Source organism: Micromonospora sp. NPDC004551 (genome assembly GCF_040609975.1).
Lineage (GTDB): Bacteria > Actinomycetota > Actinomycetes > Mycobacteriales > Micromonosporaceae > Micromonospora.
Map to the genome: position 1 here is coordinate 1 of NZ_JBEXLM010000035.1, position 55,825 is coordinate 55,825.

General features: G+C 73.5%; 49 protein-coding genes and 2 pseudogenes (1 of these 51 cut by a window edge). 21 read left to right on the plus strand and 30 right to left on the minus strand.

Going from position 1 to position 55,825, the window contains the following annotated elements; all coding sequences use genetic code 11:
* Nucleotides 1–106: 106 nt before the first annotated feature.
* Nucleotides 107–3,040: a hypothetical protein gene (locus ABZW14_RS29315; protein ID WP_355352701.1), complete on the plus strand. Its 2,934-nt coding sequence runs from the start codon at nucleotides 107–109 to the stop codon at nucleotides 3,038–3,040.
* A 73-nt stretch (nucleotides 3,041–3,113) separates the two neighbouring features.
* Nucleotides 3,114–5,360 carry a hypothetical protein gene (locus ABZW14_RS29320; RefSeq protein WP_355352704.1) on the plus strand — a complete coding sequence of 749 codons (2,247 nt, stop codon included), beginning with the start codon at nucleotides 3,114–3,116 and terminating at the stop codon, nucleotides 5,358–5,360.
* A gap of 14 nt (nucleotides 5,361–5,374) precedes the next feature.
* Here the strand turns inward: ABZW14_RS29320 and ABZW14_RS29325 are convergent, their stop codons facing one another.
* Complete coding sequence (locus tag ABZW14_RS29325; protein WP_355352707.1) at nucleotides 5,375–6,115, minus strand: NAD(P)H-binding protein; 741 nt, start codon at nucleotides 6,113–6,115, stop codon at nucleotides 5,375–5,377.
* Between the two features lie 164 nt (nucleotides 6,116–6,279).
* On the opposite strand from ABZW14_RS29325, the gene ABZW14_RS29330 reads away from it, so the two are divergent.
* The 4 genes from ABZW14_RS29330 to ABZW14_RS29345 all read left to right on the plus strand — a co-directional run bounded on the left by ABZW14_RS29330 (nucleotide 6,280) and on the right by ABZW14_RS29345 (nucleotide 7,762).
* Complete coding sequence (locus tag ABZW14_RS29330) at nucleotides 6,280–6,603, plus strand: metalloregulator ArsR/SmtB family transcription factor (RefSeq protein WP_355352710.1); 324 nt, start codon at nucleotides 6,280–6,282, stop codon at nucleotides 6,601–6,603.
* On the plus strand, nucleotides 6,600–7,079 hold the full coding sequence (locus tag ABZW14_RS29335; RefSeq protein ID WP_355352713.1) for an SRPBCC family protein: 480 nt from the start codon (nucleotides 6,600–6,602) through the stop codon (nucleotides 7,077–7,079). Before ABZW14_RS29330 ends, ABZW14_RS29335 begins: the two co-directional genes overlap by 4 nt.
* A 103-nt stretch (nucleotides 7,080–7,182) precedes the next feature.
* Nucleotides 7,183–7,536, plus strand: coding sequence for a cupin domain-containing protein (locus ABZW14_RS29340; protein WP_355352716.1), 354 nt, complete (start codon nucleotides 7,183–7,185; stop codon nucleotides 7,534–7,536).
* 28 nt (nucleotides 7,537–7,564) lie between these two features.
* Complete coding sequence (locus ABZW14_RS29345) at nucleotides 7,565–7,762, plus strand: hypothetical protein (RefSeq protein WP_355352719.1); 198 nt, start codon at nucleotides 7,565–7,567, stop codon at nucleotides 7,760–7,762.
* A 3-nt stretch (nucleotides 7,763–7,765) separates the two neighbouring features.
* Here the strand turns inward: ABZW14_RS29345 and ABZW14_RS29350 are convergent, their stop codons facing one another.
* Nucleotides 7,766–8,860, minus strand: a complete 1,095-nt coding sequence (locus tag ABZW14_RS29350) for a nucleotide disphospho-sugar-binding domain-containing protein (RefSeq protein ID WP_355352722.1) — start codon at nucleotides 8,858–8,860, stop codon at nucleotides 7,766–7,768.
* A 165-nt stretch (nucleotides 8,861–9,025) separates the two neighbouring features.
* Between ABZW14_RS29350 and ABZW14_RS29355 the strand changes: the two genes are divergently transcribed.
* Nucleotides 9,026–12,325: a S8 family serine peptidase gene (locus ABZW14_RS29355; RefSeq protein WP_355352725.1), complete on the plus strand. Its 3,300-nt coding sequence runs from the start codon at nucleotides 9,026–9,028 to the stop codon at nucleotides 12,323–12,325.
* 96 nt (nucleotides 12,326–12,421) lie between these two features.
* Here the strand turns inward: ABZW14_RS29355 and ABZW14_RS29360 are convergent, their stop codons facing one another.
* The 4 genes from ABZW14_RS29360 to ABZW14_RS29375 all read right to left on the minus strand — a co-directional run bounded on the left by ABZW14_RS29360 (nucleotide 12,422) and on the right by ABZW14_RS29375 (nucleotide 17,969).
* A complete protein-coding gene (locus ABZW14_RS29360) occupies nucleotides 12,422–12,958 on the minus strand; it encodes a sigma-70 family RNA polymerase sigma factor (protein WP_355352728.1) in 537 nt (178 codons plus the stop codon).
* Nucleotides 12,959–13,058: 100 nt separating this feature from the next.
* Complete coding sequence (locus ABZW14_RS29365) at nucleotides 13,059–15,869, minus strand: BTAD domain-containing putative transcriptional regulator (protein ID WP_355352731.1); 2,811 nt, start codon at nucleotides 15,867–15,869, stop codon at nucleotides 13,059–13,061.
* Between the two features lie 82 nt (nucleotides 15,870–15,951).
* Nucleotides 15,952–16,617, minus strand: a complete 666-nt coding sequence (locus ABZW14_RS29370) for a response regulator transcription factor (RefSeq protein WP_355352734.1) — start codon at nucleotides 16,615–16,617, stop codon at nucleotides 15,952–15,954.
* Entirely contained in the window at nucleotides 16,614–17,969 is a 1,356-nt protein-coding gene (locus tag ABZW14_RS29375) for a histidine kinase (protein WP_355352737.1), read from the minus strand. Before ABZW14_RS29375 ends, ABZW14_RS29370 begins: the two co-directional genes overlap by 4 nt.
* Nucleotides 17,970–18,097: 128 nt before the next feature.
* Between ABZW14_RS29375 and ABZW14_RS29380 the strand changes: the two genes are divergently transcribed.
* From ABZW14_RS29380 to ABZW14_RS29395, 4 genes are read left to right on the plus strand one after another with little or no spacing between them, the layout of a single operon-like run.
* On the plus strand, nucleotides 18,098–18,673 hold the full coding sequence (locus ABZW14_RS29380) for a hypothetical protein (protein ID WP_355352739.1): 576 nt from the start codon (nucleotides 18,098–18,100) through the stop codon (nucleotides 18,671–18,673).
* Nucleotides 18,670–19,773, plus strand: coding sequence for an efflux RND transporter periplasmic adaptor subunit (locus ABZW14_RS29385; protein ID WP_355352741.1), 1,104 nt, complete (start codon nucleotides 18,670–18,672; stop codon nucleotides 19,771–19,773). The genes ABZW14_RS29380 and ABZW14_RS29385 overlap by 4 nt, the downstream gene beginning before the upstream one ends.
* Nucleotides 19,770–20,456, plus strand: a complete 687-nt coding sequence (locus ABZW14_RS29390) for an ABC transporter ATP-binding protein (protein WP_355352743.1) — start codon at nucleotides 19,770–19,772, stop codon at nucleotides 20,454–20,456. Before ABZW14_RS29385 ends, ABZW14_RS29390 begins: the two co-directional genes overlap by 4 nt.
* Nucleotides 20,453–21,637 (plus strand): ABC transporter permease, encoded by a 1,185-nt coding sequence (locus ABZW14_RS29395; RefSeq protein WP_355352746.1) that lies wholly within the window; start codon nucleotides 20,453–20,455, stop codon nucleotides 21,635–21,637. The genes ABZW14_RS29390 and ABZW14_RS29395 overlap by 4 nt, the downstream gene beginning before the upstream one ends.
* 82 nt (nucleotides 21,638–21,719) lie before the next feature.
* On the opposite strand, the gene katG is transcribed toward ABZW14_RS29395, so the two are convergent.
* The 3 genes from katG to ABZW14_RS29410 all read right to left on the minus strand — a co-directional run bounded on the left by katG (nucleotide 21,720) and on the right by ABZW14_RS29410 (nucleotide 25,551).
* A complete protein-coding gene (gene katG / locus ABZW14_RS29400) occupies nucleotides 21,720–23,996 on the minus strand; it encodes a catalase/peroxidase HPI (protein WP_355352749.1) in 2,277 nt (758 codons plus the stop codon).
* A gap of 24 nt (nucleotides 23,997–24,020) precedes the next feature.
* Entirely contained in the window at nucleotides 24,021–24,449 is a 429-nt protein-coding gene (locus ABZW14_RS29405) for a Fur family transcriptional regulator (RefSeq protein ID WP_355352752.1), read from the minus strand.
* A 70-nt stretch (nucleotides 24,450–24,519) separates the two neighbouring features.
* A complete protein-coding gene (locus ABZW14_RS29410; RefSeq protein ID WP_355352755.1) occupies nucleotides 24,520–25,551 on the minus strand; it encodes a saccharopine dehydrogenase NADP-binding domain-containing protein in 1,032 nt (343 codons plus the stop codon).
* Nucleotides 25,552–25,655: 104 nt separating this feature from the next.
* On the opposite strand from ABZW14_RS29410, the gene ABZW14_RS29415 reads away from it, so the two are divergent.
* On the plus strand, nucleotides 25,656–26,612 hold the full coding sequence (locus ABZW14_RS29415; protein WP_355352758.1) for a helix-turn-helix domain-containing protein: 957 nt from the start codon (nucleotides 25,656–25,658) through the stop codon (nucleotides 26,610–26,612).
* Between the two features lie 104 nt (nucleotides 26,613–26,716).
* Entirely contained in the window at nucleotides 26,717–27,079 is a 363-nt protein-coding gene (locus tag ABZW14_RS29420) for a hypothetical protein (protein WP_355352761.1), read from the plus strand.
* 12 nt (nucleotides 27,080–27,091) lie between these two features.
* Here ABZW14_RS29420 and ABZW14_RS29425 read toward each other — a convergent pair whose 3' ends face one another.
* The 5 genes from ABZW14_RS29425 to ABZW14_RS29445 form a co-directional block, all read right to left on the minus strand.
* A complete protein-coding gene (locus ABZW14_RS29425; protein ID WP_355352764.1) occupies nucleotides 27,092–28,378 on the minus strand; it encodes a cytochrome P450 in 1,287 nt (428 codons plus the stop codon).
* Nucleotides 28,379–28,427: 49 nt separating this feature from the next.
* On the minus strand, nucleotides 28,428–29,219 hold the full coding sequence (locus tag ABZW14_RS29430) for an ABC transporter permease (protein WP_355352767.1): 792 nt from the start codon (nucleotides 29,217–29,219) through the stop codon (nucleotides 28,428–28,430).
* Nucleotides 29,216–30,196: an ATP-binding cassette domain-containing protein gene (locus tag ABZW14_RS29435; protein WP_355352770.1), complete on the minus strand. Its 981-nt coding sequence runs from the start codon at nucleotides 30,194–30,196 to the stop codon at nucleotides 29,216–29,218. The genes ABZW14_RS29430 and ABZW14_RS29435 overlap by 4 nt, the downstream gene beginning before the upstream one ends.
* Nucleotides 30,197–30,290: 94 nt before the next feature.
* Entirely contained in the window at nucleotides 30,291–31,136 is an 846-nt protein-coding gene (locus ABZW14_RS29440; protein ID WP_355352773.1) for a DUF4097 family beta strand repeat-containing protein, read from the minus strand.
* Between the two features lie 38 nt (nucleotides 31,137–31,174).
* Nucleotides 31,175–31,708 (minus strand): toxin-antitoxin system HicB family antitoxin, encoded by a 534-nt coding sequence (locus ABZW14_RS29445; protein WP_355352776.1) that lies wholly within the window; start codon nucleotides 31,706–31,708, stop codon nucleotides 31,175–31,177.
* Between ABZW14_RS29445 and ABZW14_RS29450 the strand changes: the two are divergent.
* Nucleotides 31,707–32,030, plus strand: a pseudogene (locus tag ABZW14_RS29450) (alpha-hydroxy-acid oxidizing protein); the annotation flags it as partial. The gene ABZW14_RS29445 and the pseudogene ABZW14_RS29450 sit on opposite strands and share 2 nt — an antisense overlap.
* A gap of 36 nt (nucleotides 32,031–32,066) precedes the next feature.
* On the opposite strand, the gene ABZW14_RS29455 reads toward ABZW14_RS29450, so the two are convergent.
* Nucleotides 32,067–34,682, minus strand: coding sequence for an AAA family ATPase (locus ABZW14_RS29455; protein WP_355352779.1), 2,616 nt, complete (start codon nucleotides 34,680–34,682; stop codon nucleotides 32,067–32,069).
* 77 nt (nucleotides 34,683–34,759) lie between these two features.
* On the opposite strand from ABZW14_RS29455, the gene ABZW14_RS29460 reads away from it, so the two are divergent.
* Entirely contained in the window at nucleotides 34,760–35,107 is a 348-nt protein-coding gene (locus tag ABZW14_RS29460; RefSeq protein WP_355352782.1) for a nuclear transport factor 2 family protein, read from the plus strand.
* Nucleotides 35,104–36,477, plus strand: a complete 1,374-nt coding sequence (locus ABZW14_RS29465; RefSeq protein WP_355352785.1) for an MFS transporter — start codon at nucleotides 35,104–35,106, stop codon at nucleotides 36,475–36,477. The genes ABZW14_RS29460 and ABZW14_RS29465 overlap by 4 nt, the downstream gene beginning before the upstream one ends.
* 75 nt (nucleotides 36,478–36,552) lie before the next feature.
* Here the strand turns inward: ABZW14_RS29465 and ABZW14_RS29470 are convergent, their stop codons facing one another.
* The 4 genes and pseudogenes from ABZW14_RS29470 to ABZW14_RS29485 form a co-directional block, all read right to left on the minus strand.
* Nucleotides 36,553–37,716, minus strand: coding sequence for an MFS transporter (locus ABZW14_RS29470; RefSeq protein WP_355352788.1), 1,164 nt, complete (start codon nucleotides 37,714–37,716; stop codon nucleotides 36,553–36,555).
* A 98-nt stretch (nucleotides 37,717–37,814) separates the two neighbouring features.
* Nucleotides 37,815–39,203 carry an IS607 family element RNA-guided endonuclease TnpB gene (gene tnpB / locus ABZW14_RS29475; protein WP_355352791.1) on the minus strand — a complete coding sequence of 463 codons (1,389 nt, stop codon included), beginning with the start codon at nucleotides 39,201–39,203 and terminating at the stop codon, nucleotides 37,815–37,817.
* Nucleotides 39,200–39,355: pseudogene (locus ABZW14_RS29480) on the minus strand (IS607 family transposase); the annotation flags it as partial. The pseudogene ABZW14_RS29480 and the gene tnpB, both read right to left, overlap by 4 nt.
* 302 nt (nucleotides 39,356–39,657) lie before the next feature.
* The gene (locus tag ABZW14_RS29485; protein ID WP_355352794.1) at nucleotides 39,658–40,164 is read right to left on the minus strand and encodes a tetratricopeptide repeat protein; all 507 of its coding nucleotides are present in this window, start codon (nucleotides 40,162–40,164) and stop codon (nucleotides 39,658–39,660) included.
* Nucleotides 40,165–40,239: 75 nt separating this feature from the next.
* On the opposite strand from ABZW14_RS29485, the gene ABZW14_RS29490 reads away from it, so the two are divergent.
* The gene (locus ABZW14_RS29490) at nucleotides 40,240–41,229 is read left to right on the plus strand and encodes a DUF5937 family protein (RefSeq protein ID WP_355352797.1); all 990 of its coding nucleotides are present in this window, start codon (nucleotides 40,240–40,242) and stop codon (nucleotides 41,227–41,229) included.
* Nucleotides 41,230–41,259: 30 nt separating this feature from the next.
* Here the strand turns inward: ABZW14_RS29490 and ABZW14_RS29495 are convergent, their stop codons facing one another.
* The 3 genes from ABZW14_RS29495 to ABZW14_RS29505 all read right to left on the minus strand — a co-directional run bounded on the left by ABZW14_RS29495 (nucleotide 41,260) and on the right by ABZW14_RS29505 (nucleotide 43,718).
* On the minus strand, nucleotides 41,260–41,940 hold the full coding sequence (locus ABZW14_RS29495) for a TMEM175 family protein (protein WP_355352800.1): 681 nt from the start codon (nucleotides 41,938–41,940) through the stop codon (nucleotides 41,260–41,262).
* 65 nt (nucleotides 41,941–42,005) lie between these two features.
* Nucleotides 42,006–42,455: a hypothetical protein gene (locus ABZW14_RS29500; protein WP_355352803.1), complete on the minus strand. Its 450-nt coding sequence runs from the start codon at nucleotides 42,453–42,455 to the stop codon at nucleotides 42,006–42,008.
* 171 nt (nucleotides 42,456–42,626) lie between these two features.
* Nucleotides 42,627–43,718 (minus strand): FAD-dependent oxidoreductase, encoded by a 1,092-nt coding sequence (locus tag ABZW14_RS29505; protein ID WP_355352806.1) that lies wholly within the window; start codon nucleotides 43,716–43,718, stop codon nucleotides 42,627–42,629.
* Nucleotides 43,719–43,752: 34 nt separating this feature from the next.
* Between ABZW14_RS29505 and ABZW14_RS29510 the strand changes: the two genes are divergently transcribed.
* A complete protein-coding gene (locus ABZW14_RS29510) occupies nucleotides 43,753–44,193 on the plus strand; it encodes an OsmC family protein (RefSeq protein ID WP_355352809.1) in 441 nt (146 codons plus the stop codon).
* 9 nt (nucleotides 44,194–44,202) lie between these two features.
* Here ABZW14_RS29510 and ABZW14_RS29515 read toward each other — a convergent pair whose 3' ends face one another.
* Nucleotides 44,203–44,817 (minus strand): dihydrofolate reductase family protein, encoded by a 615-nt coding sequence (locus tag ABZW14_RS29515; RefSeq protein ID WP_355352812.1) that lies wholly within the window; start codon nucleotides 44,815–44,817, stop codon nucleotides 44,203–44,205.
* Nucleotides 44,818–45,042: 225 nt separating this feature from the next.
* On the opposite strand from ABZW14_RS29515, the gene ABZW14_RS29520 reads away from it, so the two are divergent.
* Nucleotides 45,043–45,201: a hypothetical protein gene (locus ABZW14_RS29520; protein ID WP_355352815.1), complete on the plus strand. Its 159-nt coding sequence runs from the start codon at nucleotides 45,043–45,045 to the stop codon at nucleotides 45,199–45,201.
* A gap of 55 nt (nucleotides 45,202–45,256) precedes the next feature.
* Here the strand turns inward: ABZW14_RS29520 and ABZW14_RS29525 are convergent, their stop codons facing one another.
* The 6 genes from ABZW14_RS29525 to ABZW14_RS29550 all read right to left on the minus strand — a co-directional run bounded on the left by ABZW14_RS29525 (nucleotide 45,257) and on the right by ABZW14_RS29550 (nucleotide 53,126).
* Nucleotides 45,257–46,252, minus strand: coding sequence for a glycoside hydrolase family 11 protein (locus tag ABZW14_RS29525; protein ID WP_355352818.1), 996 nt, complete (start codon nucleotides 46,250–46,252; stop codon nucleotides 45,257–45,259).
* Nucleotides 46,253–46,542: 290 nt separating this feature from the next.
* A complete protein-coding gene (locus ABZW14_RS29530) occupies nucleotides 46,543–47,508 on the minus strand; it encodes an acetylxylan esterase (protein WP_355352821.1) in 966 nt (321 codons plus the stop codon).
* An 86-nt stretch (nucleotides 47,509–47,594) separates the two neighbouring features.
* Nucleotides 47,595–49,919 carry a glycoside hydrolase family 3 N-terminal domain-containing protein gene (locus ABZW14_RS29535; RefSeq protein ID WP_355352824.1) on the minus strand — a complete coding sequence of 775 codons (2,325 nt, stop codon included), beginning with the start codon at nucleotides 49,917–49,919 and terminating at the stop codon, nucleotides 47,595–47,597.
* Between the two features lie 38 nt (nucleotides 49,920–49,957).
* Nucleotides 49,958–50,824, minus strand: coding sequence for a carbohydrate ABC transporter permease (locus ABZW14_RS29540; protein ID WP_355352851.1), 867 nt, complete (start codon nucleotides 50,822–50,824; stop codon nucleotides 49,958–49,960).
* On the minus strand, nucleotides 50,821–51,819 hold the full coding sequence (locus ABZW14_RS29545) for a sugar ABC transporter permease (RefSeq protein ID WP_355352827.1): 999 nt from the start codon (nucleotides 51,817–51,819) through the stop codon (nucleotides 50,821–50,823). Before ABZW14_RS29545 ends, ABZW14_RS29540 begins: the two co-directional genes overlap by 4 nt.
* Nucleotides 51,816–53,126, minus strand: coding sequence for an extracellular solute-binding protein (locus ABZW14_RS29550; RefSeq protein WP_355352830.1), 1,311 nt, complete (start codon nucleotides 53,124–53,126; stop codon nucleotides 51,816–51,818). Before ABZW14_RS29550 ends, ABZW14_RS29545 begins: the two co-directional genes overlap by 4 nt.
* 142 nt (nucleotides 53,127–53,268) lie before the next feature.
* Between ABZW14_RS29550 and ABZW14_RS29555 the strand changes: the two genes are divergently transcribed.
* Nucleotides 53,269–54,273 carry a LacI family DNA-binding transcriptional regulator gene (locus ABZW14_RS29555; RefSeq protein WP_355352833.1) on the plus strand — a complete coding sequence of 335 codons (1,005 nt, stop codon included), beginning with the start codon at nucleotides 53,269–53,271 and terminating at the stop codon, nucleotides 54,271–54,273.
* 42 nt (nucleotides 54,274–54,315) lie between these two features.
* Here ABZW14_RS29555 and ABZW14_RS29560 read toward each other — a convergent pair whose 3' ends face one another.
* Nucleotides 54,316–55,335 carry a LacI family DNA-binding transcriptional regulator gene (locus ABZW14_RS29560; protein ID WP_355352836.1) on the minus strand — a complete coding sequence of 340 codons (1,020 nt, stop codon included), beginning with the start codon at nucleotides 55,333–55,335 and terminating at the stop codon, nucleotides 54,316–54,318.
* A 243-nt stretch (nucleotides 55,336–55,578) separates the two neighbouring features.
* Between ABZW14_RS29560 and ABZW14_RS29565 the strand changes: the two genes are divergently transcribed.
* Nucleotides 55,579–55,825 carry the 5' end (the start) of an endo-1,4-beta-xylanase gene (locus tag ABZW14_RS29565; RefSeq protein ID WP_355352839.1) on the plus strand. 947 nt of this gene lie beyond the right edge of the window, so only the first 247 of its 1,194 coding nucleotides appear in the window; its start codon is at nucleotides 55,579–55,581; its stop codon lies off the right edge, out of view.

Sequence of the window (55,825 nt, forward strand, 5' to 3'; positions counted from 1 at the left end):
CTTGTTTTATTTGGGTGGGGTCTCCATTTCTCAAAATACGCCCCGCGCGGCCCCCCCCCCGCCGGGGCCCCCCGCCGCGCCGGCGCCGCCGCTGGCGTCCGTGGTCGTGCCCGACGAGCCGCGCACCCGCAAGGCCGGTGCCGCGGTCGCCGACGCGGTCGCCGCGCGCGGCCTGCCCCGCCCGGTCGTCACCGCGGCCACGCCGGCCCGGGCGGGCTCCCGCGCCCCGACCGGCCCACACCCGGCGGATCTCGCGGCGGTGACCACCCTGCGGGCGGCCGTGCGCGCCACGCCGGGGGCGGCGCCGGAGTCCTACCGGCTCAGCGTCCGCGCGACCGAGCTGGCCGTCGACGGGACCGACGTCGCCGGCGCCGCGGCCGGGCTGTACCGGCTCGCCGACCGGATCCGCTCCGGCGCCGACGCGCTGCCCGCCGCCGACGCGGGACAGCTGGTCACGCCGCGGCTCGGCCTGCGGCTCACCGACGCCGGCTCGGTGGGTCGCGAGCCGGACGCGGCCGCCTTCGCCGCCGGCGACGACTACAGCCTGAACACCGACGTGGTCGGGCCGGCCCTGCTGCCCCGGGCGCCGTGGGTGGACGCCGCCGCGGCGGCCCGCATCGGGGCGCAGTTCCGGCAGTTCGTCGACCACTCGGTGGCGCAGGGCTACAACGCCGTCGTCGTGCCCGGCTTCCTGGAGTACGTCACCTTCGCGAAGGTCGGCGACGGGCACGCGGTCTACCCGCCCGGCGACACCCACGTCGACCGCGCGCGGGCGATGGTCGCGGCCTTCGGCCCGGTCTTCGGGTACGCCGAGGAAATGGGCGTGAAGGTCTTCCTGCTCACCGACATGCTCGCCGTGTCGCCGCCGCTGGAGGCGTACCTCACGCGGACCGTCGGCGGGCTCGACGTGGCCGATCCCCGGCTCTGGGCCGTCTACCAGGCCGGGCTGGCCGAGCTGTTCGAGAGCATGCCCTTCGTCGACGGGCTCATGGTCCGCGTCGGCGAGGGCGGCGCGGTCTACGCCGCGGACGGCTGGGACTACTCCTCGAAGCTCGCGGTCACCACGGCGGAGTCGGTGCGCGCGATGCTGCGGGCGCTGCTGGACACCGCGGGGCGGGCCGGCCGGGAGGTCATCTTCCGGACCTGGACGGTCGGTGTGGGCCCCGTCGGCGACCTGCACACCAACCCGGACTCGTACGCGCGGGTGCTCGGTGGGTTCGACGACCCGCACCTGATCGTGTCCACCAAGTACACCCTCGGCGACTTCTACAGCCACCTGCCGCTGAACACCACCCTGCTGGCCGGCCCGCAGCGCCGCATCGTGGAGTTCCAGGCCCGGCGCGAGTTCGAGGCGTTCGGCTCGCTGCCCAACGACCTCGGCCCGCTGCACCGCCAGGCGCTGCGCGCGTTCCTCGCCGCCAACCCGAGGGTCGAGGGCGTCTGGAACTGGACCCAGGACGGGGGCCCGCTGCGCGCCGGACCGATGTCGCTCTACCTGCGCACCGGGTTCTGGCAGCTGTACGACCTCAACACGTACGCCGTCGGGCGGCTGGCCTGGGATCCGGACACCGATCCGGCGCAGGTCACGGCGGACTGGGCGTACCGCACCTTCTCCGCCGACCCGGACACCGTGGCCGCGATCGGTCAGGCCATGGCGCTGTCCCGGGCGGCGGTCACGCAGGGCCTCTACATCGGGCCGTACGCCGACCGGTCGGTGCGGGCGCTCGGGCTGGAACCGCCGCCGATGATGTGGATCTTCGAGTGGGACATCCCGACCGGCGACTCCGCCGCGCTGGACAGCATCTACGCGGTGACCGGCGGCCGGGTGGACGCGGCGATCGAGGAGGGCGGGCAGGCGGTCGCGCTGGCCCGGCGCATGCGTGACCTGGTGGCCGCCACCGACCCGGCGACCTGGCGGGACGCCGGGCTGCGCGAGCGGTTCACCGGCACTCTCGACTACCAGGTCGACCTGTTCGAGACGCTGGCCGCCTACCGGACCATGGTGCTGCGGCACGCGCAGTGGCTGGACACCGGCTCCCCGGCCGCCCACGACGGCTGGCGGGCGGCGGCCACGGCGTACCGGGACGCGCGGGACGGGCACCGGCTGCGTTACGGCGCCGACCTGGACCTGCCCGCGTACCGCTTCACGGCGGCCGACCTCGGCGCGGAGCGCGCAGATCGGGACCCGGCGATGGCGTGGGCGGCCCGGGCGTTGCTCGCCCTGGTCCTGGCGGTGGTGCTGCTCGGCCTGCGCGGGCGGGGATTCGGTGGCGCCGCCGCGCGCGGCCTGCTGCTGGGTGCGGTCCGGCCGTGGCGGGTGGCCGCGCTGCCGGCGCCCACCTCCCGGGTGGACCGGCTCCTCGTCTGGCTCGTGCCGGCCGTCGTGCTGGTGGCGAGTCGGCTCGTGTTCACCTGGTTCGCCGCCCCCGCCCACCTGCTGGTCAGCCTCGGCGGGTGGGTGCTGTTCGCCCTCGTGGTCCGCCTCGCCGTCGGCCGGCGGGACCCGTTCCACCTGTGGGCCGTGGTCGGCGGCGTCGCACTGCTGCGCAGCGTGCTGCTCCTCGCGGCGCTCGCCGGACGCGGTCCTGGGCGCTACTGGTTCGTCTTCTGGACCGCGCCGACCCGGCGCGCCGCCTACCTCACGGTGGCGTTCGCCGCGTTCGGCTGGCTGTTCGTGGCCACCGCCGTGATCCTCCGCGACCGGTACGGCGTGCGGCCACGCCGCGCCGCCGGGCTGGCCCTCACCGCCGCGGGCGTTCCACTCGGCGTGCTGGCCGGCCTGGTCGCGGTGATCGGCCTGGAACGCGCGCTGACGGTCTGGAACGACCAGATGGCGCTGCTGCCCTGGGGGCTGTCCCGCATCCTCGGCATCACGGTCTACCTGGGCATTCCCGCCGGCTTCCCGAGGTACGCCGCCGTCTCCGGAGCCGCCCTGACCGCCGTCGGCCTGCTGCTGTCGATCGGCCGGCGGAGCGCCGGACCGGCGCCGGCGGGCGGCGGCCGACCGGTCCCCGAGGTTGGACCCGGCCGGGCGGGGTAGACCGCCCGAGCGGCGGGGCCCTCCTCGGCCGGGTGCACCCGGTCTGGACCCCAGGAGACGACTCGGGGGGCCCATGTCGGAGGCAGCAGCGCGGGGCGGGCCCGGGCCCTCGGGCGACGTGGTGGAACTGCGGGTGCACGGGGCCTCCCGGGCGAGTGCCGACGAGGTCCTGGACCTGCCGCGGACCGAGCAGGTGGCCGGCGACCGCAGCGGGGGCTTCTACCGGCCCCGCCGCCCGCCCTCGGACACCGGCCGAACCGGGCGGGTGACGCTGGAGGCGTACCGCTGGGCCGACCTGCCCGCCGGGACCATGGGCCGGACCCTGTCGCTGGTGTTCCTGCTGCCGTTCATGCTGGTCAACGTGGCGATCTGGATGCGCCCGGCCAACCGGGGCTCCGAGGCGACCGTCCGGTCCCTGTGCCGGTTGCTGGCCCTCACGCTCACCGCGCTCTACGTGCTCGCCGTCGCCGGCGTCGCGCTGGACCTGATCGCGTGGAAGTGCATGACCTCGCCGCGGTGCCTGGCCGGGCGGGGCTGGCTGTCCTGGCTGGGCGGGCGGCCGGTCGGGCTGCGGCTGGCCGTGCTGGCGCTGGTGCCGGCCGCCGCCGTCGGCCTGCTCTGGCGGGCCAGCACCCGCCCGGGCCGGGTGTTCGAGGCGTTCCACGCCCCCGAGGCGGCGGTCTCCGGGTGCCGCCTCGGCGCCGTCGGCCGGTGGGACGCGGAACCGCTGGTGGGCCGGCTGCGCTCCATCCACGTCGCGGCGGCGTTCGCCACGCTGGACGGCACGCTGCTCGCCGCCCGCGCCGCACCCGGCGCCTCGCCCGGCACCATCGCCCTGGCGGTCGTCACCGGGGCGGTCCTGCTCGCCTGCGCGGTCCTGCTCTGCACGCCCCCGCTGATCGACCGCTCCGCCACGGACCGGCGACTCGACCGGATCACCGGCACGCTGCGGATGACCGCCGTGGTCCTGACCGTCGTCGTCACGGCCCACATCCTGACCGGCCCGGCGACGTGGCGCGAGGGCGGCCGCCTACCCGGGTACGACGAGATCCTCACCGGGCTGTTCGTCGCCCAGACGACCCTGCTGGCCGCCCTGGGAGCGGTGCTGCTCCGGCGCCGGAACCGGCGGGCGGGTGCCGCTCCCCTGCTCGGGCTGGGAGCGCTGGCGATCGCGGCCGCCGCCATCAGCCTGGCGGTGGCGTACTCCGCCGAGCTGGTCTACCGGGTCGCGGACTTCCTCGACCGCGACGCGCCGACCGGCGTGGGGGTGGCCACGGGGCCCCCGCGGGTGTACACCTGGGCGATCTTCGGCTTCTTCCGCACGGTGGTGGTGGCACTGATCGTCGCGGGCCTGGTGACCCTGATCTCCCGGCCGGGCCGGCTGCGCGCCGCGGCGGCGATCGTCGCGGGCGACCACCCCGACCCGCCCCCGGAAGCCGGGCCGCGGCTGCGGCAGGTGCGGGAGGCGATCGCCAGGGCCCGGTTCACCGAGAACCTGATCGCGCTGGCCGTCGTCTACGCCGGTCTCGCCGGGATCGGCACGGCCACCACCACCCTCGGTCTGCTGGAGTTGTGGCCGGCCGACGTCGTCGAGCGGTACGCGGGGGTGCCGGCCGAAGTGACCACCTTCAGCCTCGCGGTCGGCAGCTGGGTGATCGCGGCGATCATCGTCGGCCTGGTGCTCGGCGCGATCTTCGCCTACCGGACCGCCGGGTTCCGCCGTCACGTCGGCATCCTGTGGGACCTCGGCACGTTCTGGCCCCGGGCCGCACATCCGTTCGCGCCGCCCTGCTACGCCGAGCGTGCCGTGCCGGAGCTGGCCCGGCGGATCACCTACCTGGTGGAACGGGGCGACGCGGTGCTGCTGACCGGGCACAGCCACGGTTCGGTCCTGGCCGCCGCGACGGTGCTCCAGTTACCGGCGCAGGTCTGCGGCCGGATCGCCCTGCTCACCTACGGATCGCCGCTGCGCCGCCTCTACGCCCGGCTCTTCCCCGCCTACGTCGACGACGAGGCGCTGCACGAGATCGGCGCCCGGGTCGGCTGGCGGTGGCTGAACCTGTGGCGCGACACCGACCCCGTGGGCGGCTGGATCTTCGCCGCCCCGCCGCCCGCCGCGCCGGGTCCGGCCGGGTGCCCGGCGGCGCGGGTGGACCGCCGGCTGCGGGACCCCGTCGGCGTGGTGGCTCCGCCCGGCGACAGCGTCCCGCCGCCGATCCAGGGGCACCGGCCCGCCGAGTTCGACCGGCCGTTCGCCGACGCGGTGGGCGAGCTGGTCGAGCGCCTCGGCGAGCCGCCGAGGCGGGGGGCCGCCGGCTGACGATCCGGCCCGGGTCAGTGGGCGGACTTCAGCCAGTCGCGGTAGTGCGTGGACGCCAGGTGCGCGTCCGGGCCTCCGGTCAGCACGTCGCCCTCGACGACCGCGAACATGCCGGCCTTGTCGTCGATGGCGACGTTCCGATCGTCGCCCTGTGCGGCCAGGGTGACCCGCGCGAGGTCGTCGAGGGTGAAGACGTCCGGGCCGGCGACGTTGCGGACGCCGTTCAACGGCGTGCCGGTGGCGACGTCGACGACCGCGTCGACGACGTCCGCGGCGGCCATCGGCTGAACCGGGGTGGCGGGCAGGCGGACCGTGGTGTCGTCGGAGGTCCAGGACAGGACCGCGTTCATGAATTCGAAGAACTGGGTGGCCCGCACGATGGAGTACGGCGTGGGCCCCTGCCGCAGCAGGTCCTCCTGGAGGGTCTTGGCCCGGTAGTAGTCGAGCTGCGGCACCCGGTCCACGCCGAGGATCGAGAGGACCACCTGGTGCTGGACGCCGGCCCGCTCCCCGGCGGCCAGCAGGTTGGTCATGGTGGTGCGGAAGAAGTCGAGCGAGGCCTCGTCGAACGTCGGCGAGTTCGCGACGTTGACGACGACGTCGGCCCCCTCCAGCGCCCGGTCCAGCCCCTCACCGGTCAGCAGGTCGACGCCGGTCGACGGCGCCGCCGGGACGGCCTCGTGCCCGGCGGCGGTCAGCTTCCGGACCACCTGCGAGCCGATCAGTCCGGTGCCACCGATGACTGTGAACTTCATGGCTCTCACCCTTCCACGACGCCCCGCACGGCACGCCGGCTTCGTGTGCACCGGGATCCGTCGGGCGCGGCCCCCTGGCCACACCGCCGCGGGCCTGCACCCGGCCGTGCCCCGTAGGTCCGCGAGCCTTGACTCGCGGGTCCGTAAGTCGTAGCTTACCGTTCGTGGCTACTTACCGAACGGGCGACGGTTGGGACGCGTTGGGTGATCCCACCCGGCGCAGCATCGTCGCCCGCCTGGCCGAGCGGCCCCGTGCCGTCGGCGAACTGGCCGACGAACTGCCGATCAGCCGTCCCGCGGTGTCCCAGCACCTCAAGGTCCTCAAGGAGGCCGGGCTGGTCACCGACCACGCGGCCGGCACCCGCCGGGTCTACCGGCTCAATCCGGCCGGCGTGGCCGCGCTGCGCGACCAGCTGGACACCTTCTGGAACCGCGCGCTGGCCGGCTACCGGGACGTCGTCGAACAACCGACCGAGGAGACCCCATGACCGAGGCAACACCCGTCGTCCGCCGGCAGATCGTCGTCGAGGCGCCGCTGGAACGGGCGTTCACCGTGTTCACCGAGCGGTTCGGTGACTTCAAGCCGCCGGAGCACAACCTGCTCGGGGCGCCGATCGCGGAGACGGTGTTCGAACCCGAGGTCGGCGGCCACATCTACGACCGGGCCGTCGACGGCAGCGTGTGCCAGTGGGCGCGCGTGCTCGCGTACGAACCGCCGGACCGGGTGGTGTTCAGCTGGGACATCAGCCCCCAGTGGCAGGTCGAGACCGACCCGGACAACACCAGCGAGGTCGAGGTGCGCTTCGTCGCCGAGACGCCGCAGCGCACCCGGGTGGAGCTGGAGCACCGCCACCTCGACCGGCACGGCCCGGGCTGGCAGTCCGTCCGGGACGGCGTCGGCCACGACGAGGGATGGCCGCTCTACCTCGACCGCTACGCCGCCCTGTTCACCCCGGGCAGCTGACCTGCCGCACCGGGCATGTCTCGACCGGTGGCGGGTATCGCCACGGCCCGGCCGCCACGCCGGGCCGTGGCGAACGGCGGGGCCGACCGGACAGGAGACGGGCATGTCGCACGACCCAGGCGTCGGGGAGCCGTCCACCGTCCGGCGCACCGAACTCCAGCGGCACCCGGCCTCCGTGCCCGGCCGGCTGATCGTCCAGACGCTGTTCGAAATTCCGGTGGGACTGGCGTCGGGCCGGCACCGGCACCCCGGTGAAGAGGTGGGCTTCCTCATCCACGGCGTGATCGCCATGGAGTTCGACGACCGCCCCACCCTGACGATTCATGCCGGGGAGCCGTTCCTGATCCCGCCGGGAGTCGTGCACAACGCCCGGAACATCACGGCCGACGTCACCACCATGATGCTCTCGACGTATCTGGTCGACGAGACCCAGCCGCTGGTGACGCGGTGCGACTGACGGATTCGTCGATCGGAGGGAACGATCCATGACCAGCGCCTCCTCGCGTCCCGGCACGCCCACGGTCGTCCTGGTGCACGGCGCCTTCGCCGACAGTTCCAGCTGGAACGGGGTGGTGGAGCGGCTGGTCGCCGCGGGCGTCGCCGTGAAGGCGGTACCGAACCCGCTGCGCGGCATCGCCGAGGACGCCGCGTTCATGCAGGCGCTCGGCTCCGTCTCCGGCTGACCGTCAGGCGAGGAGCGCGGTCAGCTCGGCCACCACGGCGGAGGGTGGCGGCATCGCGGCCATCTCGTCGCGCACCTCGACCGCCGCCCTCCGGAGCGTCGCGTCGGTGACGAGCCGGGTCAGGACGCCGGGCGTGATCGCCCGGGCCTCCGCGCCGAGGCCGGCGCCGCGCCGCGCGACGACCTCGGCGTTGTGCCGCCGGTCGCCGGGGCCGGGCACGACGAGCTGCGGCACGCCCGCGGCCAGCGCACCCAGCACGGTGCCCGCCCCGCCGTGGTGCACGCACGCCGTCGCGTACGGGAGCACCCGGTCCAGCGGTACGCGGCCGACCGTCCGGACGTTCGCCGGCAGCCGTGGCAACCGGCCGGGCGGACGGACCAGCACGATGTCGGCGTCCACCGTGGACGCGGCGGCGAGGACCGCCGCCGTCGGGTCGCCGCCGCCGGGACCGGCGACGGTGCTGCGGCTCACGACGATCCGTGGGCGCTCCCCGGTGCGCAGCAGCCAGTCGGGCACCTCTCCCCCACCCGAGTACGGCACCGCCCGCAGGGGCAGCCCCGGCCTGAGCCCGGTCAGGCTCGGCGGCGCCACCGTGATCGTGGCCGCCGGGGCGCCGATCCGGTACTGCCGCATGGGCCCGCTCGCCGCCACGGCCGCCACGAGGTCGGCGGCGGGGAACAGGTTGTTCTCCTGAAGGACGGCGGGGGCCCCGACGCGCTCGGCGGCGACGGCCCCGGCCACGGCCAGCGGCTCGTGGACGATCAGGTCCGGCCGCTCCCGCCGGGCCAGCGCGACCACCGCGTCGGCGAACGTGGCGTTGGCGGCGCCGAACAGCTCACCCACGACGGCGGTGCCCGCGCGCCCGGCCAGTTCCCTGCGGGCCAGCAACGGATGGCGCAGCAGCACCCGGCCGGCGATGCGGCCGAACGCGAACCCCGGCGCGATGTCGTGCGCGACCAGGCCGCCGAGGTCGACGGCGAGCGCGTCGCCGCCACTCGCCACCAGCACCTCGTGGCCGGCGTCCCGCCAGGCCAGGGCGAGCGGGACCAGCGGCAGCAGATGCCCCTGCAGCGGCGCGGAGACGATCAGGACGCGCATGGCCTCATTGAACCGGACGGCGCCCCGACCTCGACCCCGAGGTGTGAACCAGGTCACTCCGACTGAACCGTCACCTGCCGGCCACGTCCGGAGCCCTCGGATACCCCTCGCGTTCATCCAGGGAGAATCATGCGTTCAGTTCGCACGTTATCGGCGCTGGCACTGATGGTGCTGGGCGTCTCGGTGGCGGCTCCGGGCGGCGCGCCGGTGTCGGCGCACCCCCGAGCCGCGAAGCCGGCGACCACACCCCCGGTCGCGTCCACGCCCCGTACGGTCACCCTGCTCACCGGCGACACCGTCCAGGTCAGCACCGTGAACGGCCAGACGGCCGTGAACGTCGTGCCGGGCAAGGGACGGGAGCGGATCCCGTTCATCACCCACAGCGCCGGCGAGGACGTGCGGGTCATCCCCGCCGACGCCGTCGGCCTGCTCAACCGGGGCAGGCTCGACCAGCGGCTCTTCGACATCTCGACGCTGGTCGGCTTCGGCTACGACGACACCCGGGCCACCCTGCCGCTCATCGTCCAGCACAGCGGCGCCGCCCCCGCCGGCCTCGCCGGCGGCCGGACCACCCGGCAGCTCTCCGGCGCCAGCGCCGTAGCGGAGAACCGCGCGGACGCGGTGTCCTTCTGGAACAGCCTCACGTCCACCGCCGGCGGCACCGAGCGGCGGCTCCGGGCCGGGTTCGACAAGGTCTGGCTCGACGGGCTGCGCCACCCCACCCTCGACGTCAGCGTCCCGCTCACCGGCGCGCCCGAGGCCTGGCAGGCCGGCTGGACCGGAACGGGGGTGAAGGTCGGCGTGATCGACACCGGCGTCGACCAGACCCACCCCGACCTGGCCGGGCACGTCGCCGCCGCGGAGAACTTCACCACCGACCCGGACACCCTCGACCGGGTCGGCCACGGCACCCACGTCGCCTCCACCATCGTCGGCAGCGGGGCCGCGTCGCAGGGCCGCTTCAAGGGCATGGCGCCCGGAGCGACCCTCTACAGCGCCAAGGTGTGTGTCGCGGAGGGCTGCCCCGAGTCGGCGATCCTGGCCGGCATGACCTGGGCGGCGCAGCAGGGCGTCAAGGTCGCCAACATGAGCCTCGGCGGCCCGGACAGCCCGGAGACCGACCCCATCGAGGCGGCCCTGGCCGACCTCACCCACCGCTACGGCGTGCTCTTCGTCGTCGCCGCCGGCAACAGCGGTGCGGGCGGCGAGTCCACGGTGAACTCGCCCGGCAGCGCGACCGAGGCGCTGACCGTGGGCGCCGTGACCAAGACGGGCGAGCTGGCCGAGTTCTCGAGCCGGGGCCCGCGCGCGGGCGACGCCGGCATCAAGCCGGAGATCACCGCCCCCGGCGTCGGCATCGTCGCCGCCCGCAGCTCGACCTCCGACCTGTGGCCGATCGACGAGAACCCGCAGTACACCAGCCTCAACGGCACCTCGATGGCGACTCCGCACGTGGCCGGCGCGGCGGCGATCCTGACCCAGCAGCACCCGGACTGGACGCCCGAGCGGATCAAGGCGACGCTGATGGCGGCCGCGAAGCCGAACGCCACCATCGGCGTCTACGAGCAGGGCGCCGGCTTCCTCGACGTCGCCCGGGCGATCCGGCAGAGCGTCACGGCGAGCCCGGTCAGCGTCGCCTTCGGGCGGACCACCACGGCGCAGCAGCAGACGATCACGTACGCGAACAGCGGCTCCTCCGCCCTCACCCTGGCGGTCTCCCTCGACGCGAAGGACGCCGACGGGGCCCCGGCGCCGGCCGGCCTGTTCAGCCTCAGCGCCTCGTCGGTGACGGTCCCGGCGGGCGGCACGGCCGCCGTGACGGTCACCGTGCAGGCCGGCGCCGGCCTCCCCGACCGCTACTTCGGCGGTGAGGTGACCGCCACCGGCGGCGGCGCGCAGGTCCAGACCCCGGTGGCGCTCGACGTCGCCCGCCACCGGCTGAACCTCAAGCTCGTCGGCCCGGACGGCGGAGCGCCCACCCCGGACCAGGGCTGGGTGACCCTCCTGACCGACCTGGACCGGCAGACCACGATGGTGTTCGACGACCCCGCGACCACCACGTACCAGGTCCGGGCGGGCCACTACCTGGTGCAGACCTACCTGTTGACCGGCGACCCGTTCCTCCCGCACATCACCTCGCTGATGCGCCCGAGCCTCGACCTGACCACCGATCAGTCGCTCAGCATGGACGCCCGCCTCGCCAAGCCCGTGGTGGTGTCGGTGCCGAACCCGAAGGCCACCGCGGTCCACCAGGAGTTCGGCTGGACGATCCGGACCGAGCAGCCGCAGATCTGGGGCAGCAACGACCCGTTCGGTGTGCTGATGGGCCTGCCCTTCGACCATCTGCGGACGGCGCAGATCGGGTCCGGGCGGACGCGCGGCTTCGTCTCGTACGTCAACGGGATGTGGGGCCAGGTGGCCGAGGACGGCAGCCTGCACAACAGCCCGTACGCCTACCGCGTCTACCTCTACGAGCCGGAGAAGATGATGACCGGGCTCACCCGCAGGCTGCGTGCGGGCGACTTCGCCACGGTCCGTTCCCGGATCAGCGCGGACGTGCCCGGCGTGCCGGTGTCGCGGACCGCGGTCGCGCACGCACCCGGCAACTCGCCGGTCTACCGGGACGAGCGCACCATCCCGCCGAGCTTCACCTATGACGTGCCGAGCACCGTCACGGAGTACTACAACCAGGACAAGAAGGCGGTGTGGCAGTCCACCTCGTCCCAGCTGAGGTACACGTACTACGAGTCGGCGTGGACCAGCTTCCAGCCCGGGCGCACGTACGACGTGAAGTGGGCCAACGGGGTGGCCGGGCCGGTCTTCCCGGAGCCGAACTTCGGCCAGCAGTTCGCCACCCGCTACTGGGGCGACACGCTGGGCGGGCCGGGGCCGCTGCACGGTGACGGCACCGGGCACATGGGCTTCCGCCACGTTCGCGGCGGCAGCGTGCAGGTGGACCTCTACCGCAACGGCGTCAAGATCGGCGACGCGAACCAGGCGCCCTGGGTGTGGAACGTGCCCGCCGAGAAGGGTGACTACCGGCTGGCCGCCACCTTCCGCAGCGACCCGGAGTTCGCCCTGTCCACCGTGGTCGACGCCGAGTGGACCTTCCCGTCCGCGCACGTGGGCGACGGCGAACTGGTGAAACTGCCGATGACGGCGATCCGGTACAGCCCGGAGCTCGACATCGACAACCGGGCGCCGGCCGGCCGGCTGTTCGCCATCCCGGTCTCGCTCGACCGTCAGGTCGGTGCGGCGCCGGGCCGGACCAGGACCCTGACCGTCGAGGCGTCCTTCGACGACGGCACGACCTGGCAGCGGCTGACCGTGCAGCGGTCCGGCGAGAAGGCGGTCGCCTGGGTGCACAACCCGGCCGGCACCGGCTTCGTCTCGCTGCGGGCCGCCGCGACGGACACCAGCGGCAACACGGTCAAGCAGACCGTCATCCGCGCCTACCGGTACTGAGGGTGGGCCCCGGACGCGGCGCCTGGCCGGCGCCGCGTCCGGGGTCACCGCTGCCGGAGCGGCGCCCGGGTGGAACCCACGCGGAACCCTGCCCGCTCAGGCCGCCGCGAGGCCGGTGCGCAGGGCGCGCAGGGCGTGGTGGGTCCGGGACTTCACCGTCCCGATCGGCACCCCCAGCCGGCCCGCGACCTCCTCCGGTGACCGCCCGATCAGGAACACCTCGGAGAGCAGGCTGCGCTGCGCCGGGCTCAGCCGGCGCAGCGCACCCCCGATGGCGTGCGACGCCAGCGCGGTGCCCGTGGTGTCGTCACCGGCGGGAATCCAGGTCATGTCGACGAGGTGGACCTCGGCGGGGCGGCCCTGCCGCCGCCGGACGCCGTCGATGACGAGCCGCCGGGCTACGGTGCGGAGCCACCGGCGCGCGGCCTCGGGCTCGGCCGGCACCGAGTCGAGGTGCCGCCAGGCGCGCAGCATCGTCTCCTGCAGCAGGTCCTCGGCGGTCTGCCGCTGGCCGCGGGTCAGCAGGAGCAGGAGACGCAGCACGGCGGGGGCGTGGTCGGCGTGCAGCGCCGTCAGGCGCTCGGCCCGGCCGGCCGGTGATCCGTCGGGTGCCTGCAGCACGATCTCCCCCATCCGCAGCAAGAACGGTGAATGAGGCAGGAGCCTAGGGACGCCGCATGTCAACGGACTGACGCGCGAGTGCCGATCGAGTGCCGTCGCCGGCCGTGCCCGGTCACGGACCCGGCGTGACCGCCGCGAGCAGGCCGGCCAGCCGCCGGCCGGTCGGGGTGTGCGGGTACGGGATCAACGCCATGGCCTCCTGCCACGCCCGTACCGCGGCCGCCTGGTCGCCCTGGGCGGCGAGGGCGTCGCCGAGCAGCGCCAGCACCTCCGCCGCCGGGGCGTCCGCCGCGGCCTCCTGGTAGGCGGCGGCCGCCTCGCGCCAGCAGTCGACCGCCCTCCCGGGGTCCCGGCGGGCGTACGCCCGGCCGAGCGCTTCCCACGCCTCGGCGACGCCCAGTCGGTACCGGGCTCCCCGCGACAGTGCCATCGCCTGCTCGGCGCAGCGCACGGCCTCGTCCTCGCGGCCCAGTTCGGCGTTGCTCGCCGCCATGATCACCAGGGCGTCGGCGAGCAGTTTGTCGTCCCCGGTCGGCCACGGGTCCAGCGCCGCGGAGAGCGCCCGGACGACCTCCTCGTGCCGCCCCTGGGCGCTGAGGATCATCGCGCGGTTCATCGCGGCCCGGGTCATCTCGCCGTGCAGGCCGAGCCGGTCGAGCAGCGCGAGCGCCCGGTCGAGATGCCCGACGGCGATCTCGTGCTCGTGCCGGTAGTAGGCCGCCCCGGCGAGGCTGCGGTGCATCCGGGCCTGCCCGACCAGGTCGCCGCCCGCCCGCGCGGCCTCCAGCGCCACCTCGCCGGTCGTCGTCCAGTCGGCCCACCGGCCGCTGAGGTCGAAGAAGTGCTGCATGCCCAGGGCGAGCTGCCAGGCGTCGGCGTACCGGCCCTGCCGGGCGGCCCGGCCGACCAGCGCGATCAGGACCTGCCGCTCGGCGGTGAACCAGCGCATGGCATCGCCGTGGCCGGCGAAGCGCAGCGGCGTCTCGCCCGGCCCGGGCTCGATCATCGGGTGCCCCTCGGAGGTCAGCAGCCGGCGGTGCGCCTGGTAGCCGGTGGCCCGGTAGAACCGCAGGCAGCGCAGCTCCGCGGCGGCGCGCTCGGCCGGGCCGTCGTGCTCCTCGCCGAGTTCGGTGGCATAGGCCAGCAGCAGGTCGTGGGTGCGGTAGCGGCCGGGCGGGTCCTCGCTGATCAGGTGCGCGCGGCTCAGCTCGCCGAGCAGTGCCCGCGCGCTCCGCAGCGGGACGCCGGCCAGGCCCGCCGCCCCGGCGCTCGAGAGGTCGGGGCCGGGATGCGCCGGCAGCAGCCGGAAGAGCCGCGCGGCCGGGGCCGAGAGCGCCCGGTAGGACCACGAGAAGACGGCACGCACACCGCTGTGCGGGTCGTCGCCGTCGAACCCGTCCAGGCTCCCCGGCGCCGCGGCCAGCTCCGCGGCGATCCGCGCCGCCGACGTCCCGGGCAGGCCCGCCGCGCGGGCGGCCACCACGGCCAGCGCGAGCGGCAGCCGCCCGCAGCTGGCGATGATGGCGTCGATCGCGGCCGGGTCCGCCGCGACGCGGCCGGCGCCGAGCGGGCGCGACAGCGCCGCACGGGCCTCCTCGACGCTCGGCAGGCCGACCGGCAGCGGGTGGGCGCCGGCCGTGGTCAGCAGACTGCTGAGCCGGCTGCGGCTCGTGACGATCACCAGGCAGCCGGGGCCGCCGGGCAGCAGGTGCCGGATCTGCTCGGTGTCCCGGCAGTTGTCGAGCACGATCAGCATGCGCCGGCCGGCGAGGCTGCTGCGGTACAGGCCCGCCTGGGCGTGCAGCTCGGCCGGCATCGCCTGCTGGGGCACCCCGAGCGAGCCGAGGAAGCCGCGCAGCGCCTCGGCCGGGCTCATGGCCGGCTCCCGCCCGTCATAGCCGCGCAGGTCGACGTACAGCTGCCCGTCCGGGTAGTCGGCGGCGAACCCGTGGGCGAGGTGAACCGCGAGGGCGGTCTTGCCGACCCCGGGCATGCCGTCGATCGCCAGCACCGACGGCCCGCCCGGACGGCCGACCGCCGCGCGGGCCTCGGCGACCAGGTCGTCCCGGCCGGTGAAGAAGGGCAGGTCCGGTGGCAGCTGCGCGGGCCGCGGAAGTGGCGCCGGCGATCCGGTACGCGGCGGCCGGGTGCGCTGGTGCAGCAACCGGTCGTACGCCTCCCGCAGCTCCTCGCCCGGGTCGACGCCCAGGTCCTCGGCGAGGCGGCGGCGCACCGAGCGGTACACGTCGACGGCTTCCGCCTGGCGGCCGTCGGCGGCGAGCGCCAGCAGCAGGCGGCTCTGGAGTGACTCGTCGAGCGGGTGCTGCTCGGCGGCCTGCCGCAGCGGCGCCAGGACCGCGCTCATCCGCCCGCAGCGCTCGGCGTAGTCGGCGGCCTCGCGCACGGCCTGGACCCGTTCGTCCTCCACGGCGAGGAACGCGGGATGCCGGCGGGAGGCCGGTTCCAGGCCCGCGGCGCACCGGCCGCGCCACAGGCGCAGCCCGTCCAGGGCGTGCCGCAGCGCCGACTCCGGGTCGCCGTCCCGCAGGCTCCCGCCCGCCCGCCGGCTCAACGACCGGAACCTCAGCAGGTCGAGGGACTCCTCGTCGGCGCGCAGCCGGTAGCCGGAGACGTCCCGGAGCACGTGCCGGCCCACCGCCCGGGTGGGCAGACCGGGCTCGAACAGTCGCCGGAGCATCCCGACGTGCCGGTGCACGACGTTCGCGGCACTGGCCGGGGCCTCCTCGTCCCAGAGCAGGTCGACCAGCTCGGCCAGGGAGACCGGCTGCCCGGCCCGGGCCAGCAGCAACGCGAGCACCAGGCGCTGCTGGCGGGCACCCAGCGGCAGCTCGGCGCCGGCGCGGACGACCCGGATCGGGCCGAGCACCGAGAAACCGATCGCCTCGCCCGCCTCCGCCCGCACAGCGGCAACGGTAACCGGCAGGCCGCCGCCCGGAACCTGCGCCCACCAGGTCAGGAGCGGAAGCGGGTCGGCGGCGCCTCCCCTACCGGTCCGGGCCGACGTCGACCAGGCCGCACTCGTAGCCGAGGATGACGGCTTGCACCCGGTCCCGCAGGCCCAGCTTCGCCAGGATCCGGCCGAGGTGCGTCTTGACCGTGCTCTCGGAGACGAAGAGCGCCGCCGCGATCTCCGCGTTCGACAGCCCCCGCGCGACCAGGGTCAGCACCTCGCGCTCGCGCTCCGTCAGCGCCGCCAGCCGCGCGTCCGTGTCGGGCCGGGGCGGCGTCCTGCCGAGGTAGTGGGCGAAGAGGCGGCGGGTGACGCTGGGCGCGGCCACCGCCTCGCCGGCGGCCACCACCCGGACGGCGGAGATGAGGTCGGCGGCGAGCGCGTCCTTGAGCAGGAAACCGCTGGCTCCGGCCCGGAGCCCCGCCAGCACGTACTCGTCCAGGTCGAAGGTGGTCAGGATGATCACCCGGGCCGAGTGGGGGCCGAAGCGGATGCGGCGGGTCGCCTCGATGCCGTCCAGGCCCGGCATCCGCACGTCCATGAGGACCACGTCGGGCCGGCTCCGGGCCACCACGTCCAGGGCCTGCGACCCGTCCGCGGCCTCCCCGACCACCTCGATGTCGCCGGTCTCCTCCAGCACCAGCCGGAACCCGGTGCGCACCAGCGTCTGATCGTCGACCAGCACCACCCGTAGCGTCATGGCTGGGCCGGCGTGATCTCGCGCGCCTGCAGCGGAAGCGCCGCGCGCAGCAGGAACCCGCCGCCCTCGGCTCGGCCGATCTCCAGTTCACCCGCCAGCATGGCGACGCGCTCGGCGATGCCGCGCAACCCGTTGCCGCGCCCGTCCGTCCCGTCCGCCGGACCCGTGCCGTCGTCGGCCACCTCCACGCGGAGCCGTCCGGGCTCGAAGGCCAGCCGCAGCACGGCTCCGGCCCCGGGGCCCGCGTGCTTCAGCGTGTTCGTCAGGGCCTCCTGCGCGATCCGGTACGCGGACAGGTCGACCGAGGCGGGCACCGCCGCCGGCACTCCGTCGACGTGCAGTTCGATCCGCATTCCGGTGGAGCGCAACTGATCGATCAGCGCGGGCAGCGCGGCGAGGCCCGGCAACGGCGTGCGGCGCACATCCTCGGCGGGGTCGGTGCCCCCCACGGCGAGCAACCGGCGCATCTCGGCCAGCGAGGCCCGTCCGGTGGTGATCACGTGCTGCAACGCGGTGGCGGCGCGGTCCGGATGCCGGTCCAGCGCGGCGGAGGCGCCCTGCGCCTGCACCACCATCACCGAGATCCCGTGCGCCACCACGTCGTGCAGCTCGCGGGTGATCCGGGCGCGCTCGGCCGCGACCGCCAGCGCCGCCCGTTGCCCCTCCTCCCGGGCCAGGTCGGCGGTCCGCTGCTCGACCGCGGCCAGGTGCGCGCGCCGGCTGCGCATCGCGTCACCGACCGCGAACGCCGCGACCAGCAGCAGCCACAGCTCCATGACTCCCTGGCCCACGTTGACCAGCCGGTCGACCGAGACCACCGAAGGCGGCGCCGGCTTGCCCCCGTCCGCGGCCGGCGCCGGCTCGACCTGCTGTTGCACGACCCGCTTCTGCGCAGCCTCCTTGCCGGACCGCGCGAACTCCTGCTGTTCGACATAGATCCGGCCGCTCAGCATCGTCGCGTAGGTCAGGAGCATGGTGAGCACCAGCACGGCGATCGAGACCCGCCGGTTTCGGGCCATCGCGGCCACGGTGTACAGCACCAGCGGGAATGCCAGATCGAGCAGCTGGAACTTGGCGTCGACGAAAAGGTGGCCGAACGTCCCGGCCCCGGCGAGAACCAGGGCCAGCGGCGGATGGTGTTGCCTGATCAGCAGGCCGACAACGATCAGCGCGGCGAACATCCACCACAGTTGGTCCGCCGGGAGCGGGTTCTTCTTCAGGATCTCCGCCGCGGCGTCCGGGTTCGCCCTGGTCAGGAGTTCCATCACCAGCCCGGGCCCCACGGTCAGCACGGTCAGCACCAGCGCCAGGGCGGCGTCGGTCAGGAATTGGCGCGGTACGAACCGGGGCACCCACCCATGGTAGGAAGCGCAGGCCCCGGCGGCGTCCGACTCAGGTGCTACGTCCCCGGTACCGGCGGCGGCCGAAGGACCGACTCCGGTCCGATGAGTTCCACCGCCGCGGCGGCCACCGTGAAGCCATGACCAGGACAACGTCCACAGTGTTCCTCACCGCACTGCTCGCGGTCGGGGCCGGCGCCGCGGGATGCGATCCCGGCGGCGCCGCCTCCGGGGCGAGCCCGTCGGCCTCCGCCTCGGTGAGCCGGCAGCAACTCCTCGCCCTCGGCCAGGAGTGGGTCCAGTGCATCCGCGCGCACGGCCTGACCCGGATGCCGGACGCGCAGCTCTCCCAGGAGGGATACCTCGAGTTCCCACCCAGCGGCGGCTACGAGTGGAAGAGAGACCTCAGCAATCACCCACAGGCCATCGATGCGTGCAAGTCTATCGAGGACCGTTACCCTCCGAACGCCTTCCGTCCCAAGGAGAAGTTCTCGGCCGAAGACCTGCGCAAGCTCGCCGACTACGCCAAGTGCATGCGCGAGCACGGCCTCCCCGAGTTCCCGGACCCGAACGCCGCCGGCGAATTCGACTTCAGTGGAACACCGCTGGAGAACGGAGTCCCAGCACAGAAGAAGAACACCGCGGAGCAGGCCTGCCGGCACATCTGGGACGGGGACATCCGCATCAAGAACGGCGGCGGCGGAGGCAAGAAGTGAGCCGCCGGCGCCGGACCGGCACCGTGCTCGCGGTCGCGGTGGCCACGCCGCTCGCCGCCGGCGTGGCCTACGCCGCCCGCCCCGAGCCGAACACCCACGACACACCCGCCGCGTCGGTGGCCGTCGGAACCGCCAGGGTCACCAAGGGCACGCTCACCGAGCGCGTCGAGGTCGGTGGCGTCCTCGGGTACGCCGGCTCCTACGCCGTGGACCATCGGGGCGCGCCGGGCGTGCTGACCGCGGCGCCAGACCCGGGCGACACGATCGGCCGCGGCGGCATCCTCTACCGGGTGGCCGACACGCCGGTCCGCCTCCTGCTGGGGCGGGTCCCCGCCTACCGCGACTTCCGATACGGGATGAGCGACGGCCCCGACGTGCGCCAACTCGAGACCAACCTGGTCGCCATGGGCTTCGACCCGTACCACCGGATCACCGTGGACCGGCACTTCAGCGCCGCCACGGCCACGGCGATCCGGCGCTGGGAGGCGTCCTGGGGGCGGCCGTCGTACCGGCGCACCGGACGGCTCACCCAGGGCGAGGTCGTCTTCCTGCCCGCGCCGCTGCGCGTGACCCAGCCGGAGGTCCGGGTGGGCGGGACCGTCGGGCCCGGGACGACGGTGCTGACCGGAACGTCGACGAGCCGGGCGGTGACCGCCCAACTGGACACCGCGCAGCGCAGCACCGTGCACGTTGGCGACCAGGTCGAGGTCAGCCTGCCGGACGCCGACCCGATCCGCGGTCGGGTCACCGCCGTCGGCGGGGTCGCGACGGCACCCTCCGGTGACCAGGGCAACGGCCCGCAGCAGCCGGAGAATCCGGACCAGGCGACGGTCCCGCTCACCATCGCGGTCCGCGTGCCCGGCGGCTCCGGACTGGACCAGGCACCGGTGAGCGTCACCGTCACGACCGGTACCCGCCGCGATGTCCTGTTGGTCCCGATCGCCGCGCTGCTGGCGCGGCCGGGTGGCGGTTACCAGGTCCGCCTGGCCGGCGGGGGCGTCGTACAGGTGGAACCGGGCAGCTTCGACGAGAGCACCGGCCAGGTGGAGATCGTGCACGGCCTCGCCGACGGCCAGACCGTGGAGGTGCCGGCGTCATGAGCGCCGTCCTGGAATTGATCGACACGCGCAAGGTATATCCCGGCCGGCCACCGGTCGAGTCGCTGCGCGGCGTCACCCTCACCGTGCAGAGCGGGGAGCTGGTTGCCGTGCTCGGCCCGTCCGGCTCCGGCAAGACCACGTTGCTCAACCTCGCCGCCGGCCTGGACCGCCCGTCCGACGGCTCGGTACGCATCGCCGGCCACCCGATCGAGAAGCTGCGCGACGGGCAGCTCTCCGGCGTGCGTGCGCACCTGCTCGGGGTCGTCTTCCAGCAGTTCTTCCTGCTGGAGCGGCTGACCGCGGCGGAGAACGTGGCGACCGGCCTGCTCTACCGCGGGGTGCCGGCCGCGGAACGCCGACAGGCCGCCCGCGCGGCGTGCGAGCGGGTCGGCCTGGCCCACCGGGCCGACTTCCCCGCCGCACATCTGTCCGGCGGCGAGCGGCAGCGGGTGGCGATCGCCCGCGCGCTGGTCGGCCGCCCGGCCGTGGTGCTCGCCGATGAGCCCACCGGCAACCTCGACTCGGTCACCGGCGCCGAGATCGTCGAGCTGCTGCGCGAGCTCAACGAGGACGGCGTCACCATCGTGGTGATCACACACGACGAGCGGGTCGCCGCGGCGATGCGGCGCCGCATCCAGTTGCGGGACGGCCTGGTGGTGCACGACAGCGGGGGTGTGTCGTGAGGTCCCGCCTGCGCGTCGCCGACCTACTGCCGGTGAGCACCGTGGGCCTGCGGTCGCGGCCGGGCCGCGCGGCGCTGTCCATCCTCGGGGTGGCGATCGGGATCGCGGCCATGGTGGCCGTGCTCGGCGTGACCCGGTCCAGCCAGGCCGACGTGCTGGCCCGCATCGACCGGGTCGGTACCAACCTGCTCACGGTGGCCAACGGCAAGACCATCCGCGGGGGCGAAGCCGAGTTGCCGGTGACCGCGGGAGCGGCGGTGGCGCGTACCGATGGGGTGCTCAGCTCGGCCGCGACCGCGACGCTCGAGGAACGGATCTACCGCAACGACCGGATTCCGTCCGGCCGGACCGGCGGGCTGTCCGTGCGGGTCACCGACCCGACGCTGCTCGCCACGCTGGACGCGACCCTGGTGGACGGTCGCTTCCTCGACGCGGCGCTGGCCCGTTATCCGGCGGTGGTGCTCGGCCACTACGCCGCCACGGTGCTGGGCATCAGCCGCGTCTCCGACCATCCGCAGGTCTATCTCGGCGACCGCTGGTACACGGTGGTGGGCATCATGGCGCCGGTCGAACTGGCGCCCGAACTGGATGCGTCGGCGCTGATCGGCGCGCCGGTGGCGGCCGCGCAGTTCGGGTACGCGGGCAATCCGACCCGGATCTTCGTGCGGGCGCAGACCGAGCGCACGGACGAGGTGGCCGGCCTGCTGGGGCGGGCGGCCAACCCCGCCCACCCCGAGGAGGTCGCCGTGAGCCGGCCCTCGGAGGCCCTCACCGCCCGGCTCGCGGTCACCGACGGCACCACGGTTCTGCTGCTCGGCCTCGGCGCGGTGGCCCTGCTGGTGGGCGGCATCGGCATCGCCAACGTGCTGGTGATCTCGGTCCTGGAGCGGTGCGGCGAGATCGGCCTACGCCGGGCGCTGGGCGCCACCCGGCGGCACATCGCAGCGCAGTTCCTGGTCGAGTCGCTGCTGCTGGGCGCGGGCGGCGGCGCGGCGGGGATCCTGCTGGGCGCCACGGCCACGTACGCGATGGCCACCGTGCGCGGCTGGCAGCCGCTCGTGCCGGTCGCCGCGGTCGGCGCCGGGCTGGGCGCTGCCGTCCTCATCGGAGGACTGGCGGGTGTCTATCCGGCTCTGCGGGCCGCCCGGCTCTCCCCGGCGACGGCACTGCGCACCGCCTGAGCGCGGCACGAGACGACCGAACGGGGGACGAGCCCCGGCCGACCGCTGGTGGGTCGACCGGGGCTCGTCGGTGGGCGTCCGGTCAGGAGAGATCGAACCGGTCGAGCTCCATGACCTTGGTCCAGGCGGCGACGAAGTCCGTCACGAACTTGTCGCGCGCGTCCTGGCTGGCGTAGACCTCGGCGAGGGCGCGCAGCTGGGAGTTGGAACCGAAGATGAGGTCGACCGCGGTGGCGGTCCACTTCACCTCGTCGGTGGCCACGTCCCGGATCTCGTACACGTGCTCCTCGGACTCCGACGCCTTCCACCGGGTGCCCGGGGCGAGCAGGTTGGCGAAGAAGTCGTTGGTGAGCACGCCGGGCCGGTCGGTGAGCACGCCGTGCCGGGTGCCGCCGACGTTGGCCCCGAGGGAACGGAGGCCGCCGATGAGAACGGTCATCTCCGGCGCCGTCAGGTCGAGCATGTAGGCACGGTCGACGAGCAGCACCTCCGGCTGGGTCTTCTCACCCGGACGCAGGTAGTTGCGGAACCCGTCGGCGCGCGGCTCGAGGACCCGGAAGGACTCGACGTCGGTCTGCTCCTGGCTGGCGTCGGTGCGGCCCGGGTGGAACGGCACGGTCACCTCGACGCCGGCGTCGCGCGCCGCCTTCTCGACGGCGGCCGAGCCGGCCAGCACGATCAGGTCCGCGAGCGAGATCTTCGCGCCGCCGGCGGAGTTGAACTCCCGCTGGATGCCCTCGAGGGTCGACAGGACCGTCGCGAGCTGCTCGGGCTGGTTGACCTCCCAGCTGCGCTGCGGCTCGAGGCGGATCCGGGCGCCGTTGGCGCCGCCGCGCTTGTCGGTGGACCGGAAGCTCGCGGCGGAGGCCCAGGCGGTGGAGACCAGCTGGGCGGTGCTGAGGCCGGACTCCAGGACCTTCGCCTTGAGGGCCGCGATGTCGGTGTCGCCCACGAGCTCGTGGTCGACCGCCGGCACCGGGTCCTGCCAGAGCTGGGTCTCCGGGACCCACGGCCCGAGGAAGCGGCTGACCGGACCCATGTCGCGGTGCAGCAGCTTGTACCAGGCCTTGGCGAACGCCAGCGCGAACTCGTCGGGGTTCTCCAGGAACCGGCGCGAGATCTTCTCGTACGCCGGGTCGACGCGCAGCGACAGGTCGGTCGTGAGCATCGTCGGCCGGTGCTTCTTCGACGGGTCGAACGGGTCCGGGATGATCTCCGGGGCGTCCTTGGCGACCCACTGCTTCGCGCCGCCGGGGCTCGTGGTGAGCTCCCACTCGAAGCCGAAGAGGATCTCGAAGAAGCGGTTGCTCCACTGCGTCGGCCGGTCGGTCCACGTCACCTCGAGACCGCTGGTGATCGTGTCACCGCCCTTGCCGCTGCCGTGGGTGCTCAGCCAGCCCAGGCCCTGCGCCTCCAGCGGCGCGCCCTCGGGCTCGGGGCCCACGTGGTCGTCGGCGACGGCGGCGCCGTGGGTCTTGCCGAAGGTGTGGCCGCCGGCGATGAGGGCGACGGTCTCCTCGTCGTTCATCGCCATCCGGGCGAAGGTCTCGCGGATGAAGTGCGCCGCGGCGGCCGGGTCCGCGTTGCCGCGGGGACCCTCCGGGTTGACGTAGATGAGACCCATCTCGGTCGCGCCGACGCCGCCCACCATCTCCTTCTCGGAGGCGTAGCGCTCGTCGCCGAGCCAGGCGTCCTCCGGACCCCAGAAGATCTCCTCGGGCTCCCAGACGTCCTCACGGCCGAAGCCGAAGCCGAAGGTCTTGAAGCCCATCGACTCCAGGGCGACGTTGCCGGCGAGCACGAGCAGGTCGGCCCACGAGACCTTCTGGCCGTACTTCTGCTTGACCGGCCACAGCAGGCGGCGGGCCTTGTCGAGGTTGGCGTTGTCCGGCCAGCTGTTGAGCGGGGCGAACCGCTGACCGCCGTCGCCGGCGCCGCCGCGGCCGTCCTGGATGCGGTAGGTGCCCGCGGCGTGCCAGCTCATCCGGATCATCAGGCCGCCGTAGTGGCCGAAGTCGGCCGGCCACCAGTCCTGCGACGTGGTGAGGACCTGGATGATGTCCTGCTTGAGGGCCTCGACGTCGAGCTTGGCGAACTCCTCGGCGTAGCTGAAGTCCGCGCCCAGCGGGTTGCCCTTCGGCGACTGGGCGTGCAGCACCGACAGGTCGAGCTGGTTGGGCCACCAGTCCCGGTTGGTGCGCGGACGACCCCCGGTCTTCGGGGTCGGCGAGTCGATGGCCGGGTTCTCGCTCTCGCTGCCGTGCGCGGTCACGGAGTCGTGCGCGACCGGGCAGCCGGCCGCCTCCTTCTTGTCCACGCCCTGCGCGCTGGAGGGAGTCTGGCCCTGGGTGTCGCTCATCTACTTCCTTCCGGGACTGACGGATCACTGGGAGGTGCGTGCGGTCGCGCAGCCGGGGCAGGTGCCCCAGTAGACGACCTCCGCCTCGTCGACCACGAACCCCTGGTCGTCGGAGGCGGTGAGACAGGGAGCGTCGCCCACTGCGCAGTCGACGTCGGCGATCGTGCCGCAGGAGCGGCACACGACGTGGTGGTGGTTGTCCCCCACCCGCGACTCGTACCGGGCGGTCGCACCAGCGGGCTGGATGCGCCGCACCAGACCGGCGTCGGTGAGCGCACGCAACACGTCATACACCGTCTGGTGGGACACCGTGGGATGATTCGCCCGTACCAGGGCGATCACCGTGTCGGTGTCGACGTGCGGATGGTCGCGCAGCGCGGCGAGCACCGCCAACCGGGGCCGGGTCACGCGCAACGAGACCGAGCGGAGCTGGGTCTCGAAGTCGGACGTCATGCGACGAACATAGCCCAGTCTTTTGGAATGAATCAAGTTTTCCGGGGATTCGACCCGCCGGACCGAACTCTCACTCCCCCAGGGTCAGGTGCGCGGACAGCGCGCGGAGGAAGTCGGGCGCGTCGAAGATCGCGCCGGCCGAGGCCACGCCGCTCGTCCTGGTCCGGCCGTCGAGGATGCGGTGGACCGCCTCCACCGCCAGCGGCGCGCTGACGGCGTAGATGTCCCGGCCGCCGGCGGTGATCCGTCGTCGCGTGTCGCCGGAGCGCACGACGACGTCGACGGTGAACGTCTGCGCGGACCGGCCGGACCCGTCGACCGCGGCCGGTGCGGGCGAGTCCGGCGCGGCGAGGTCCCGGGCCGCGCCGGTGGTCATGTACGTGCGCACCTCGGGGACGGCCAGGTGACTGGGCACGGTCACGACGTCGGCCATCGTGAACCCGCCCAGGACGGTCCGGCGCCCCAGCGGAGCGGGAAACTCCCACTCCAGGGTCGGCAGGTCGCCCTCGTCGAGGTGGTACTCCAGCCGGCCCCCGGTGTAGCGGACCCGGCGGCCGTCGCGCCGCTCCCGGGACACCGCGCCCGAGGCGAGCGTCCCGGCCGTCGGGTGCCAGCTGCTCAGCCCGTACGCGACGTGCACCTCGTCGGCCGTCGTCCCGTCGCCCATCGCCGTCGTGACCAGCAGGTCGCCGAGGCCGCCGAAGAAGGCCATCGCCGGGACCACCGCGACGCCCGCGGCCCGGGCACGCTCGGTGAAGTGCGTGAACGTGTCGAGGTTGGCCTCGATCTCCGCGGCCACGTCGACGTACGGGATCCCGGCGCGCAGGGCGGCCTCGATCACCGGGGCCGCGGTCGAGGCGAACGGGCCGGCACAGTTGACGACCGCGTCCGCGCCCGCCAACGCCCGGTCGAGCGAGGCCGGATCGCCGGCCGACGCCACCCGGTGTTCCACTCCTGGATGGGACGCGGCCAGCGTCGCCAGCCGGCCCGCGTCGCGACCGACGAGGAGCGGAATGAACCCCCGCTCGCGCAATTCCGTGACCACGAACCGCCCCGTGTGCCCGTACGCGCCGAACACCGCCACGGTCTGACCCGAACCCATCTGCTGCTCCTCATGCTGCCGGAAAAGATCGACTGAGAAGATCCTCCGGCGGCGGGCGACCCCGGGCCAGTGTCTGGAACGCCATGCCCCGTACAGTTTCGGACATGGCCACGATCGCGCTCGCCGCCACCGACGGGATGCTGCACTTCGAGTTCGCCATGGCGTGCGAGGTCTTCGCCCGCGACCCCTCCGGCCTGGCCGACCCGTGGTACGACCTCGTGGTCTGCGGACCGGGCCCGGTCGGGCTCGGTAGGTTCCGGATGGAACCCGACGCCGGCCTGGACCGGCTCGCCCGCGCCGACACCGTGATCATCCCGGCCGTCGAGGACATCGACGAGGCTGTGCCGCCGGACCTGCTCGACGCCGTGCGCGCGGCTTACGACGCGGGCGCCCGGCTGGTCTCGCTGTGCACGGGCGCTTTCGTGCTGGCCGCCGCCGGGGTGCTGGACGGGCTGCGCGCCACCACGCACTGGGCCCACACGGAGGCGCTGGCCGCCCGCTATCCGCGTGTGACGGTCGACCCGGACGTGCTCTACGTCGACAACGGCACCGTGCTCGCCTCCGCCGGCAAGGCCGCCGCGGTCGACCTGTGCCTGCACCTGATCCGCCGCGACCACGGCTCGACCGTCGCCAACGCCGTCGCCCGCCGACTCGTCGTGCCGCCGCACCGCGCCGGCGGCCAGGCGCAGTTCGTCACCACCCCGGTGCCGGCCCGCGACGACCATCCCCTCGGCGACCTGTTGCCCTGGGCGATGGAACGGCTGGACCGATCGCTGACCGTGGAGGACCTGGCCCGCCGGGCGAGCATGAGCTCGCGCAACCTGGCCCGCCACTTCATGGCGGCAACCGGCACCACCCCGCTGCAGTGGCTGTCGACGCAGCGGATCCGCCGGGCCCAGGAGCTGCTGGAGAACACCGACCGGAGCATCGACGCCGTCGCGCGGGCGGCCGGCATGGGCACCGCCACGACGCTGCGCCGGCACTTCCACCGCACCGTCGGCGTGCCGCCGGAGACCTACCGGCGCACCTTCCGCAGCGCCGCTCCCCCGGTCCCGGCCTGAGCCTTTCCGCGTACGTGCGGTCCGGGTCCACGCCCCGAGGAATGACGGCGACCGGCGTGGGCAATCGGCCCGGGTACCGGCGGACGAGACCAGCGAGGTGCGCGATGACGGGCAGCAGCGGGCGGGGTGACGAGCAGCAGCCGGAGGCGGCGAACCCGTGGGTCACCCGGGACGGCTTCGACGCGGAACCGCCGTGGGGCGCGGGCGAGCACGATCCGATGGACGAGGGCAGCGAGGAGAGCGCCGTACCCGAGGGGCGCCGTGGTGAGCGCCGCGCCGGTGCGCCCGCCCGGCCCTCGGGCCGTGCGGGCCGGCACGGGTTCGGGTCGGTCGAGCCCACCCGTACGTCGATGGCCGGACCCGGGGCGCCCCCGGACCCGGCGCCGTCCGGCCGGTCGTTCCCGGACGACGCGGACATCGACGTCCAGTCGGAGGACGCGCTGCGCACGCGCGGCCGGCGGTCCTGACCGGCCGCTGCGCTACGCCCCGCGGTGGACGGCGGGCTCGGACGCCGTGGTGTGCCGGCCCGGCACGTGTACGTCCGTCAGGACGACCCGGCTGCGCGGAAGCGCCGGGATCCGGCGCAGCGAGATCGTCAGGTCCTGCTCCGGGACCGTGTAGTCCAGGCGCGCCAACCAGCCGGCGAATGCCGCCAGCAAGGCCACCGTGACGTCCTCACCGGGGCAGCGGTGCCCGGTGCTCCGGTCGGCTCCGCCCTGCGGAATCAGCTCGTACGGGTCGGGAGCACGTCCGACGAACCGCCCCGGGTCGAAGCGGTACGGGTCGGGCCACAACCCCGCGTCGTGGTTCTGGCCGAAGACGTCGAGCAGCAGGAGCGATCCGGCGGGAACGTGCCGGCCCTGCCAGGTCAGGTCGGCGACCGCCCGCCCGCCGACGAACGGCGCGAACGGGTAGAAGCGGCGAACCTCGTGGGCGAACGCGACGGCGTAGCCGGCGTCACCGGCGCGCAGCCGGTCGCGGTGCTCGGGCCAGCGGTGCAGCGCGTGTGCCGCGAATGCCACGAACCAGGACACCGCGACGGTGGGTCGGATGATGTTGAGCAGTTCCACGGCGGCGAGTTCGGCGTCCATCGGCCGCCCGTCGCGGCCGCGATAGGCGGCCACCACGTCCAGCGCCGATCCCGGCGTGACGGTCACCCTCCCCGCCCGCACCTGCTCGATCAGCGCCGCGAGCCACCGTTCGCGCCGGCCCCGGGCGCGCCGTGCCCGCCAGTGCCGCGGGCCCAGCGTGGCGAAACCGTCGACCAGGGCGACCAGGTCACGGGCCAGGGGCCCCACCTCGGCGGTGTCCAGCGGGATGCCGGCCCACCGGCAGACGCCCTTGGTGATCACCCGGCTCGCCTCGTCGAACAGCACGACCGGCCGCCCACCGGCCGTGGCGATCGCCTCGTGCCAGGCCGCCGCCACCTGGTCGACCAGCGCGGCGACCCGGCGCGGGTCGGTGAGCACGGACAGGAACATGGCCTTGCGGTGGCGGTGGTCGGCGCCGTCGAGCGTGTGGACGGCCCGTTTACCGAACAACGTCCCCCGCACCGGTTCCGGAATGGCCCCGTGCCGTCGCACGCGCCGCTCGTCGTAGAAGAACCGCACCGCGTCGGGTCCCCGCAGCGCGAGCGCCGGCTGGCCCATCACCCGGGTAGGCACGGCCCGGGCGCCGCCGTGGCGCCACAGCGCGGGCAGCCAGGCGTAGCCGCCCACCACCAGGCCGAGAGTGTCGTCCAGGAACGGTCCACGCTGCGTCGCCATGACCCTCAGTGCCCCCTTCACGGAGCGTGAAACGCGACCGCCGGTGCCGCTAGCGGGCGGCCCGCCGGCGGTACGCGCGCCGGGCCCACAGGTAGGACAGCAGCGAGATCACCGCGCACCAGGCCAGCGCGACGACCGCGCTGCGGCCGATGCCCGTGCCGAGGAGCAGCCCGCGCATCGTCTCGATCACCGGCGTGAACGGCTGGTAGTCGGCGAACCAGCGCAGGCCGGCCGGCATGGTGTCGGTGGGCACGAAGGCGCTGCCCAGGAACGGCAGGAGGGTCAGGAACATGGGCAGGTTGCTGGCGGTCTCGACGCTGTCGCTGATGAGGCCGAGCGCCACCGACAGCCAGATGAGCGCGAACGCGATCGCGGCGAGCACGCCGGCGACGGCGAGCCACTCGACCGGGGTGGCATTGGGACGGAAGCCGACGGCCAGGGCGATGCCGAGAACGACGGCGATGCAGAGCAGGGTCTGCACGAGACTGCCGAGGACGTGTCCGGTCAGTACGGCGGCGCGGGAGATGGCCATGGTGCGGAAGCGGTCGACGATGCCCTCGGTCATGTCCATCGCCACGGAGATGGCGGTGCCCTGCGCGGCGCCGGTCACGCTGAACAGCAGGATGCCCGGCACCAGGTAGTTGAGGTAGGCGCCCCGGTCCCCGCCTCCCCCGGGGAGTCCGGCGCCGAGCGTCTCGCCGAAGACGTAGACGAACAGCAGCAGGAGGACGACGGGCATGCCGATCAGCATCGCGGTCAGCGACGGGTAGCGCTGGATGTGGCGGATCTGCCGGCGGAGCATGGTCGCCGAGTCGGTCACGGCGTAAGCGAGGCTGGTCATCGGTGTCCCCCGGTGGTGGCGTGGTGTGCGGCGGCGGATGCGGGTGTGCCGGTGAAGGCGAAGAAGACGTCGTCCAGGTCGGGCGTGTGGATGGAGAGGTGGTCGACCTCGACGTGCGCGTCGTCGAGCCGGTCGAGCAGGGTCCGCAGCGACCGGACGTCGCCGTCGCTGGGGACCTGGAGGGTGAGGGCGTCGTCGTCGGGTTGGCCGGTGGCGACGAGGCGGGCGGCCGCGTGCAGCGCGGTGAGGTCGGGGAACCGCAGCCGGATGTGCCCGCCGGGGATGCGCCGCTTCAGCTCGTCGGGCGTGCCCTCGACGACGATGCGCCCGTGGTCGAGCACGGCGATGCGGTCGGCGAGCTGATCGGCCTCGTCCAGGTACTGGGTGGTCAGGAAGACCGTGACGCCCTCGGCGACGAGACCGCGGATGATCTCCCACATGGCGTGCCGGCTGCGGGGATCGAGGCCGGTGGTGGGCTCGTCGAGGAAGATCAGACGCGGCTCACCGACCAGGGTCATGGCCAGGTCGAGACGGCGGCGCATCCCGCCGGAGTAGACGGAGACGGGCTTGCGTGCCAGCTCACCGAGGTCGAAGCGGTCGGTCAGCCGGGCGATGCGGCGTCGGCCCTCGGCGCGGCCCAGGTGGTGCAGGTCGGCCATCAGCCGCAGGTTCTCCTCACCGGTGAGGAGGTTGTCGACGGCCGAGAACTGACCGGTCACACCGATCGCCCCGCGCACTCCGTCGGGCTCGGTGACCAGGTCGTGGCCGGCGACGCGGACCGACCCGGCGTCGGCGGGCACGAGGGTGGACAGGACCCGCACCATGGTGGTCTTGCCCGCGCCGTTGGGCCCGAGCAGCGAGAAGACCGTCCCCTCGGTGACCATGAGGTCGATGCCGTCGAGGACGACGGTGTCCCCGTACGTCTTGCGCAGGCCGGACACCGAGATGGCCGGCCGGGTCGCGGTCGTTACCGCCATTGCTTCCTCCACTGATCACGAATGCTGCGGAACATGAGGGCACGAACCATCGCCGGTCGTGCCGCACGAGCGGGACCGGGTGCGAAGGCGTGTGTCAGGAGCGGTGGATCACGATGTCGCCGAACGCGGTGCGGGCGCGCACCTCGGCCTTCTCGTCGGTGTCGGCGGGGCCGGCGGCGGCGTCCAGGTCGTTGCGCACCTTGCCGAAGGTGGTGTGCAGGTCGAGCAGGACGGCGGTGCCACGCCGGATGCCGACCTCGATCCGCCCGGCCGCGGTGCGCAACGTGGCCGACCCCCGGACCAGCTCGCCGACGCGGATGTCACCGTTGGCGGTGTTCGCGGTGACCGAGGCGGCGGCGTGACCGGCGGCGACGGCGCCGTTCGCGGAGCGGATTCGCAGGTCGCCGCCCGTCTCACCGATCCACGTGTCACCGTTGCCGTTCTTGAGGACGGCGTGCCCGCCGACGGCGCGGACGCTGAGCCTGCCGGAGCCGGTGGTGACCTCGGCGTCGCCCGCCACGGTCTCGGCGATGGCCGCGCCGAAGCCGGTGTGGAGGCTGAGCTTGCCGGTGTCCTCGACCTGGAGGTCGCCGGCCCCGGTCCTGAGCCGGCAGTCGGCCACCGTGCCCGAGCAGCTCACCGCGCCGACCCCCAGCTTCGCGTCCACCCCGGACGCCTCCGGCAGGTCGATGGTCACCTCGACGGAGCCGGTCCGGCCGAAGACGCCGAAGCCGGGTTGCTTGGGCCCGCGGACCACGAGGCGGCCGGAGGCGTACTCCACCCGGGTCTGCGCGGCCGCGCGCACGTCGCGCTCGTCGGATTCGTCGGCCGGCCGCACCTGTACGACGGTGTCGGTCCGCGGGCCGGCCGCGATCCGCAGCTCGCCGGCGACGAGCTCGACCGATGCCGAGATCGGTGCGGGGGTGTCGAAGGATGGCATGGTGCTCCCCTTTCGGGTGGTCGGTGGGGCCGGCGCGGCTAGCGCGCCCAGCCGGTGAAGCGCTGACCGCCGGTGGCGGGACCGGATCGGCGAGGGGTGTCGGTCCGGGGGTGCTGACCGTCGGCGTCCACGGCGGCGGCCGCCGCCCGGATCAACCAGGTGTTGATCGAGACGCCGGCGCGGGCCGCCGCGTGCTCGACGCGCGCCTTGAGGTGCTCCGGCAGCCGCAGGCTGATCCGCACCGTCGCCTCGTCCTCGCCGTCGGCGGGCGGCTGCGGCAGCGGAGCCGGCGGTGGCGCCGGCGGCGCCTCGTCGGCCCACTGCTCGGTCGGCGGTGGTGTCACGACGAAGCTGGGCTCCCGGTCCCGCAGGCGCAGGTCGACCGAACCGGGTGCGAGATCGCGCGTGATCTCCGTGGCCGCCTCGGAGAGCGCGTCCAGCAGGGCGAGCCGGATCGCGGACTCCAGCGGTGCGGTGAGCCGCTCGGCGACTTCCCGGGCGTCGTCCCCGCCCGCGGCGGCGGCGACCGCGAGCTGGTGCCGGATGGCGTCGACGTAGGCGCGAAGTTCCATGACGCCAGTATGGCATCACCGTGATGCCACGTGCAACCACCGTGATGCCACCGCCGTCGCCTCCCTCGACGCCGTGGTCACGATCCGCGACGAGATCGGCCCGGAGCCGACGCTGCTGCTCGACAGCGGTATCCGCACCGGAGCGGACGTCTTCGTGGCGCTCGCCCTGGGCGCCGACGCCGTGCTGCTGGGCCGGCCGCACCTGTACGGGCTGGCGCTCGCCGGGCAGCGCGGCGTGGAGGACGTCATCCGCAACGTCGTGGCCGAACTCGACCTGACCATGGCGCTCACGGGCGCCCGCGACGTCGCTGCCGTCACCCGCGACCTGCTCGCCGCCGCCCCGTGTGACGGGCCGCGCTCAGAGGGCCAGGGCGCCCAGCTCGGCGCGGCCGGTGACGCCGAGCTTCGGGTAGGCCTTGTAGAGGTGGTAGGCGACCGTCTTGGGGCTGAGGAAAAGCTGCGCGGCGATGTCCCGGTTGGAGAGCCCCTTGCCGGCGAGCCGGGCGATCTGCAGCTCCTGCGGGGTGAGGTCGGCGGCGGCCGACGCGGCGGGCTGGGGGGCGCGCAGCCCCGTCGCCTCCAGTTCGCCGCGCGCCCGCGCGGCCCACGGCGCCGCCTCCAGCCGGTCGAAGGTCTGCAGGGCGTGGTGCAGCCGGCTGCGCGCCTCGGTCCTGCGCCGGGCGCGGCGCAGCCACTCCCCGTGCAGCAGCTCGGTACGCGCCTGCTCGAACGGGCGGCCACCGGCCTTCAGGGCGAGCAGGTAGTCCTGCTCGTCGCCGGTGAGCAGCGCCCGACACCGGTGCGCCAGGGACGTCGCCCACGGCTGGTCCACCCGCTCCGCCCAGGCCCGGAAGCGGCCGTACGCCTCCTCGGCCCGCTCGGGCACGCCGGCCCGGACGGCCGCCTCGACCAGGTCGGGCACGCTCCGGTACGCGCACACCTGGTGGGCGTACGGGTTGTCCTGCAACGCGGCGAGCCGGGTCACGGCGGACTCCGCCCGGCCCTGGCCGAGGTCGAGCAGGCCCAGCGCCCACAGCGTCCACGCCCGGCCGCCCGCCTCGGCGCCCGCCGCCGCGCCGTCCAGCGCCGAGGCCACCAGGTCCCGGCAGCGCGGCTCGTCGCCGGCCACCGCCGCCAGCACCGCCTGCACGGCACGCAACTGGCTGACCCAGAGGGGTTGACCGCCGTCGCGGGCGACGCGGACCGCCTCGTCGAGGCTGACCGTGGCGTCCCGGTGCCGGCCGTGGAAGAACTCCGCCTCGGCGAGGAAGAACAGCAGGGTGGGCAGCAGCCCGAGAGTGCCGTCGGCCCGGCAGCGGGCGACCAGGGCGCTGGCCAGCTCGTACGTCTCGGTGTCCTGCCCGGCGACGAAGCCGAGGCCGCAGAGCTGGAGCCGGTCGCGGGGTTCGTCGCCCACCCGGGCGGCGGTCGCGGCCAGCGGCAGTGGCCGGCCTCGCAGCGCGGCGACCTGGTAGCGGGCCACCGGATGGTCGAGCGTGGCGAGCTGGTCGAGGCAGTCGCCGAGGTGCGGCTCGCCGAGGTACCAGGCCGGGTGGAACGCCGCCACCAGCAGCGCGTCCCGCTGTTCCGGGTCCAGCGTCGCGCCCCGGGTCATCAGGTCGTACGCGGTCTGGTGGCCGCCCTGCCAGAACCAGGCGTGCCCCTCGACCCCGGCCACGCGGGCGTGGAAGGTCGGGTCGTCCACCAGGCCGGCGGCCCGCTCGGCGAGCCGCACCGCGTCGCCGAGGTGTCCCGACTGAAGGCCGCTCTCCGCGGCGAGCAGCAGCCGGCGCGCGGTCGCGGCCGGGTCCCCGCTCAGCTCGGCGGCGCGCTCGTACGCGGCCAGGGCCGCGCCGTAGCCGCTGCGCCCGCGGGCCTGCTCGGCGGTGCGTTCCAGCGCGGCGGCCACCTGCTCGTCCGGCCCGGTGGTGGCCGCCGCGAGATGCCAGGCCCGCCGGTCGGCGGTTTCCGGCGCGGTGAGCACATCCGCGAGCGCCCTGTGCACGGCGAGCCGTTCCGGGTACGTCGCGGCCGCGTGCACGGCGGCCCGGACCAGCGGGTGGCGGAACCGCAGCCGCCGTCCGGTGACCTCGACGAGCCGGGCCTCCTCCGCGGCGCGCAGGTCGGCGGGGCCGCCGCCGAGGGGCGCGGCGGCGCGCAGCAGCACGTCCAGGTCGCCGGTGTCCTCGACGGCGGCGACGCGCAGCACGGCGCGGGTGCCGGCGGGCAGCCGGTCGACCTGGCCGTGGAACGCCGCCAGCAACCGGTCGGTCAGCGGCAGCGGGCCGCCGGCCTCGCCGTCGTCGAGGACGCCGGGCAGCTCGATCAGCGCGAGCGGGTTGCCCTGCGCCTCGGCGAGCACCCGCATCCGTACGGCCGGCGCGAGCCCCGGGTCGAGCAGCCGGGCGGCGTCGGCCGGCGCGAGCGCGCCGACGGTCAGCTCGGGCAGGCCCGGGGCGGGGAAGCTCCCGTCCCGGGCCGCGAAGATCATCACCACGCCCTCGGCGTGCAGCCGGCGGGCGGCGAAGAGCAGCGCCTCGGCGGAGACGGTGTCCAGCCAGTGCGCGTCGTCGACGAGGCAGAGCACGGGGCCGTCCTCGGCGAGGTCCGCCAGCAGCGACAGCACCGCGAGCCCCACCAGGAGCCGGTCGGCCGGGGCGCCGCCACCCAGCCCGAACGCGGCGGCGAGCACCTGCCGCTGCGGTTCGGGCAGCCGGTCGAGGCGGTCGAGCGCGGGCCGCACGAGCTGGCTCAGCCCGGCGAACGGCAGCTCGGCCTCGAACTCGGCGGCACTGGCGCGCAGCACGCGCGGCGGTCCACCGGCCGGTGTCGTCAGCTCGGCGGCCCACTCCAGCAACGCCGTCTTACCGATGCCCGGGCCGCCGCGCAGCACCAGCGCGGCGCTCTCTCCGGCCCGGGCCCGCTCCACCAGGGCCGCGATCCGGTCCTGCTCTGCGGCGCGGCCGTGCAACATGCCCGCACCCTACACAGGTACGCGGTACCTAAGCGCTACCGATTCCGAGGCGCCGGATCATCCCTAGCGTCGTGGGCATGGAACTCATCGAGAAGTACCTCGCCGCCTGGAACACCACCGACCCCACCGCCCGCCGGGCCCTCATCGACGAGGTCTGGACCACCGACGGGACGTACACCGACCCGCTGGCCGCCGTCGCCGGCCGCGACCAGATCGACGCGCTGATCGCCGCCGTGCAGCAGCAGTTCGCCGGCCTGGAGTTCCGGCTCGCCGGCCCGGTCGACGCCCACCACGACCTGGCCCGGTTCACCTGGCACCTCGGCCCGCGCGACGCCGAGCCGATCGTGGTCGGCTTCGACGTCGCGGTCATCACCGACGGCCGGGTCGCCACCGTGCACGGCTTCCTGGACCGGGTGCCGGCATGACCGTCCTGGCCGCGCGGCCGGCGCGGGTCACCGCACCGGCCGCCGGGTCCGTCAGCTTCCTGCCGGTGCTGATGACCGCCACGTTCATGACCTCGATCGACGCGTTCATCGTCAACGTGGCGCTGCCGGTGATGCAACGCGACCTGCACGCCGGTCCGGCCGCGCTGGAGTGGGTGGTCGCCGGCTACGTCCTCGCGGTGGCCGCCGGCCTGGTCACCGGCGGCCGGCTGGGTGACCGGTACGGTCGCCGCCGGATCTTCGGGCTCGGCCTCGCGCTGTTCACCGTCGCCTCGGTGCTGTGCGGCCTGGCGCCTACCGCGGGCGTCCTGGTCGGGGCGCGGGTGCTGCAGGGGCTCGCGGCGGCGCTGCTCATGCCGCAGGTGCTGGCCATCGTGCGGACCAGCGTCGCGCCCGCCGAGCAACCGAAGGCGTTCGCCCGGTACGGCCTCACGATGGGCCTGGGCGCCGTCTTCGGCCAGTTGATCGGCGGCCTGCTCATCCGGGCCGACCTGTGGGGCCTGGACTGGCGCCTGTGCTTCCTCATCAACCTGCCGGTCGGCGTGGTCGCGCTGGCACTGCTCCGCCAGGTGCCCGAGTCCCGCCAGCCGGCGACCCGGCTCGACCTGGCCGGCGCGATCCTGGTCAGCACGGCGCTGGTGGCCCTGGTGCTGCCGCTGGTGGAAGGGCGCGAACAGGGCTGGCCACTGTGGACGTGGCTGAGCCTGGCCGCCTCGGTGCCGCTGTTCGCGCTCTTCGTGGCGACCCAGCGGCGCAGCACGCAGCCCATGGTGCACCTGGCACTGTTCCGCGAGCGGGCGTTCTCGGTGGGGCTGGTGGCGACCCAGGTGTTCTGGATGGGGCAGGCGTCCTTCTTCCTCATCCTGGCCCTCTACCTGCAGGTGGAGCGGGGCCTGTCGGCACTGGAGTCAGGGGTCGTCTTCATCGCGATCGGCGCCGGCTACCTGGCCACCTCGACGTACGCCCACCGGATCGCCGCCCGGCTCGGCCGCCAGGTGGTGACCGTCGGCGCGCTGATCATGGTGGTAGGCCTGTACGGCATGTGGGCGGCGGCCGGGCACGGGTCCGGCTGGCTGGTGCCGGGGCTCGCCGTGGACGGCATCGGCATGGGCATCGCGCTCGCGCCGCTGACGACCACTGTGCTCGCCCGGGTCAGCCCGCAGCACACCGGGGCCGCCGCCGGCGTGCTCGCCACGGTCAACCAGACCGGCAACGCGGTCGGCGTGGCCCTGATCGGCATCGTCTTCTACCAGGCCGCCGACCTGACCGGCGGGTTCCGGGCCGGGCTCGTCGCGCTCATCGCGCTGGAGCTGGCGCTGGCCGCGGTCATCCAGCTGCTGCCGAGGAGATGAGGCCGACACACCGGCCGCCGTCGACCAGGACGGCGGCCGGTGGCGTGCTCGGGGCCACCGGGGATGCCGGCCCGGTCAGCCGGCGCCGGGGGTTCCCCGCCGGAAGGGCAGCAGGAGAGCGCCGGCTCCGGCCGCGATGAGCTGGCCGGCGGCGATGACGGTGAGCAGCGGTGCGGGGCCGTGGGAGGTTGCCAGGCCGGCGACGGCGGCGCCACCGGCGGCGGCGGTCACCTTGATTCCCGCGCCGAGGGTGAAGACCTGGGTCCGGACCGGCGGCGGGGCTTCGCGGTCGCGGACGGCGAAGAGCGCGACGATGACGGGGCTGCTGATCAGGCCGGTCAGCGCGAACAGCAGCAGGAGCGGCCATCTCCCGGGCAGCGTCGCGGTCAGCAGCAACGGTGCCGCCATGGCCCCGGTGCAGATCAGCAGAACCCGCTCGGGGTGCCGGCGGAGCGCCCGGAGCCGCAGGCAGAGCAGCGCCCCGGCCAGGCCGCCGCCGGCGGTGGCGGACATGATGAGGCCGGTCAGGGCCGGCTGGTGGGTATGGGTGGCCACCGACGCGGCGGCGATCGGCAGCGCGCCGAGACCGAGTTGGCTGATCCCGGAGGCGACGGTCACCGCGCCGAGCCGGCGCCGCCGTACCAGGACGGCCACCCCGCCGAGCGGCACCGCCCGGGACCGGCGGCGGTCCCGGGCCCGAGCGGGAAGGGGCAGGGTCACGACGGCGAGAGCGCCCGCGATGACGCAGAGTCCGAGGACGACGAGCGACCAGGACGCGCCGAAGGCGCCCGCGGCTACGGCCGCCACCGCGGGTCCGACGATCCCCGCGATGCCGTAGCTGGCGGAGTCCAGGACGAAGGCACGTGGAAGGCAGCCGGGCACGAGCTCGCCCAGCAGGCTGCTGAGGCCGCCCAGCAGCAGCGGAGCGACACAACCCGCGACGACCAGCAGCGCTGCCGCCGCCGCGGTGAACCGGCCGATCAGCGCTGCCGCGCCGGCGAGGGACAGGGCGTACGTCGCGAAGGCCAGTACGTAGAGCGGCTTGCGGTGCCGTACGCCGTCCGCGGCCGCGCCGGCGAGCGGGGCCGCCGCCACGTGCGGGACCATCAACGCCGCGATCAGCAGTCCACCGAGGCTCGCCCGTCCCGTCCGGTCCAGGGCGACCAGCACGATCGCCACTCGCGCGCCCTCGTCCGCCAGCCGCGCGGTGACCGCGGCGGCCAGGTAGCGCGCCAGCACACGGCGCTCGGACGCGGGCGCCGGCGTCGCCGCGACGGTCCTGACCGGAGCACACCCCGACGGGGGACGCAGAGCTGTCACGACCCTGCTGCTTACCGTTACCTCTCGGTGCACTCTTGCGAGCACATGATGGGTAGTCCCGCCCTTTGTGGTGGGACGGTCCCGGTCTGACCCGCGGTGGCGGTGCCGGGTTCACGCTTCACTGCCACCTGCCCGCGTTGGCGGGTCTTCTGGTCGGCTCGACGTGCTGCCACCGGGCCACTCCCGGCGGTGTTGTACTGGGCCGCGAGGGCGGCGAGGTTGAGTGCGGCGTTGTGGTCGCGGTCTATGGTCAGGCCGCAGGTCTGGCAGGTGTAGGTGCGTTCGGACAGGGCCAGTTTGGTTTTCACCGCGCCGCAACCCGAACACGTCTTGCTCGATGGATACCAGCGGTCGGCGACGATCAGCCGGCCGCCGTTCCACTGCGTCTTGTAGGTGAGTTGCCGGCGCAGCTCGCCGAAGCCGGCGTCGGCGATGTGCCGGGCCAGGCGCCGGTTTCGCAGCATCCCGGCGACGTTGAGGTCTTCCACCACGATCGTGCCGTGCTCTTGACAGAGTTGGGTGGTGAGCTTGTGCAGGCTGTCGCGGCGCAGGTTGGCGACCCGGGCGTGGGCCCGACCGAGCCGGGCGGAAGCTCGCTGCCAGCGGTTCGAGGGGCGCTGGCCGGTGCGCCGGTCCGGGCCGGTCTTGCGCGACAGCGCCCGGCCGAGGTGCCGCAGGCGCTGGCGGGCAGCGGTGAGGTGGCGCGGGTTCGGCTCCGTTTCGCCGGTGGACAGCACGGCAAGGTTCGTGATGCCGACGTCCACCCCGATCGTCGAGTCGGTCCGCGTGGGTCGGCGCTCGGCCCGCTCGACCTCGACGCAGAAGGACACATGCCACCGGCCGGCGTCACGCCGGACGGTCGCGGACATGATCCGGGCGGTGCCGTTGTCGATACGCCGGGCCAGCTTGCGGCCGGACTCGTGCAGCTTCAACCGTCCCAGCCGCGGCAGCACCACATGCGTGCGGTCCGGCTCGACGCGGATCGTCCCGGTGGTGAACCGTACGGCCGGTGTGCTGCGGCGGCGGGACTTGAACCGAGGGAAACCGACCGGCCGGCCTGCCCGCTTGCCCGTCCGGGAGCTGGACCAGTTCTTCAACGCCCGAGCCAGCGCGTCGAGGCCGGTGTTGAATGCTTCCTTCGAGCACTCCCGCCACCACGGCGCAACATTGTGCTTCGCGGCGTTCCACGCCCTGCGCAATGCCGGCAGCGACCAGCCGACCGCCGGGGTCAGCAACTCCTCCGCCACCCCGTAGGAGCGTTCAGCCGCCCTCTGCTCCATGACGGCTTTGACCCGAGCCAGCGCCCAGTTGTGCGCGACCCGGGCCGCCCCGGCATGCGCGAGCACACCGCGTTCCTGACCAGGGGTCAGGTCCAGGGCGAACCGGTACGCCTGGACCGTCCTCACCCCGGGTCCCCGGTGGCAGCTTCGATCGCACGACGGGCGCGCTCCGCCGCCGCACGGCGACTGTACAGGCGGGCACACAGCGACGTCAGGACCTCGGTCACGTCACCCACCAGGTCCTCGTCCACCCCAGCGGGATCAACCACGACCTGCCCGACGTCCGGGACCGCGCCCGTCACCGGCTCACCGACCATGATGAGCCGGCCGAGCCGAAACGTCGGAACAGGCAGCATCCCCGCCGCGTACTGCCGCCGCCCAGTCACATACGAGACACCAGTCGCCGCCGCCCACCCCTTCAAATTCACCACAGTAACTATAAGGCGCTAGATGTCGCTATCGACCACCGACACGCCAGATATTTCTCCCTCGAAGCGGTCACGCCGCCCCGTCGACGGCGCGGCCCGGTCCCGCGCGCCGGGAGGCTCGTCGCGCGCGACCGGGCCGCCGGCCGGTGTCCCTAGCTCTCCGTCTGCTCGGGCTCGATCAGCAGGCGGGCGTAGTTGGCCATGGATCGCTGGTAGCGGGGCAGGTGCGGGGCCAGTGCGGCGACCGCGACGGCGACGGCCTCACGTTCCCGGCCCACGCTGGTCAGCGCCAGCGCGAGCGTGGCGCTGACCGCGTCGTCGAGTTCGTCGGCGGGCTGCTGCCGCTCGGCCGTCAGCAGTTCGACCGACTCCTCGGCCCGGCCCAGATTGCGCAGGGAACTGGCCAGCTGGATCACCGAGCGCCGGCGGCGGATGCCGGTGATGCCTCCGGCCAGCGCGGCGCGGTACAGCGGCACGGCCCGGTCGGAGTGGCCGGTGGAGTCAAAGGCGCAGGCGCGTTCGAACGCGGCCACCGGATCGCCGTCCGGCAGCTCGGCGGCGAGCGCGTCGACGCGTTTGCGGAACTCCTCGGGCTCGTGGTCGTCGATGGCGGCCCACAGCTCGGCGCTACGCCGTTCCCAGTCCGGTGATGTCGTCATGCCGGCGATGGTGGCCGGGCGGGGTAGGGTGTCGCCAGTGATTCGGCCAGGACCGAATCACTGAAGGGGGCGGCGATGGCGATCACGCTGCGGTTCAGCCCGGCCGACCTGATGCGCTGCCGGTTCGCGGTGTCGCCGGTGCTCGAGACGATCGAGGCCATCCGCCTGACCACGCCCGAGGACACCCCCGGCTACCACCAGGGCTTCCTCCACGCCATGAGGCACCGCCTGGCCGCGTTGGACCTGCGCCCGGTCACCCTGCTGCAACCTCGCCGCGGTTACAGCCCGGACTTCCTCTCCCCGCCGCCGGCCGTCGCGCGCCCCCGCTTCGAGGAGGAACTGGCGCGCGTCGAGGCGACCCCGCTCGACCGGGTGGCCGAGGAGATCGCCCGCTCGCTGCGGGACACGCCGGGCGCGGCGCGCACGGCGGTGGGCCGACGGTTGCTGGCCGATCCGGCCGACGCGCTGCGCCTGCTCACCGGGGTCATCCGGGACGTGTGGCACGAGGTGATCCAGCCGGCGTGGCCGAACGTCCGCGCCCTGCTCGACGCCGATGTGGCCTTCCAGAGCCGCCGGCTCGCCGAGGGCGGCCTGGACCGGCTCTTCGCCGAACTCCACCCGCAGCTGCGCTGGCACGACGGCGTCCTCACCCGCGACCGCGGCGACCACGAGGACCGCCGGCTCGCCGGCGAGGGCCTGCTGCTGATCCCGAGCGCCTTCAAGTTCGACCAGGTCCTGGTGATCCTCGACGAGCCGTGGCAACCCACCGTGATCTATCCGGCGCGTGGCCTGGGCACCCTGTGGCAGTCGACCCGGACGGAGGAGCTGGCGGCCGCCGGCCGCCTCATCGGGCGCAGCCGCGCGACCCTGCTGGCCGGGCTGACCGAACCGGTCAGCACCACCGTCCTGGCCCACCGGCACGCGCTGGCGGCCGGCACCGTCTCCCAGCATCTGACCGTGCTCCGCGACGCCGGGCTGGTGGTGGGCGAGCGCCACGGCCACGAGATCCGCTACCGCCGCACCGCGCTGGGCACCGCGCTGCTCAGTGGGACGCTCCCCGCGTGAGCCGCGGCCGGCGATCGGTGGCCGCCCGGCTCAGCTCCGCGCCGGTGCCCGCCTCCGCCGTCGTGAGAGGCCCTCGCTGGTGACGCCGTGGAAGACGATCATCACGATGATGCCGAGGAGCCCGACGAGCGGGTTCACGACCAGGGCGACCAGCCCGGTCAGGCCGTAGAGCACGAGACCGGTGATCGGCCGGGCCTCCTGCGCACGGACGTGGTCCTGGTCGACCCCGTCCGCGCGCAGCTCCGGGTGGCGGCGCAGATAGCCGAAGAACACCAGCCAGGGCGCCGACATCAGCGCCGCGGCGAGCGCGTACATGACGACGGCCACCCGCAGGTCGCCGGCGTCGCCGTCGACGAGCGCCGACGCCAGGACCGCGGTCGGGAACGGGATGATCACCACGCCGAAGAGGAGGGCGATGTTGATCCAGCTCAGCGCGAGGGTGGTGCCGCGGACCAGCCGGAGCAGGGCGTGGTGGTTGAGCCAGAGGACCCCGATGTAGACGAACGACACCACGAACGCCAGGTAGGACGGTGCCTCCCGGCCGAGCGACACCAGCAGACCGCCCTCGTGGTATTCCGGCACCCGCAGGTCCAGCACCAGCAGGGTGATGACGATGGCGAAGACACCGTCGCTGAACGCCGCCAGCCGGCCGGTGTCGGCCGGCCGGCGCGCCGGCTCTCCCGGCGGGGCATCGTCGCGACCTGCGGGCACTGCCGAACGCTAACAGCGACGGCATCGCGGGCGGGCGCGATCACCGGGAAGTCCGCGCGCGACGGTCAGGAGACCGCGGCCCTCACCAGCTCGGCCACCCGCTTCTCCACCGCGGGGCTCCAGTTCTGGAGCGCGTACGCCACCGGCCACAGGTCGCCGTCGTCGAGGTTGGCCGTGTCCTGGAAACCCAGGGTCGAGTACCGGTAGTTGAACTTGCCCGAGTCCTGGAAGAAGACAACGATCTTGCCGGCCGCGTTGGCGTAGGCGGGCATCCCGTACCAGGTCTTCGGCGCCAGCTCCGGGGCGGCCGCGGTCACCGTCGCGTGCACGCGCTCGGCGAGGGCCCGGTCTTCCGGCGCCATCTGCGCGATCCGGTCGAGGACCGCCTGGAGGTCGTCGGCCTTCTTGGCGCCCTTCTTTCCCTCGGCGCGCAGCTCGGCGGCGCGTTCCTTCATGGCGGCGCGCTCCTCGGCGCTGAAGCCGTCGGACACGGTCGTGGCGTTCTTCGCGGACATCCTGGTGCTCCCTCTTCTCCGTTCACGGCTCGGCGTCATGCCGGCTGCCGAGGAAAAGGCTAGGCGTTGATCACAGGCGCTGGCTTCTCGATTCCTGATCGGATGGGAGCGGCACGCCGGGACAGCGGCCCGCCGGTGCGGAACGACGGACGGTGAGAGCCCAGCTCGGGGTCAGGCCGCGGCGGGCGTCGCCAGCAGCGCGCGCAGCTCGCGGACCGCCGCCCGCCCGGCGCGGTTCGAGCCGACCGTGCTCGCGGACGGCCCGTAGCCGACCAGGTGGATCCGGGGATCGGCGACCACCCGGGTGCCGTCCACGACGATGCCGCCGAGGGGCCCGCGCAGCCGCAGCGGGGCCAGGTGGTCGAGCGCCGGCCGGAAGCCGGTGCACCAGAAGATGATGTCCGCGTCCTGTGCCGTGCCGTCGCTCCACCGCACGCCGTCGGGGACGATCCGGTCGAACATCGGCCGGCGCCGGAGGAGACCCCGTTCCCGGGCCTCGCGCAGCTGCGGTGTCCACGCCAGCTCGGTGGCGCTGGCGATGCTTCCCGGAGGCAGCCCGGCGCGGACGCGCGCGTCCACCTTAGCGACCACCTCGCGTCCGTAGTCCGGCGTGAACGGCCCGTCCCGGAACACCGGCGGGCGGCGCGTGACCCAGGTCGTCGACGCCGCGACGTCGGCGATCTCGATGAGCAGCTGCACGGCCGACGCGCCGCCCCCGACGACCACCACCCGCTTCCCGGCGAAGTCCGCCGGCCCCCGGTAGTGGGCGGTGTGCAGCTGCCGGCCGCGGAACGTCTCCTGTCCGGGGTAGTACGGCACGAACGGCCTGGTCCACGTGCCCGTCGCGTTGATCAGTGCCCGGGTGGTCCAGGCACCCCTGTCGGTCTCGACGAGGAGTCGTCCATCGTCGGCGTCGCGGACGGCCGTGACGGCCACCGGCCGCTGCACGTCGATGCCGAATTCCCGCTCGAAGGCGGCGAAGTAGGCCGGCACCGCCTCGGCGGCCGGTTCGTCCGGCGGTGGCGGCGTGAAGTGCATTCCGGGCAGGTCGAAGATGCCGTGCACGGTCGCCATGCGCAGTGTCGGCCACCGGTGCCGCCAGGCCCCGCCGGGCGCCGCGTCGGCGTCCAGGACCGCGAAATCCAGGCCCGAGGAGCGCAGGTGGTACGCGCTGGACAGCCCCGCCTGCCCGGCCCCGACAACCACCACATCCGTCTCCGGCACGTGCGGCACAACGCCCCGGGTCCGGCGGACCCTTCCCATCCGCGACCGATCTCACACCGGTAGCGTGCCCGTCATGAGTGCCGACACCTTCCGCTCGGTGGAGATCGAGCGCACCAGCGTGGGACGTTACGTCGTGCGGAACGCCCGCGGCGGATCGATGTCGATGGGCACGGGCGACGACGGCGACTTCACACCGGTGGAGCTGCTCCTGGCCGCCATCGGCGGTTGCACCGCGATCGACGTGGACCACATCACCAGCCGCCGCGCCGAGCCGAGCCGGTTCTCCGTCGAGGTCAGCGGCGACAAGATCCGGGACGAGACCGGCGGGAACCGGATGCGGAACCTCAAGGTGGAGTTCACCGTGACGTTCCCGGCGGGGGCGGACGGCGACAGCGCGCGGGAGGCGCTGCCCCGGTCCCTGCGGCAGTCGCACGACCGGCTCTGCACCGTCTCCCGCACCGTCGAGTCCGGCACTCCCGTCGAGATCGTCGTGACCGGTCCCGGCGTGGACTGAGCCTGCGGGCTACCGTCCTCGGGGCACCTGGTCCGTGACGTCGGCGTAGCCGACCTGCCCGGGCGCCGCGGCCGGCACGTAGATCACCCGGAGCACGCCGGTCGGGAAGGCCTCCGTCGCCGTCACCCGGAAGTGGTACGGGGTGTCACCGTCGTCGAACAGCTTGCGGCCCTTGCGCGCGGCCACCGGATGCACCAGCAGGCGCAGCTCGTCGACCAGCCCGGCGGCGAGCAGTTGCTGCACCACGGAGATCGACCCCGGGATCAGGACGCCCTTGCTGCCGGCGTCGGCCCTGAGCGCGGCGACCGCGTCGAGCAGATCGCCCTCGATCAGCTCGGAGTTGCGCCAGGAGAACTCCAGGGGCTGGCGTGACACGACGACCTTGCGCGTGTCCCCGAGTTGCTTCGCGAAGGGCGCGTCGTCACCGCCCCCGGCCTCGCGGTCCGGCCAGGCGCCGGCGAAGCTGTCGTAGGTCTCCCGGCCGATGAGCAGTACGTCGGCGCTGTCGTAGTCCTCGGTGACGGCGCGGCCCATGTTCTCGTCGAAGTACGGGAAGTGCCAGTCGGGGTCGATCTCGGCCACGCCGTCGGCGGAGATGAACAGCGTGGAGATCACCTTTGCCATCGCAGGGTCCCTTCGGGTCGGGTGGTGTCGACAGGTCGACCGTCGCAGCATCCCAAACTCGTCGACCGAGCACCGCCCCGTCCCGGACAGAACGGGACGGACGGGCATGAAGGACCCCTGCCGGCTCCGCTGCGCCCGCGGCTGTTTGCCCCCCGGAGGGCACGGGAAGACGAGCATCGACAGGGCGCGGAGCCGCCCGCGCCACCGCACCACGGGGAGGCCCACATGGGCGACCGGAATCAGTTGCACGAGCTTCGCCAGCAGGCCCACAACGCGGGCATCGAAGGCAACTCCAAGATGAGCGAGAAGCAGCTCCGCGATGCACTGCGGAGGGTCGGCAAGGGCGAGCGGCCCGAGATGGCCAAGCAGGAGGCCAGACGCTGACGAGCGCGAGCGGTGCCGGCACCCCGTGGGGTGCCGGCACCGCTCGTGTCCCGGATCAGCCGGTCGCGCAGCTCGCGGTGGGCGTGGTGGAGTTGCCGTTCTTGTAGAGCGTGATGCCGAAGTTGTTGCCGTTGCCGTTGGGGCGTGCGGTGAGGGTGCCGCTGGTGCCGCTGATCGAGGCGTTCCAGCTGTTCTGCAGGGTCTGACCGCCGTTCGTGCGGATGGTGACGACCCAGCTGCTGCTGCCGCTGACGGAGAAGCTCACGTTGAACCGGTCGCTCCACTCCTCGGCGCGGCTGACGCTGACCGTGCAGCCGCCGCCGGGCGGCGGCGTGGTGGGACCGGGGGCGGTGCCGCCGACGGTGATGTCGGAACTGCCACTGCTCTGGTAGCCCTCCGTGGCCAGGATCTGGTAGTCGTGGGTGCCCAGGTTCATCCCGTACCGGGCCCACGCGTCGAAGTGGTTGCCGGCCGTGATGTTGCCGCCCACCCGCTTCGACTGGCGGACGCTCCAGTACTGGTAGAAGGTCCGGGTGCCCTCGATGGAGGGCGCGTTGACCCGCTGCGTCCGGTAGATGTCGTACGTTCCGCCGTCGCTGGTGACCGTGCCCATGAACCCCTGGCCGCCGGGCGGCCGGTAGGTGCCCCAGCTGTCGACGATGTAGTACTCGACGAGCGGATTCCTCGTCCACCCGTAGAGGGTCAGGTAGGCGTTGCCGGACGGGTTGAAGCTGCCGGAGTAGGTGACCGTCCGACGTGCGCCGGGATTCCAGCCCTTGCCGGCGACGAAGTTGTTGATGTTGCTCCACTGGGTGCTGTACTGGCCGCCGTTACCCATGTTCATGGAGACGTTGCCACTGTCCTTCCAGAAGGAATAGAAGTAGCCGTTGTGCGTCCCGGTGGAGTTCGAGGTGACGGTCTGGGCCTGTGCCGGGCTGGGCAGGAGCGCGGTGGCGCCCGCGGTGACCAGGACGGCGGCGCAGGCACCGCCGATGAGCATCCGGAGGCGCCCGCGGCTGCGGACCCTCGGACGGACGAGCGCGTCGGTCATGTACGTGCTTCCTCTCTGGACGGCTGGCGGAGGCGCGGATGCGGGGTGGCTCACATCGACGGGGATGGACGGACGTCGATGGCGACAGCATCGGCGGCGCACCGGCACGCTGTCAACGACTTCCGGAAATAGTGCGGAAGGCGAACCGCCCCGGGTGAAGGCGCTCCGATCTCGTCGAAGCTGCTCAACCAACATGTCCGGCCAGCCGGACGCGACGACGACAGGGCCGGTCCCGGCCAGATCGGCCGGGCGGCAGGGCGAGGTTCCGGAATGTTTCTGGGAGGTGCGGGTCAGCCGTCGAGGGCGGCGCGGAGGAAGTCGAGCGCCGCGGCGTCGTCGTCGATGCCGCCCGCCTCGTGGCCGTTGTACCGCCACACCGCCAGCTCGGCCGGTCCCCGGTAGGCGTTGACCGCGGCGAAGACCGTGGACGGGGGCACGATCTCGTCCATCAGCGCCACGGAGAAGCGCGCCGGCACGGTGGCCCGGCGGGCGAAGGCGACCCCGTCGACGTAGCCGAGGGTGCGCAGCACCTGCTCCTCCCGGTCCCGGTGCACCGCCAGGTAGTCCCGGATCTCCCGGTACGGCGTGGAGTCGGTGACGGTCACCGCGCGGGGGATGTCGCACAGGAACGGCACGTACGCCACGGCCGCGCGCAGGTCCGGCACCAGGGCGGCGGCCGCCAGCGCCGCCCCGCCACCCTGGCTGTGCCCGAGCACCGCCACCCGGTCCGGGTCGACGGCGGGCAGCCCGCGGGCGGCGTCGACGGCCCGGACGGCGTCGGTGAGGAATCGCCGGTAGTAGTACCGGCGCGGATCCTCGATGCCCCGGGTCGCCATTCCGGGAGCCTGCGGGCCGCCTGCGGCGACGTCCGGGGTGTCGCCCCGGCTCCACCCGGAGCCCTGGCCCCGGGTGTCCATCTGCAGGTGCGCGAAGCCGGCGGCGGCCCAGAGCAGGTTCTCCAGCGGATGACCCCGGCCGCCGCCGTAGCCGACGTACTGCACCACGGTGGGCAGCCGCCCGGCGGCACCGCGCGGCACGCGCAGCCAGGCCCGGATCGGCTGGCCGGCGAAGCCGGGAAACGTCACGTCGAACACGTCCAGGTGCGTCAGCGGCGTGTCCAGCGCCGTCACGGTGAGGTCGTCGCCGCACCCCCGGGCGTCGGCGAGCGTGTCGGCCCAGAACGCGTCGAAGTCCTCCGGCTCACGCAGGGCGCTCCGATAGGCGCGCAACTCCGTCTCGGGAAGGTCGGTGTACACGGCCACCTCTCACGTCAGCACATCCACGACACGCACTCCGCCGGGGTCGAGCGCCGGGCGTCCCGGGGACGCCCGGCGGACCGGCCTCACCTGATCTCGGATGTCGTCCAGCGCGGCGACTCGGCGGTGACCGGCACGGTGTCACCGACCAGGGTGGTCAGCGCCTCCGTGTCCCGCCGCGCGCTCGTGCCGACCCAGAGTTCGACCTCACCGGGCTCCACGACCCGGGTGAGCGTGCGGTCGGAGAAGGCCAGGCGAGTGGTGGGGACCGTCAGCTCGACGGTGGCCGACCGGCCGGGCTCCAGGTGGACCCGCCGGTACCCGAGCAGCTGCGCCACCGGCCGGGTCACCGAGGCGACCAGGTCGCGGCCGTAGAGCTGGACCACGTCGTCGCCGGCCACCGCGCCGGTGTTGGTCACGCGCACCGTCACGCGCAGTGCCCCGTCGGTCGGCACCGTGGCGGGCACGGTCAGGCCGGCGTGCTCGAACGTCGTGTAGGAGAGGCCGTGGCCGAACGCCGCCGCGGGCGTCGCCGGCAGGTTGGTCACCTCGCTGCCCTCGCCGAGCGTCGGGTGCAGGTACGAGTACGGCTGCGCCCCCGCCGAGCCGGGCAGGCTGATCGGCAGCTTGCCCGACGGGTTTACCCGCCCGGAGAGCACGCCCGCGATCGCTCCGGCCCCCTCCTCGCCGGGGAAGAACGCCTGCACCACCGCCGCGCAGCGCGACAGCGCCCAGCCGACCACGTACGGCCGGCCCGTGAGCAGCACGAGGACGACCGGCGTGCCCGTGGCCAGCACGGCCTCCACGAGCTCGCGCTGGACTCCGGGCAGCTCCAGGTCCTCCCGGTCGCAGCCCTCGCCGACCGTGCCGCGCCCGAAGAGGCCGGCGTGGTCGCCGACGACCAGCACGGCGACCTCCGCGCCGGATGCCGTGGCGACGGCCTCCGCGAAACCGGACCGGTCGTCGGTGTCCACGTCACAGCCGGCCGCCCAGGTGACGTGGTCGGCACCGAACTCGGCGCGCACCGCGTCGAGGACGGTCGGCACCTCGATGCCGGTCTCCACGCCGGGGTGCTGGACGAGCACGTGGTTGAGGAAGGAGTAGCACCCGAAGAGCGCGGCCGGCCGGTCCGCGTTGGGTCCGATGACCGCCACGCGCCGGGCCGCCGGCAGGGGCAGGACGTCCCGGTTGGCGACCAGGACGACGGACTCCTCGGCGAGGCGGCGGGCGATCGACCGGTGCTCCGGTGCGTCGAGGTCGACCGCCGGGGGCGGCTCGTCCGTGAACGTGGCGTCGAGCAGGCCGAGTTCCAGCTTCTGCCGCAGAACCCGCAGCACCGCCCGGTCGACGAGCGCTTCGTCGAGCTTGCCGGCCCGCACCCGCTCCCCCAGGGTCAGATAGGCGTCGCCGGTCGGGAGCTCGATGTCGATGCCCGCGGCCAGCGCCTGCTCGGCCGCCTCCGCGTGGTCCGCCGCAACGTGGTGCAGCAGGTTCAGGAAGGCCACGCCGTAGTAGTCGGACACCACCGTGCCGTCGAAGCCCCACCGGTCCCGCAGCACGCCGGTGAGCATCGTCGGGTCGGCGGCGACGGGCACCCCGTCGATCTCGGTGTAGGAGTGCATGATGCTGCGGGCGTTCCCGTCGAGAATCGCCATCTCGAAGGGTGGGAACAGCACGTCGGCGAGCTCCCGGGGGCCGGCGTGCACCGGGGCGAAGTTGCGCCCGGCGCGCGAGGCGGAATAGCCGGCGAAGTGCTTCAGCGTGGCCAGCACGCCCTGCGACTGGAGGCCCCGCACGTACGAGGTGCCGATGGTGCCGACCAGGTAGGGGTCCTCGGCGATGCACTCGTCGACCCGGCCCCAGCGGGGGTCCTGGATCACGTCGAGCACCGGGGCGAGACCCTGGTGGATGCCCAACGCCCGCATCGAGGCCCCGATCGCCGCGGCCATCTCGGTGACGAGCTCGGGATCGAACGCGGCGCCCCACGCCAGCGGGGTGGGGAAGGTGGCCGCCTTCCACGCCGAGAGCCCGGTGAGGCACTCCTCGTGGACGATCGCCGGTATGCCCAGTCTGGTGCGCGTCACCAGGTCCCGCTGGAAGTTCCACAGCCAGGCCGCGCGGGTCGCGGCGTCGACCGGGCGGGTGCCGTAGACCCGGGTGAGGTGGCCGAGACCGTGCCGGGCGAAGTCCTCGAGCTTGACGGCGTCGCCGAACTCGCCCTGCAGGGGTGCGACCGCCTCGCCGTCCTCCTTCTCCCAGAAGCCGACGAGCTGCGCGATCTTCTCCTCGATCGTCATCCGGCCGAGCAGCTCTCGTACGCGCGTCTCGCCGGCGTGCCCGTCCGGCCGGTCGTGGTCGGGGGCTGCCTGGGCCGGCGCCGGCCCGCTCACCACCGCGTGGACCTCAGTCATGCTGTGCCTTTCTTTGGTTGTGCGTGTACCGCTGCCGCTCAGCCCTTGACCGCACCCTGCAGGCCGCCGACGATCTGCTTCTCGGCGAGCGTGAAGAAGAACAGCGCCGGCAGCATCGCCAGGGACGTGAAGGCGAGGACACCCGCGGTGTCGGTGGAGAACTGGCTGGAGAAGTTCTGCACCCCGAGCGGCAGGGTGTGCAGGCCGACATCGCCGAGAACGAGCAGCGGCAGCAGGAACGCGTTCCAACTGGCCACGAACGCGAGGACGCCGACGGTGACGAGCGCGGGCCGCGACAGCGGCAGCGCGATGCGCCAGAGGAAGCCGAGCCGGCCCGCGCCGTCGATCGCCGCGGCGTCCTCCAACTCTCGGGGGATGGCGGACAGGAAGGGCCGCAGGATCACGATCGTCAGCGGCAGCTGGAACGCGACCTGCGGGAGGATCACCGCGTAGTAGGAGTTGACCAGGTTCAGGTCGCGCAGCATCAGGTAGAGCGGCAGGATCGCCGCCCCGGCCGGGAAGAGCAGGCCGAGCGTGAAGAAGGTGTAGAGCGCCTCCCGGCCCCGGAAGGCGTACCGGGCCAGCACGAACGCGGCGGCCAGGCCGAGCACCACGACGCCGAGCGTGGTGCCGAGGGCGATCACGGCGCTGTTGAACGCCTGCTGCCAGAATCTGCCCTGCGTCAGCACCCGGGTGTAGTTGTCGAGGACCCACGGGTCGGGCAGGCCGGCCGGGTCGTCCACGATCTGCGGGGTGGTGCGGAAACCGCCCACGATCACGTAGAGGATCGGGGCGATCGACACGGCCGCGACCGCGAGCGCCAGGGCGTACGTGAGCGGGGTGCCCCAGGACACCGGCCGGCGTGGGGCGGACGGGGAGTGAACGGTGTTCGTGGCCACGGTCAGTTCGCCCTTCCGGTGATGGCGCCCTCGATGTCCCGACGGAGGAGGAAGCGCTGGAACAGCAGCGCCGCGACGAACGAGATGACGAAGAGGATCACAGCCACCGCGTTGCCGTAGCCCCACAGGCGGGCGAAGAAGCCGTTGTCCACCATGTACGTCGCCATGGTTCCGGAGGCGCCGAGCGACCGGATCGCCGGCACCGAGGTCACCCAGATCACGTCGAAGACCTGCAACGAACCGATCATCGACAGGAACATCCAGATCCGGATCGTCGGGCCGAGCAGCGGGAGGGTGACGTGGCGCTGGGTCTGCCACCAGCTCGCGCCGTCGATCGCGGCGGCCTCGGTCAGCTCGTGCGGCACGTTCGACAGGCCGGCGAGCAGGAGGATGATGGCGAAACCGACGTACTTCCAGGTGAGGACGAACAGCAGCGTCCAGATGACGACGTCGAGGTCGGCGAGCCACGCCTGCACCAGGCTGCCCAGTCCCAGGGACCGCAGCAGCGCGTCGACCGTGCCGCCCTCGGCCAGGATCAGCTTCCACATGATGCCGACGGTGACCTCGGCGAGCACGTAGGGCACGAACACCAGCAGGCGGAACACGGCGCGCCCGCGGAAGCGACGGTTGAGCAGCAGCGCGATGCCCAGGGCGACCGGGCCCTGGATCAGCAGCGACCCGAACACGATGATCGCGTTGTTGCGCAGCGCGTCGAGGAAGATCGGGTCCTGGAAGGCGACCGTGTAGTTCCGGAAGCCGACGTACTCGGTGGGGGGCCCGACGCCACGCCACCGGTACAGGCTGTAGTAGACCGCGAAGCCCATCGGCACCAGCACGAACATCACGTAGACCACGAGCGCCGGCGTCGTGAGCCCGATGATCTCGTACCACTTGCGGCGAGTCTCGGCCCGGCGGGACGACGGGCGCCCGGCGGGCCGGTGACCCGCCGGCGGCGCGGAGACGCCGCCGGCGGGCAACCGGGTTTGGTCGGTGGAGGTCACTTGCTCGCGGCTGCCTTCATCCCCGCGACGACCTGCTCCGGCGTGCCCTTGCCCGAGAAGATGCCGACGATCCCGTCGTTCATCGCGGTGCCGACGGTGCTGCCGTAGGCCGTGTCCAGCCAGAGCTGGACGTAGCTCGCCTCCGACGTGGCCTGCAGGATGGACTTCAGGGCGGGGTCCGTGATGCCGGCCTCCGCTCCCTTGACGACCGGGAGCCCGGTGCCGGTCTCGGCGTAGCCCTTCTGCACCTCGGGGCTCGCGATGTACTTGAGGAACTCGACGCACTCGGCCGGGGCCTTCTTGGCGCAGGCGAACCCGTCGCCGCCGCCGAGCGCCGCCTTGGGGTCACCGGCGGAGCCGGAGATCGCCGGCACGGGGAACCAGCCGAGGAACTTGGCGAGCTTCGCCTTGTCCGTGGCGACGTTGTCCAGCGTGCCCCGGTTCCAGTCGCCCATCAGCTCCATCGCGGCTTTGCCGTTGGCGAGCAGACCGTTGGCGCTGGTCGGGTCGTTCTGGCCCGGCGTGGCGATGAAGTTGTTCTGGAACGGCTTCGTGTCGATGAAGGTCTTCAGGTCCTGGCCGGCCTTCACGAAGCACGGGTCGTCGAAGACCTTGTCCTTGGACGCCTTCTTCAGGGTGTCGACCGAGCAGGCGCGCAGCGCGAAGTTGTACCACCAGTGCGCGGCCGGCCACTTGTCACCGGCGCCCACGGCGATCGGGATGACGTTGATGGCCTTGAGCTTGGTGACCGCGGCGTTGAGCTCTTCGAACGTGGTCGGCGGAGCGCTGATGCCCGCCTGGGCGAACATGTCCTTGTTGTACCAGATGCCCTCGATGCCCATCCGGAACGGCAGGCCGTACTGCTTGCCGTCCACCTGCCAGATCTCGGCCGCGCTGCCGATGTTGGCAACCTCGGTCTTGACCTGGTCGGTGATGTCCTTGAGGTAGTCGGCCTCGACCTGCTCGACCATCTCGCCGCCACCCCACGACATGAAGACGTCCGGCGGGTCGTTGCTCAGCAGCGCGGCGGGGATGCGGGTGCGCTGCAGCTGGTTGGTCTCGATCGCCTCGATTTCGATCTTGACGGTCGGGTGGAGCGCGGAGAAGTCCTTGGCGACCTTCTCCCAGTAGGTCTTGCCGGGCCCGTCCTGGGGGGCGTTGTGCCACCAGGTCAGGGTCACCGGGTTCTTGTACAGCTCGGTGTCACTGGACGCCTCGTCCTCGCCGCCGCTGTTGCAACCAGCGACGACGAGAGCGCTTGTCACAAGAAGTGCCAGGGCGGCACCTGCACGCCGCTTCGTCGCCATCGATGTCTCTCCTCCATCAGGCAGTCGCGGTACTCGGCCTGCGGGGGAGTTTTACAGCCCCGTAACAGGGTGTCAATCGGTATCGATAACGTTTTCGAATCGTCCCTGACGCGCTCTTCGCGGCGGCTCTATCATCGTCGTCGTGGTGTTCCCGGAGCGCGTCAAGATGTCGGACGTGGCACGTACCGCCGGCGTCTCGGTGGCAACCGTATCGAAGGTTGTCAATGGCCGCTACGGCGTGGCCCAGGCGACCGTGGAGCGCGTCCAGCAGGTCATCCACGAGCTCGGCTACGAGGCCAGCCTGGGCGCGCAGAGCCTGCGCAGCCACCGCACGAACGTGCTCGGCATCCTGGTCGCCGAGTTCGAGCCGTTCTCCACCGAACTGCTCAAGGGCGCGTCCCGGGAGGTCGCCGGCACCGGGTACCAGCTGCTGGCCTACTCCAGCGGCGACGGCGAGGGCGCCGCCATAGGCTGGGAACGGCGCTCGCTCGCCCGCCTGTCCGGAACCCTCATCGACGGCGCCGTGATCGTCACGCCGACCGTGATCGAGACCAAGGACGGCTTCCACGTCGTAGCCGTGGACCCCCACACCGGCCCGTCCGGTCTGCCCACCGTCGACTCGGACAACTTCGCCGGCGCCGTGCTCGCCACCAACTACCTGCTGTCGCTCGGCCACCGCCGCATCGGGCACATCAGCGGACGCCCCGACCTGGAGTCGGCGCGCCTGCGCGAGGCCGGCTTCCGCAAGGCCATGGCCGACGCCGACGTGGCGGTGGACGAGAGGATCGTGCGCGTCGGCGGGTTCCGGGTCGAGAGCGCCGCCGCCACGGCCGCGGAACTGCTCTCGCTCCCGGACCGCCCGACGGCGATCTTCGCGGGGAACGACCTCTCGGCGATCTCGACGATGGACGTCGCCCGCAGCATGGGCCTCACGGTCCCCGACGACCTGTCCGTCATCGGCTTCGACAACGTCCCGGAGTCGGCGCTGGTGAACCCCCCGCTGACGACGATCATGCAACCGCTGCAGCGCATGGGGGCCGAGGCGTTGCGCCTGCTCATCGACCTGATCGCCGGCGTCGAACGCGACACACACATCCGGCTGCCCACCGAGCTGGTCGTCCGGGCCTCGTGCCGCCCCTACCGCTGACGCCGCGGCCGGGATCCATCCGCGGCCCGGTGCCGCCGACGGTCAGGTGACCGGCGGGGCCGCGCTGTCGCGGACGACGAGTTCGGTGGCCAGCTCCACCCGCGGGCTCTCGATCCGCTCGCCCTGAGCCAGGCGCAGGACCGTGCGGGCGGCGAGCAGGCCCATCTTCGCGAGGGGCTGCCGGACGGTGGTCAGCGGCGGGGAGCACCACCGGGCCTCCGGCAGATCGTCGAAGCCGACGACGCTGACGTCGTCGGGCACCCGCAGGCCCCGTCGTCGGACGGCTTCGTAGACGCCGAGGGCCATCTGATCACTGGCGGCGAAGATCGCGGTGGGTGGCTCGGGCAGCCGCAGCAGCTGGTTGCCGGCGGCGAACCCGGCCTCGTGGTAGAAGTTGCCCGGGCGGATCAGCTCCTCGGCGACGCGGGTGCCGGCGCTCTCCAGCGCGGTCCGGTAGCCGTCGAGGCGCGCCCGGCTGCACATCAGCTGCGGCGGCCCGGCGATGAAGCCGATCCGCCGGTGGCCGAGGCCGAGCAGGTACTCGGTCGCGCCCAGGCTGCCCGCCCAGTTGGTCGCGCCGACGGTGGGCGCCTCCTGCGGCGGCACCCCGGCGGGGTCGACGATGACGACGGGGATGTTGAGACGGCGCAGCTCGGCCTGCAGCGGCGGCTCCAGGGTGGAGGTCACGAAGATGACCCCCTGGGTGGAGCGGGTGCGCAGGTTGTCCAGCCATTGCCGGGCCGACGAGCTGCGCCGGTGGATCGCCGAGACCACGGTGCCGATGCCGGCGGCGTGCGCCACGTCCTCGACCCCACGGATGATCTCGACCGCCCACGGGCTGTCCAGGTCGTTGAAGACCAGGTCGATCAGACCGGAGCTGGGCCGCATGCTCGGCCTGCGGCGGCGGTAGCCGTGCCGGGTCAGCAGCTCCTCGACCCGTTCCCGGGTCCGCGGCGCGACGTCGGAACGGCCGTTGACGACCCGCGACACCGTGGGCACCGAGACGCCGGCCAGCCGCGCGATCGCGGCGATCGTGACTTTCCGGGAATCGTCCGAGGTCACCGATCTCCCTCCCGTCATCACTCGAGCCCCCCGGGGCTTCGGTCGGATGGCCGGTACTTTCGATCCCTTTCGATCGCTTGGGGGCACGTTAGGACCCGCCGCGTTCCGGGTCAAGGCTCCCGCCATGGTTGACGGGCGGGAATCGACAACCGTATTGTTCCGGCCCAGTTACCGGAACCTTGCTCGGAAGTTTCGGCTGCGCACTTGCCGCACAGTTCACGCCCTCTTGCCCGGAGGAAGCCCATGAAACTGCGACGATGGATAGCCGCGGGCGCGGTCGCCGTGGCCACCGCCGCCACCCTCAGCAGCGTGCCGGCCACCGCCGGCCGCCCCTACGACCCGGCCGACCAGAGCCTGCGCAACCTCGCCACACGGCACGGCCTGGCCATCGGCACGGCCGTCGACATGGCCGCGCTCGACGACCCGGCCGACCCGCGGTACCGCCAGCTCGCGGCGTCCGAGTTCTCCACGGTCACCGCCGAGAACGTGA

What these genes read in the sequence shown, in the direction of transcription:
- ABZW14_RS29425 (WP_355352764.1), bottom strand. Translation starts at nt 28,378, where the DNA reads ATGGCGACGCAGCGTGGACCGTTCCTGGACGACACTCTCGGCCTGGTG.
- ABZW14_RS29420 (WP_355352761.1), top strand. Translation starts at nt 26,717, where the DNA reads ATGACGGGCAGCAGCGGGCGGGGTGACGAGCAGCAGCCGGAGGCGGCG.
- ABZW14_RS29335 (WP_355352713.1), top strand. Translation starts at nt 6,600, where the DNA reads ATGACCGAGGCAACACCCGTCGTCCGCCGGCAGATCGTCGTCGAGGCG.
- ABZW14_RS29485 (WP_355352794.1), bottom strand. Translation starts at nt 40,164, where the DNA reads ATGACGACATCACCGGACTGGGAACGGCGTAGCGCCGAGCTGTGGGCC.
- ABZW14_RS29490 (WP_355352797.1), top strand. Translation starts at nt 40,240, where the DNA reads ATGGCGATCACGCTGCGGTTCAGCCCGGCCGACCTGATGCGCTGCCGG.
- ABZW14_RS29430 (WP_355352767.1), bottom strand. Translation starts at nt 29,219, where the DNA reads ATGACCAGCCTCGCTTACGCCGTGACCGACTCGGCGACCATGCTCCGC.
- ABZW14_RS29515 (WP_355352812.1), bottom strand. Translation starts at nt 44,817, where the DNA reads ATGGCAAAGGTGATCTCCACGCTGTTCATCTCCGCCGACGGCGTGGCC.
- ABZW14_RS29350 (WP_355352722.1), bottom strand. Translation starts at nt 8,860, where the DNA reads ATGCGCGTCCTGATCGTCTCCGCGCCGCTGCAGGGGCATCTGCTGCCG.
- ABZW14_RS29535 (WP_355352824.1), bottom strand. Translation starts at nt 49,919, where the DNA reads ATGACTGAGGTCCACGCGGTGGTGAGCGGGCCGGCGCCGGCCCAGGCA.
- ABZW14_RS29320 (WP_355352704.1), top strand. Translation starts at nt 3,114, where the DNA reads ATGTCGGAGGCAGCAGCGCGGGGCGGGCCCGGGCCCTCGGGCGACGTG.
- ABZW14_RS29370 (WP_355352734.1), bottom strand. Translation starts at nt 16,617, where the DNA reads ATGACGCTACGGGTGGTGCTGGTCGACGATCAGACGCTGGTGCGCACC.
- ABZW14_RS29440 (WP_355352773.1), bottom strand. Translation starts at nt 31,136, where the DNA reads ATGCCATCCTTCGACACCCCCGCACCGATCTCGGCATCGGTCGAGCTC.
- ABZW14_RS29445 (WP_355352776.1), bottom strand. Translation starts at nt 31,708, where the DNA reads ATGGAACTTCGCGCCTACGTCGACGCCATCCGGCACCAGCTCGCGGTC.
- ABZW14_RS29510 (WP_355352809.1), top strand. Translation starts at nt 43,753, where the DNA reads ATGAGTGCCGACACCTTCCGCTCGGTGGAGATCGAGCGCACCAGCGTG.
- ABZW14_RS29355 (WP_355352725.1), top strand. Translation starts at nt 9,026, where the DNA reads ATGGTGCTGGGCGTCTCGGTGGCGGCTCCGGGCGGCGCGCCGGTGTCG.
- ABZW14_RS29435 (WP_355352770.1), bottom strand. Translation starts at nt 30,196, where the DNA reads ATGGCGGTAACGACCGCGACCCGGCCGGCCATCTCGGTGTCCGGCCTG.
- ABZW14_RS29360 (WP_355352728.1), bottom strand. Translation starts at nt 12,958, where the DNA reads ATGGGGGAGATCGTGCTGCAGGCACCCGACGGATCACCGGCCGGCCGG.
- katG (WP_355352749.1), bottom strand. Translation starts at nt 23,996, where the DNA reads ATGAGCGACACCCAGGGCCAGACTCCCTCCAGCGCGCAGGGCGTGGAC.
- ABZW14_RS29455 (WP_355352779.1), bottom strand. Translation starts at nt 34,682, where the DNA reads ATGTTGCACGGCCGCGCCGCAGAGCAGGACCGGATCGCGGCCCTGGTG.
- ABZW14_RS29405 (WP_355352752.1), bottom strand. Translation starts at nt 24,449, where the DNA reads ATGACGTCCGACTTCGAGACCCAGCTCCGCTCGGTCTCGTTGCGCGTG.
- ABZW14_RS29550 (WP_355352830.1), bottom strand. Translation starts at nt 53,126, where the DNA reads ATGGCGACGAAGCGGCGTGCAGGTGCCGCCCTGGCACTTCTTGTGACA.
- ABZW14_RS29465 (WP_355352785.1), top strand. Translation starts at nt 35,104, where the DNA reads ATGACCGTCCTGGCCGCGCGGCCGGCGCGGGTCACCGCACCGGCCGCC.
- ABZW14_RS29390 (WP_355352743.1), top strand. Translation starts at nt 19,770, where the DNA reads ATGAGCGCCGTCCTGGAATTGATCGACACGCGCAAGGTATATCCCGGC.
- ABZW14_RS29500 (WP_355352803.1), bottom strand. Translation starts at nt 42,455, where the DNA reads ATGTCCGCGAAGAACGCCACGACCGTGTCCGACGGCTTCAGCGCCGAG.
- ABZW14_RS29410 (WP_355352755.1), bottom strand. Translation starts at nt 25,551, where the DNA reads ATGGGTTCGGGTCAGACCGTGGCGGTGTTCGGCGCGTACGGGCACACG.
- ABZW14_RS29505 (WP_355352806.1), bottom strand. Translation starts at nt 43,718, where the DNA reads ATGGGAAGGGTCCGCCGGACCCGGGGCGTTGTGCCGCACGTGCCGGAG.
- ABZW14_RS29415 (WP_355352758.1), top strand. Translation starts at nt 25,656, where the DNA reads ATGGCCACGATCGCGCTCGCCGCCACCGACGGGATGCTGCACTTCGAG.
- ABZW14_RS29340 (WP_355352716.1), top strand. Translation starts at nt 7,183, where the DNA reads ATGTCGCACGACCCAGGCGTCGGGGAGCCGTCCACCGTCCGGCGCACC.
- ABZW14_RS29345 (WP_355352719.1), top strand. Translation starts at nt 7,565, where the DNA reads ATGACCAGCGCCTCCTCGCGTCCCGGCACGCCCACGGTCGTCCTGGTG.
- ABZW14_RS29520 (WP_355352815.1), top strand. Translation starts at nt 45,043, where the DNA reads ATGGGCGACCGGAATCAGTTGCACGAGCTTCGCCAGCAGGCCCACAAC.
- ABZW14_RS29380 (WP_355352739.1), top strand. Translation starts at nt 18,098, where the DNA reads ATGACCAGGACAACGTCCACAGTGTTCCTCACCGCACTGCTCGCGGTC.
- ABZW14_RS29460 (WP_355352782.1), top strand. Translation starts at nt 34,760, where the DNA reads ATGGAACTCATCGAGAAGTACCTCGCCGCCTGGAACACCACCGACCCC.
- ABZW14_RS29525 (WP_355352818.1), bottom strand. Translation starts at nt 46,252, where the DNA reads ATGACCGACGCGCTCGTCCGTCCGAGGGTCCGCAGCCGCGGGCGCCTC.
- ABZW14_RS29325 (WP_355352707.1), bottom strand. Translation starts at nt 6,115, where the DNA reads ATGAAGTTCACAGTCATCGGTGGCACCGGACTGATCGGCTCGCAGGTG.